Here is a 55,624-nt window from a genome sequence, read left to right as displayed (position 1 = left end):
GGAGACTTCGTCTACCCCGCTCCCGTGATTTTGTGCGCTACCTGTTCTAAAGTCAAAGCGCCTTTTCAAGCTCCGGCAGGATGGTGAAGAGGTCGCCGACGAGGCCGTAATCTGCGACCTGGAAGATCGGTGCTTCCTCGTCCTTGTTGATGGCGACGATGACCTTCGAGTCCTTCATGCCGGCCAGATGCTGGATCGCACCGGAGATGCCGACCGCGATGTAAAGATCGGGTGCGACCACCTTGCCGGTCTGGCCGACCTGCCAGTCGTTGGGCGCATAGCCGGCATCGACCGCAGCGCGGGAAGCGCCGACGGCGGCACCGAGCTTGTCGGCGACGGGCAGGATGACTTCCTGGAACTTCTCCGCCGAGCCGAGCGCACGACCGCCCGAGATGATGATCTTGGCCGAGGTCAGTTCCGGACGGTCATTGTCCGAAAGCCTGTTCTCGACAAAGGTCGACAGGCCAGGATTGGCGGCTGCCTTTGCCGTCTCGACCGCAGCCGAGCCGCCTTCGCCCGCTGCCTGGAACGAGGCGGTGCGCACGGTGATGACCTTCTTGGCGTCGGTCGACTGCACCGTCTGGATGGCGTTGCCGGCATAGATCGGACGCTTGAAGGTGTCGGCCGAGACGACCTCGATGATTTCCGAGATCTGGGCGACGTCGAGCAGGGCTGCGATGCGCGGCGAGACGTTCTTGCCGCTGGCGGTGGCCGGAGCGATGATCGTGTCGTAGGAACCCGCGAGCGAAACCACGGTCGCGGCCAGCGGCTCGGCGAGGCGCTGCTCGAGTTCGTCGGCCTCGACCAGCAGAACCTTGCGCACGCCCTTCAGCTTGGCTGCGGCATCTGCCGCTGCCTTGGCGCCCTTGCCGGCGACCAGAACGTCCACGTCCGAACCGATCTTGAGGGCTGCCGACAGCGCCTTGGCCGTCTGGTCCGACAGCGATGCATTGTCATGTTCGGCGATGAGGAGAATTGCCATTTTTGTTTCCCTTTCCTTCCGAACTCAGATCACGCCGGCGGACTTGAGGCTGGACACGAGTTCTGCCACGTCCTTGACCTTGACGCCTGCCTTGCGGCCACCCGGCTCCTCGGTCTTGACGACCTTGAGGCGCGGCGTGACATCGGCGCCGAAATCGGCAGCGGTCTTTTCATCCAGCGGCTTCTTCTTGGCCTTCATGATGTTGGGCAGCGAGGCATAGCGCGGCTGGTTCAGACGCAGGTCCGTCGTCACGATCGCCGGAAGCTTCAGCTCCACCGTCTGCAAGCCGCCGTCGACTTCGCGCGTCACCTTGGCTTTGTCGCCGGCGATCTCGACCTTCGAGGCGAAGGTGCCCTGTGCCCAGCCGAGCAGTGCCGAAAGCATCTGGCCGGTCTGGTTGGCGTCGTCGTCGATCGCCTGCTTGCCGAGGATCACAAGACCCGGCTGTTCGGCCTCGACAACGCCCTTCAGAACCTTGGCAACGCCAAGCGGCTCGACTTCGCCGTCGACCTTGACCAGGATGGCGCGGTCAGCGCCCATGGCCAAAGCGGTGCGAAGCGTTTCCTGCGCCTGCTGGGGTCCGATCGAGACCACGATGATCTCTTCGACCTTGCCGGCTTCCTTCAGGCGGATCGCCTCTTCAACCGCGATCTCGTCGAACGGGTTCATCGACATCTTCACATTCGCAAGCTCGACACCCGAGCCGTCCGACTTCACTCGGATCTTCACGTTGTAGTCGACAACCCGCTTGACGGGCACGAGAACTTTCATGTGCTTTTCACCTCTCTGATGACTTTGGAGCGCTCACTAGCAGAGCGAGGCCCCGTCCATTTGTCGAATGGCGACATAATGGACCAGAAAACGGAAATCCCTATGCGCACTTCCGGTGGCAACTAGGCTTCCGCAAGCGGGCGGACCCTAGTTAGCCACCGAATGCACGTCAATATCCGCAACGAACCCAAATCGGTTGAATTCGAACTACTGTCTTCCCCAACGCGTCGTCGGCTGTGCCTCGACGGGGGCGACCGCACTTGGCTGTTCGACCTTGACTGCACGCGGCGTCACGATCTCCCTGTCGAGGATCGGCACATCGCGCCGTCGCAGGATCAGAACCAGTATGGCGCCGGCGATGATGCCGCCGGCATGACAGGCCCAGGAAATCTGGTCTTCTCCGCCAAGCGCCAGCATGGAAAACTGGAAAATGATCCAGAGGCCGAGGGTGATATAGGCGGGAATGCGCAGCGGTATGCGGGCAAAGGCCAGGATCCAGACCTTCACGCGCGGATGCAGAATGAGGTAGGCGGCGACGATGCCGGCAATCGCGCCCGACGCGCCGATCAGCGGCATCTGCGAGTCCGGCGCTATCAAGCCATGCACAACGGCACCCGAGATTGCGCACAGCAGATAAAAGATCAGATATTTGATGTGGCCGAGCGCATCCTCGACATTGTCGCCGAACACCCAGAGAAACAGCATGTTGCCGCCGAGATGGAAGATGTCGCCATGCAGGAAGGCATAGGTGACATAGGTCAGCGGCTCCGGCACCAGCGCGTAGCCGGGCGGCAGTTCGGCCAGCCCGAAGGATACGGAGGGTATGTAGCCGAGGCCAAGCACCGTGGCCTGCGCTGCCTGCTCGCTTTCAAAGGCCGTAAACAGGTAGACGATGATGTTGGCTACAATCAGCCCGATCGTCACATATTGATGCTTGATGTATTTGAGGCTGTTGGCATCGTGCAGCGGAATGAACATCGCGGTTTCTTCCGCCCCTTCACTGAATTGTCACCTGTTCTTGCCCGGCACCCATAGCACATCGGCATTTCCGTTGTCATTGACGACACGGGCGGCAACGAACAGGAAATCCGAGACGCGGTTGATGTATTTGATGCCGTCGCGGTTGACGTGCTCGGCCGGGTCCTGCGCCAGCGCCACCATGATGCGTTCGGCGCGCCGGGCCACTGTGCGCGCCAGATGAAGGGCTGCGGCTGCCGGCGATCCGCCAGACAGCACGAAGGAGCGCAGCGGCTGAAGATCCTTATTGAGGAGGTCGATGTCGGCTTCCACCCGCTCCACCTGAGAGGGGATGATGCGCAACGGCTCATAGCCGAGCGGCTTGCCGTCGTCGGGTGTGGCGAGGTCGGCGCCGAGGTCGAACAGATCGTTCTGGATGCGGGCGAGCATGGCGTCGATATCGGGGTGCTCGGGGCCCGTATGCACGCGCGCCAGGCCGATGCAGGCATTGGCCTCGTCGACCGTGCCATAGGCGTCGACCCGGATATCCGATTTCAGCCGGCGCTCGCCGGTGCCGAGGCCGGTGGTGCCGTCGTCGCCGGTGCGGGTGTAGATCTTGTTGAGCTTGACCATCTGGCTCCCCCCGTCGGTCGAAGAATCAGCCGCGGTTGAAGTAGACCGCCAGCAGGATGAGAACCAGCGCGATGAACTGCAGTAGCACGCGCGCCTGCATCAGCTTGTTCGAGGTGGTGCTGGAGCCGCCACGCATCATGTTGGCGAGGCCGCGGATCAGCACGATCACCACGATGACCATGACCACGACGGCAAGGATGTTGAAGACGGTTGCCATTGGATTTCCAGCTTCGTTTTTCAGGCCTGCGACGCGAGCACGCGGTAAAACAGCGAAGCGGGCAGGATACGTTTCAGAATAACGCCGATTTTGGCTGGCGTCGTCACCACATAATGCGGTCTCGGTTTCGGCGATAGGAGGGCGTGGCGCAATACCGCATAAACCGCGTCCGGCTTGAGCTTGAGCCGCGACTTGGAACCGCCGGCGCGCAGGCGTGCAAGCTGGCCCTCATAATCCCTGCGGTGCACCGAATTCTCGTGATCGATGTTTTTCAGGAACCATGCCAGTCCATTCGAGGCGATCTTCGATTCGATTGGGCCGGGCTCGATCAGTGACACCTCGATACCCGAGCCTTGCAGCTCGGCCCGCATGCACAGCATCAGTCCTTCCAGAGCGTGCTTGGAAGCGGCATAGGCGCCGCGCCATTTGACCGGCGTCAGGCCTAGGATCGACGAGCAATGGACGATGCGGCCGTGACCTTGCGCACGCATGACCGGTACGATGCGCCGGGTCAGATCGTGCCAGCCGAAGAAATTGGCCTCGAACTGCTCGCGCAACGCCTCGACCGGCAAATCCTCGACGGCGCCTGCCTGGGCATGGGCGCCGTTGTTGAAAAGCGCGTCGAGCGTGCCGCCAGTGCGTTCCAGCACGGACCCGACGAGTGCTGCGATCGAATCAGCTTCGCGATAGTCGAGATAGAAAGCCTCAAGGCCCTCAGCCTCGAGTGCGGCGATGTCTTCGAGTTTTCGCGCCGTGGCAAAAACCCGCCATCCATCGGCCTTCAAGGCGCGTGCGCAATGAGCTCCGATGCCCGAGGAGGCGCCGGTTACGATAATCGTGCGCAACTTTTGCGTTGGCGCGGTCGTTGTTCCACCATCACTTGCCATTTGCGGCAAACCCTTCCCATATTCGCGGCCGGGACACAATCGAGGGAAAAGCGCGGATGCAGGCACGTTGAGGAAGATCGTTGCGATCAAGCGTGTGCTTTATGACGCGCTCGGCCATTTCAACTATGATGACGGCTGGTCTATGGCCAGTCATCTGGCGATCTCGGCTCTTATGGCTCTGTTTCCGTTCCTCATCTTCGCCACCACGCTGGCGAGTTTCCTCGGCGCGCAGGCGTTTTCGGAAACCGCGGTGCATCTCGTCTTCGACACATGGCCCGAGCAGATCGCCGCACCGATCGCACGCGAGGTGGTCAATGTGCTGACGGTACAGCGCACCGACCTTCTCACCTATGGTGTGGTGCTGGCCGCCTTCTTCGCCTCCAACGGCATCGAAGCGCTGCGCACCTCACTCAACCGCGCCTATCGCGTCACCGAAACAAGGACCTTCATCTATCGCCGTCTCCAGAGCCTGCTCTTCGTGCTGATAGCCACGATCGGCTTCGTCGCCATCAGCGTGCTGTTGGTCCTCGCGCCGCTGCTATCGAGGCTGCTGCGGGCGAATTTCGTCTGGATAGAGCCTTATATGGGCACCATCACGCTTTGGCGTTTCGTGATCGCTTCAACGGTGATCGTGCTTGGCCTTGTGGCGGTGCATTTCTGGCTGCCGGCGGGCAAGCGCCGCTTCGTCACCATCGTGCCTGGCATCGTCTTCACGCTGGTGGCCTGGCTGGTCGGCTCGACGGTTTTCGCGACCTATCTCGACAATTTCTCGTCCTATGTGACGACCTACGCCGGCCTCGCCTCGATCATGATCGCGGTGGTCTTCCTCTACATCGTCTCGGCGATCTTCATCCTCGGCGGCGAGTTGAACGCGTCGATCACACGTTATCTGGAAGCGCGGGCGCGCGTAGGGGCCTGAACTTTCGGGCTGCTTTGGGCGGTGGCCAAACCCACGCCAAAAGTCGCCAGCGCCATGCCGGCAAGCTGCACCAGCGTCAGTTGCTCGCCGAACAGCGCCCAGGCCATGATCGCGGTGACCGCCGGCACGAGATAGAATAGCGATGATACTTTCGACATCTCGCCGTCGCGGATCATTATCATCAGCAGGAACACCGCGCCGATCGACAGCACCAGCACCAGCCATGCCATGGCGAAGATCAGTTCGCCGTTTATCGTCAGAGTGTGCGTCTCGAAGGCGAGCGAGGCGAGCAGCATCACCACTGCCCCGCCGACATACTGATAGAACGTGCCCGTCACCAGATCGCCGCCGGTGACGAAGCGCTTCTGCCAGATCGTGCCGGCGGTGATCGCGGCCATGCCGATGGTGGCGGCTGTCAGCGTCTGCCATGTCACGCCACCGCCGAGCGTGCCGAGTTTCGGCGACAAAACGACTATGACGCCGACAAAGCCGACTGCCAGGCCGGTCCAGTGGCGCGGGCGGATTTCCTCGCCTAGAAGCTTTCCGGCAAAGAGCGCGGTGACCAGCGGCTGCAGGCTGGCGATGAGGGCCGCAAGCCCCGCCGGCAGGCCCTGGTGGATGGCCCAGAAGACGCCGCCGAGATAGACGCCGTGTATCAGCGCGCCGGCGGTTGCCGCATGCAGCGCCGCGCGCCGGTCCATGCCGCGTGCGCCGAGAATCGCCATCAATGCGCCGAGAATGACGAAGGCGATCACGAAGCGCGCGGCCAGGAACGTAAACGGCTCCGCCCAGGGCATGGCGTAGCGCGCGCCGATGAAGCCGGTGGACCACAAAAGGACGAAGGTGGCGGGTATGAACCGCTTGAGCAGGGGCATTTCGGCGGGCTGGGTCCGTTTGTCGGTGAGATCGCTCTAATGCGAATCATTCGGGCAAGCAAAGTGAAACGGTTGATCCATAGTTTCAGGAGCGTTGAACCGGGTGGGGTTCAAGGGACATGCACGGTCGCCTTCTGGAGGGGCGCTGCATGCTTTGGAATCTCGAGTCGGGCTGGCTGATGATGGCCGTTGCCGCGGTCGGCGTCATGGCGTTGTTTTTCGGATCCGCCCTTCACGCCATCATGCGCGACGACGGCTTCGGCCCTGTCGGCAATATGGTTGTGTTCACCGCTGGTTTCTTCGCGGCGATCGTGCTGGTCAATTCCTGGGGCGTCAGGCTGGGCGACCTGACCCAGGCCATGGCGACCGGCCTCGGCGGCGCCTTCATCGTGATTGCCGTGCTAGCGCTGCTGAAGGCCGGCATTTCCCGTATCTGACTTTTCGGTCAAAAGCCGACGAGACGCCGTACCTCGACGGGCGTCGTGCCGTTTTCCCTGAGCGCCGCCAGCCCGGTATCGCCAAGGCTTTTCGACAGTTTTCGCCCGTCCGGCCCGGGGATCAGGCGGTGATGGAAATAGACGGGCGCGGGCAGGCCGAGCAGGTGCTGCAACAGGCGCTGGATGCCGGTCGCGGCGTAAAGATCACGGCCGCGTACGACGTGGCTGACGCCCTGCAGCGCATCGTCTGCCACGACCGACAGATGATAGCTGGTCGGGATTTCCCTGCGCGCGACGATGACGTCACCCCAGTCCTGAGGACGGGCTTCGATCTCGTTCGAGGCGCTCAGCGTCTCGTCGGCATATTCGGTCCACGACAGGGGTTCGGCCAGACGCGCGATTGCCGCGTCGGTGTCCAGCCGCCAGGCGAAAGGAGCGCCATCGTCGATGCGTCGCCTCCGCTCCGATGGCGAAAGCGCCTTATCCAGCGCCGGATAGAGCGGCGCGCCGTCCGGGTCGCGCGGCCAGTCGCGTCCGCGCTTCTCGCTCTCGGCGATATGGGCGCGGATTTCGCCCCGGCTCATGAAAGCGGGATAGACGAGTTCCTCGCCGATCAGCCTTTGCAGCAACGCCTCGTAGTCACCGAAATGTTCCGACTGGCGGCGAACCGGCTCTTCGCAGGTCAGACCAAGCCATGCCAGATCGCGAAAAATGCCTGCCTCGAATTCCGGCGTGCAGCGAGTCGTGTCGATGTCTTCTATGCGCAGCAGCAGGCGCCCGCCTTGGGCCTCGGCGAGCTTCGCATTGAGCAGCGCCGAGTAGGCATGGCCGAGATGAAGCTCGCCATTCGGGCTCGGCGCGAAGCGAAAGACCGGTATGGCAGGAGTGTTGGTCACGGCAGCGGAATTCGGATTGAACGGGTCATCGCCCGATTGCTACTTTGCCGCGCCATAAGGAACAAGAAAAACCATGCGCCGCATCACCTCGCTTGACGACATTGCCGACGGGCTCGACGCGCTTTGCATCATAGACCCGCGCCTGACGGCGGTGCGCGCCATGGCCGGCGAGGTGCCGCTGCGGCTGTCAGAGCCGGGCTTTATCAGCCTCGCTTCCATCATCGTTTCGCAGCAGGTGTCGCGGGCAAGCGCCGATGCGATCTTCGGACGGCTGGTGAACCTTGTCGATCCGCTGACGCCGCAGGCGCTCATCGATGCCGGCGAAGACATGTTTCGCGAGGCCGGTCTGTCGCGGCCGAAGCAGCGCACGCTGCTCGCGGTCTCGCAAGCCGTGCGCGACGGGCTCGACCTGCACCACCTCTGCGGGCTCGATGCGGAGGAGGCGATCGGCCACATGACGGCGGTGTCCGGCATTGGCCCATGGACGGCGGAAGTCTATCTCCTGTTCTCGGCCGGGCACCCCGACATCTTTCCGGCGCGCGACGTCGCCCTGCAGACGGCGGTGGGGCAGGCGCTCGGCGTCGACCCCCGTCCGGGCGAGAAAGCGCTCATCGCCCTGGCCGAATCATGGGCGCCCTGGAGAGGGGTCGCGGCACGACTTTTTTGGTCCTACTACCGTGAAACACGAGGTCGTGACGCTGCACCTCCGGTCGATATGCCAAAAAAAGCCTGAAATATATGGTTTTTTGGCCCCTCGGATGATGGTGAAACCGCTTCACATCCCTGTCATCTCGGGCTTACAGTATCCGTGCCGAACGGTTCGATGAGCAAGGAGGTTTAGACGTGACGGTTGCCGTATCTCCGGATGGGCTTCCAGCGCTGGTGCTGAACGCGGATTACCGCCCGCTCAGCTATTACCCCCTGTCGCTCTGGTCGTGGCAGGACGCCATCAAGGCTGTCTTCCTCGACCGGGTGAACATCGTTGCCGAATACGAGCATTCGGTGTCCTCGCCGTCCTTTTCGATGAAGCTGCCGAGCGTCGTCAGCCTGAAAAGCTACGTCAAGCCGTCGCGCCATCCGGCGTTCACGCGCTTCAACGTTTTCCTGCGCGACCGCTTCCAGTGCCAGTATTGCGGCACGCCCGAGGACCTGACCTTCGACCATGTCATCCCCCGCCATCGCGGCGGCGCCACGACCTGGGAAAATGTCGTTGCGGCCTGTTCGCCCTGCAATCTGCGCAAGGGCGGCATGATGCCGGCTTATGCCAAGATGTGGCCGATGCAGAAGCCCTACCACCCGACCGTGCACGACCTGCACAACAACGGCCGGATGTTTCCACCCAACTATCTGCACGAAAGCTGGATGGATTATCTGTACTGGGATGTCGAGCTGGAGCCGTAAAGCACTTTCGGGTTGGAAATCGCTCTACGTTGCCCCCCTCTGGCCTGCCGGCCATCTCCCCCACAGGTGGGGAGATTAGCTTTCATCGCGACTTTCGCCGACCTTCAACGTCTCAGAATATGCGTGACGAGCTAAGCTGCTGATCTCCCCACCTGTGGGGGAGATGGCCGGCAGGCCAGAGGGGGGCAACGTCGAGCGGAATCAGTCAAATGGTATCTGTAGCGCTGGGCTATTTGTTGTCGCTCACGCCTTCCCAGTCGCACCACGAAACGCGATAATCGTCAGCACCAGGCTGGCGATGGCATTCCAGCCGGCAAGCGACAGGCCGAGGATGCGCAGCGCGGCCTTGTCGCAGGATGGCGGGATGACGGTGTTGAGCGAATCGAGCACGCCGCCGGTTCCTCCGGTCGCCGGAGCCGAAACCGCGCCGCAATCGGTCGGGCCGGCCCACCATGCCCATTCGACGCCGGAGTGATAGACGCTGAGATAGAGGCCGTAAGCCATCAGCAGCCCGCCGATGAGCAGCAGGCCGCGCGTGATCACCGCAGGCAAATGCAGGGCGGATGACAGCGCCGCAATCGCCATCAGCGGCACGCCGACATAATAGGGCGTGCGCTGCTCGAGGCAGAGCTTGCAGGGCATGTAGCCGCCGAGATGCTCGAAGCCGAGTGCCGAGCCGACCACCGCCGCCATGCCGACGAGAAGGATGAGCGCGGTCGCGGTCTGGACGCTGCTGGTGGGCTGGGTGAGGGTGCGCGACATGAGGTCTGTGTCCGTTTCGGCGTCAGAGAACGTATTTGATCACGATATAGAGCAGGATGACCGCGCCGGCACCAGCGCCGGCAATGAGCCCGAGCCGCTTTTCGATAAATTCGCGGATCGGCTCGCCATAGCGGCGCAGCAGCCATGCGAGGAAGAAGAAGCGTGCGCCGCGCGCGATGATCGCCGAGACGATGAACAGCCAGATGTCGACATGCATGACGCCGGCCAGAATCGTCACCACCTTGATCGGCGGCAGATGCGCCAGCCCGGAAGTCACCAGCATCAGCAGGATGAAGCCCATGCCCGAACCGGTGCGCAGGGCCTCGAACTCGTCGAACTTGCCGTAGAATTCCAGCACCGGCTTGGCGATGCTTTCATAGGCGTAATAGCCGATATACCAGCCGGCGATACCGCCGAGCACCGACGCTATCGTGGCTATCAAGGCATAGCGATAGGCGCGTTCGGGCCGCGAAAGCGCCATCGGCAGGTAGAGCACGTCTGCCGGAACCAGGAAGATCGAGCTTTCGACGAAGGCAATGAAGGCGAGCCACCATTCGGCGGATTTGCGCGCGGCCAGCGACAGGGTCCAGTCGTAGAGTCTGCGAAGCATGAAAAATTCCGTTGGTGGGTGGCTCTGTCTAGAAAGATTTCTATGGCCGCACAATGGCGGTTCCTTCACGAAATCGACAGGGGGCAGTTGACGACACGGGGTCGCACCGTATAGTCCGCAGCCGTCCACCCGAAAGGGCCGGGCCCCCTTGGCGGAATTGGTAGACGCGCCTGACTCAAAATCAGGTTCCGAGAGGAGTGCTGGTTCGATCCCGGCAGGGGGCACCATCGACTGAAAGTCGTATCGCGATCTCAATCGTTTGAACTATGCGGCGCCCGTTGGCGTCCACCCCATTTGGGGGTATCGGGCCTCGCCGCTTTACGGCAATCTCCGCGCATGCAACGCGGGGAGCGTCTGCCTGAAACACTGAGACGGAATGCATCGTCGTTCGCCGGCGGTGCCTTTCCTCGCGGCCTTACCGGCGGAATTGACTTCCCATGTTGGTAGCGCAACGCGGGAGATTTTTATGGCTACGTTGACGGTGAGTTTTCCAGGTGGGGTCTATCCACTGGGCCTCGACTACAATCCCAGCATAGGCGAGCTGGTCAATCTGAACAACGCCACGGTCGTGTCGTCATCGGCCACGCAGCGGGTGCTGCAAATGGAAAACGGCCTCAAGATCAAGCTCATCGGCACCGGTTTTACCTATGATGCCCAGGGCCATGTTACCGGCGGCACGCTGACCTCGTCACAGTTGCTGCAGAGCAACGGCACGACAGTCCTCCAGACACTGTCCGGGATCAATCGCCCGTTTGCGGATGTCTACGACGCAGCCGAGACCTTCAGCGGCTGGGATCTCAATGCCTGGCTGATGAGCGGCAACGACACGATCAATGGCTCTGCAGGCCACGACGATCTCTATGGCCACGCAGGAAACGACACGCTCAATGGCGGCGATGGCGACGACTTTCTCGTTGGCGGTGCGGGTAAGGATACTTACAACGGCGGCAACGGCTACGATCAGATCAGCTTCGCCGAATATGAAACGACAGCGCTCCGTGGCGTCAATATCAACGCGGTGACCCGTATCGCGGTGGATCAATGGGGCAATAGCGAAAGCTTTACCAGCATCGAATCCTTCCGCGGAAGCCAGTTCGCCGATGTCATGCTTGGCTCGGCGGCCAGTGAGCAGTTCATGGGCATGAACGGCCGCGACCGCATCGATGGCGGTGGCGGCATCGATGAGGTCCGTTACCATCGCGACGCCAATTGGGGCGGCAATGCCGGCGTGAACGTCAACCTGACGACCGGCGTTGCCATCGACGGCTTCGGCAAGCAGGACACGCTTCTCAACATCGAGAACGTTCGGGGCACCGCGGTCAGCGACGTACTCGTCGGCAGTGCGGTCAGCAATGTGCTTCGGGGCGAGGCCGGCAATGACTCGCTTAACGGCATGGCGGGCGCCGACACGATGAAGGGCGGAACGGGCAACGATACCTATTATGTCGACAATGCCGGCGACATCGTCGACGAGCTTTCGGACGGCGGAAGCGGCACCGACAGGGTGCTGTCGTCAATCTCCTTCAGCCTTGCCAATACGACCCAGGTGAAAGGCACGGTGGAGAACCTGACCCTGACCGGAACCGGGGCAATCTCGGGTACAGGCAATGCGTCGGCGAACACGATCGTCGGCAACGGGGGCAACAATATTCTCAATGGTGGGCTCGGCAATGACACCCTCACCGGCGGTGCCGGCAGTGACACATTCTTCTTCAGCACGGCGCTGAACGCGTCAACCAACAAGGACACGATCACCGACTTCAACGTGGCTGCCGACACGATCCGGCTGGAAAATGCGATTTTCACCGGCCTGGCTGCCGGAACGCTGACGGCTGCTGCTTTCCATACCGGTTCTGCGGCGGCCGATGCCAATGACCGCATCATCTACAACAAGACGACCGGTGCCTTGCTGTTCGACAAAGATGGTTTGGGGGGTGCTGCCGCGGTTCAGTTCGCGGCCATCACGCCCAACCTCACTCTGACGAACGCGGATTTCTTCGTAGTTTGATTGCGGGCGGGGGCCTGCCGGAGCCGTTGTTGCAGTTCCTGCGGCGGCGGCTCCGTGTCCCCATCCCATTCTCGTGCCTATGCGCCAAAGCCATCTGTCGGCCTGCGGCGGAACAATCCTGATCCCATCGCCGTTTCTACCGCGCCCGGCCGACATCGAGAGCCGGTGCGCGTTTCGTCGCCGGGAAATTTCAGGCCATGTCGTTCAACAAGATGTTCACCAGCGCTGCCAACAAGGTTGCGCATGCAGCCGGCATGCCGGCAACCTTCGTCGGCTGTTGCGCCATCATCGTCGTCTGGGCGGCCACCGGCCCGTTTCTCGGCTTCTCCGATACGTGGCAGTTGGTCATCAACACCGGAACGACCATCGTGACGTTCCTGATGGTGTTCCTCATCCAGAACACGCAGAACCGCGACGGCGCCGCGATCCAGGCCAAGCTCGACGAACTCATCCGCGTCAGCGAGGGCGAAAACAAGTTCATCGGCATCGAGCATCTCACCGAGGAAGAAGTCGAGGATTTTCGGCTGAAATGCGAGCAGGCGGCCAAGCGGGCGGATCGTGCTGCCGACCGGGCAAATCGCGCGGTGGCGAAGCAAACCGCCAAGGCTGCGAAGTAGGCTGCTGCCGGTATCCCGTTCAGGCCTTCTTGAGAAAGGCCGTCTTCAGCACCAGTCCCTTGACCTTCTCGGCGTTGCATTCGATCTCTTCGGCGTCGTCCGTCAGTCGGATATTGCGGACCATCGTCCCGCGCTTCAGCGTCACCGATGTGCCCTTGACCTTCAGGTCTTTGATCAGCGTGACGGAATCGCCATCCTTCAGCACGTTGCCGTTGCTGTCCTTCACCACGTCGCTCATGAATTTCCCTTCCGCGCCTCATATGTCAGCGTTCCAGTAATGGGCACGGGCACCGCGCGCAACATGGCATGATCGCCGGCGTCGATTGACGGCGCGGCTCCTGGCGCGGTATCTGCCACCGGTCGCTCCATCCGGCGATGATTTCAGGGTTCAATCCACGATCCATGCTCGAACGGCGCGACGACTATCTAAGTCTCTACCGCGATTTTCGCTGGCGGATTCCGCAACGATTCAACATCGGCACCGCCGTCTCCGATCATTGGGCGACGCGCGAGCCGGATCGCGTGGCACTTCTCGATTATCGCGCTGAAGGTGAAGCCGAGAGTCTCACCTATGGTGAACTCGCTGCGAGATCGAACAGCTTCGCCAACGGCCTGCGCGCGCTGGGCGTTCGGCGCGGCGACCGGGTGGCACTGCTTCTGCCGCAGTCTTTCGAGACGGTCATTGCTCATATCGCGATCTATAAGCTCGGCGCCATCGCCGTGCCGCTGGCGCTGCTGTTCGGCGTCGAGGCGCTGGAATACCGGCTGCAGACCGCCGGCGTGAAGGCGGTGGTGACCAATTCGAACGGCGCTGCGAAGCTTGCAAAAATCGGCAGCCGCCTGACCGATCTGGAAGCGGTCGTTTCCATTGATGGCGCGCAAGGCGGCGTTCGCGATTTTCACCGCATCGTTGCCGACCATCCGCCGTCCTTCATTGCCGAGGACACGACGCCGGACGATCCTGCGATGATGATCTTCACCTCCGGCACCACCGGACCGCCGAAAGGCGCGCTGCATGGGCACCGCGTGCTTCTCGGCCATCTGCCGGGCGTGCAGACGGCCTATGAATTCCTGCCGCAGCCCGGCGACCTGATGTGGACGCCGGCGGACTGGGCCTGGGCCGGCGGCTTGCTCAACGCGCTTCTGCCTTCGCTCTATTTCGGCGTGCCCGTGGTTTCCGCCCGCTTTGAAAAGTTCGATCCCGAAGCAGCCCTCGGTCTTGTCGAGAAGATGGGGGTGCGCACCGCTTTCATACCGCCGACGGCACTGCGCATGCTGAAGAGCGTGGAGGACATCCGCAAGCGCTTCCGGCTCAAGCTTCGCAGCGTCGGCTCGGCGGGAGAATCGCTCGGCCGCGAGACCTATGACTGGGCGCGGGCGGAGTTCGGCCTGACGGTCAACGAATTCTACGGCCAGACCGAGTGCAATCTCGTGCTGTCCTCCTGCGCGGCACTCGGCGTCAGCCGGGGCGGGGCGATCGGCAAGCCGGTGCCGGGGCACGAGGTCGCGATCATCGATGCCGAGGGGCGGCGGATGAAGCCCGGCGAGGTCGGCCAGATCGCGATCCGGCGACCGGACCCGGTGATGTTCCTCGAATATTGGCGCAGCCCCGAGGCGACCGCGAAGAAATTCATCGGCGACTGGATGACCACCGGCGACCAGGGCATCGAGGACGAAGACGGGTATTTCCAGTTCTTCGGCCGCGACGACGATGTCATCACCTCCGCTGGTTTCCGCATCGGCCCTGGCGAGATCGAGGATTGCCTGACCGGTCACCCAGCTGTCGCGCTGGCTGCTGCCGTCGGCAAGCCGGACGCGCTGCGCACCGAGATCGTCAAGGCCTATGTCGTGTTGAAGGACGGCTTCGTCGGCGATGCAGCACTTGGTGACGAGATCAAGCTGTGGGTGCGCGAAAGGCTCTCGGCACATGAATATCCGCGCGAGGTGGAATTCGTCGATTCCATGCCGCTGACCACCACCGGCAAGGTCATCCGCCGCATTTTTCGCGACAGGGCCAAGCGCGAAACGGGGCGTTGAATGGGCAGGCCGGAAACCCCGGCCTGCCAGCTTGCTCCTTCATTCCACCGTGCAGGCTACTTCGTAGAGGCCGGGATGGGCCTCCCCGAGCGCCTTGTTGCGCTCGAGAAAGCCGCTCGAAAGCAGGTGCTCGAACACGCGCCGCATCGCGAGCTGGTCACGGGCCTGGGCATAATTGACCACGCGCCGGCCATCGAGACTGCGGTGAAGGCTGGCCGAGATCCAGCCGGGAACCGTCCGGCAACTTTCTGCTGCTTCCTGCAAAAGGTCGATCAATGGCTGCTGGCCGCCGTCCGGCACGATGAACATGTTGATCTGGGTGATGATGCCGCTGTCGGCACGAATGATGGGCATTGGTTTCTCCTTCGGTAAACGCCCGGCGCGAAGGAGTGCTGATCGAGCGAAACCCTGACACGCCAAGCCGGGGCGCAAAAGCGCGCGCCTGCTTGCCGTGGGTTTCCACATGGGGCGGAAACGGAGCTTCCGGGTTGCGGAAGGGAGCGGGCTTACCTTTTGCCGCTTCAGGTCCTTTTCGACACCGGCTTTTTATCACCGGCGATCGTTTGCGGCAATCACCGGCGCTTGAGTAGGCTGCGCACCCGGTTGCGCAGGATGCGGGCTATGTTGCGCGTCTCGCGGTAGAGGTGAAGCTGGGACGCTGCCTGTCGCGCGGCGCGGTCGGCGTCGGGTGTCAGGCCGATCACCATCGTGCCCGTCTTCTTGCGCTCCGACCACAGCCGGCTCATTACCGGGTGGTCGGGCACGGCGCAGGAATCGGTCATCATGATGTTGGGATCGTCGAGATGCTGCCGCGTCACCTCGATCATCAGCAGCGTGCCGGGCGAATAGGTGGCGTATTTCTCGTCATAGGCCGTTTTCCACGTATAGGCGACGCCGGCCTCGACGAAGACGATCAGCGAGGCGATCACCTCGCCGTTGAGCAGCAGCGAGTGCACCCTGCACATATCCTGCTCGGACAGCCGGTGCACGGCCTCGCGGGCGAAGGCGGCGCGGTAGCGGTCGATCGCCATGGCGGTACGCTGGCGACCCTTCCAGCCGGCAGCTTCGAGCGTCAGGAAGGCTTCAAGGCCGTGGCGGATGTCATCCTGGCCGCGTGCCACGACATGCTCCAGCCTGCCGTGCTCGGCCAGCCGGCGCTTGAGCCGGCGGAATTCGCGATAGTGATGCGAACGCAGCGACGCCTTCAGATAGTCATCGCCTTCAAGCTCGCTCTCGAGCACGGGCCGCTCGGCTTCGCTGGTGATGACCAGCGGCAGGCCGCGCGCCTCCGAGACGGTGCGCAGGACGCCGGCCACAGCCCCTTCCAGCCGCACGTCAGGCAGCACGAAGACCTTCGGCAGCTTCAGATGCGGACGCGCCAGAATGGCGAAGAAATCCTCCAGCACACCCTGCGGGTCGTCGCGATCGACGAGCGGCATGCCGAGCGGGCCGAACGGGCTCGACCATGTCCGCATGATGGGAACGCCGAGCGGCACGCCGGGCCTTTCCACCGAGAAAGGCACCAGCAGGCGCAGGCGGTTGCGGTATTCGTCGCCATCGCGGATGACGGCGAGCCGCACCTCCCGGTCCTCAAGACGCGGCATGGCCGGCGCGAGAAAGCGCGGATTGAAGAAGACATTCGGCTCGATCGTGCGGCTGCACAGATGGTCGAGTTCCTCGATCAGGTCGAAGCCGGCGGAAGCGGGGTAGATCGCCAGCCGGCGCGGTGGTCGCGTGCTTGCCAGCAGTTCGACATGCGCCGGGTCGACGGCCTTGGCCGGCAGCCCGGCGAAGCCGGAAATCATCGTGCCGGCGGGTCCGCCGCTGGTTTCCTCAAGAAGGGGAATTGCTACCATCAGCGGCCTCCCTGCATGGCCGTTGCCGGAATGAAGATCGCCATGACGATGCCGAGCTTTCGCCAGACGGTGAAGGAAAGGGCGCTGGCCTCGAATATCATCGCCACCGCCGTTGAGATCGCCGCGCCCCACAGTCCGAACTGCGGGATGAACACCACGTTGAGGCCGATGTTGATCGCCAGAGTCAGCGCGTAGACGAGGGCGCAGATGTTCTGGTTGCCGCTCATGGTGAGCAGGCTTTCGCAGGGGCCGACCGCGGCACGCGCCACCACGCCGAACACCAGCACGAACAGCAGGGGGTAGCCGGCATCGAAGCCGGGTCCGAACAGTTTCAGCATGGGCTCGCCGAGTGCGAGCACGGCCAGCGCCATGGCGACCGAGGGCCAGAAGGTCCATGTCACCGTCTCACGGGCGAAGGCTGCCAGCCGGCTGGGGTCGCCATGGGTGAACTGCGCGTAGCGCTGTGCCACGCCGGCCTTGACCGCGAAATAGACGAAGTGCACCAGCGCCAGCGTCTTCACCGTGGCAAAATAGACGGCGACATCTTCCGGGTTCATGTAGGCGCCGACCATCAGCACGTCGGCATTGGTCAGGATGAAGAAGAAGCTCTCGACCAGGAAGATCGGCACCGAAACCATGAACCAGCTCCGGAAGTGCACTTTCTTCGGGCCGGCTGGAACCTTGGCGTCAACGCGGCGCGTGACGCTGACCAGCTGCAGGATGGTCGTTGCATAGGTCGCCATGATCGCGGCGACCACGGCTGTCGTCGCCGTCGGTGGATAGCCGATGAAAAGCGCACCGACCATGAAGACGAGGATCAGCACCGGCCGGGTCAGGTAGGTCGGCGAAAGCGCCGAAATCGCCCAGGAGTGCGCCCGCGAAATGCCCTGCAGCACATCCGACAGCGCGATCATCGGCATGCAGATGACGCCGAGCAGGAAGGGCACGACGTAATAGTTCTCGATATGCGCCTCGAACAGCCAGATGGCGAGCGCGCCGAGGCCTGCCATCACAGTTGAGGCGACCAGCGAAAAGACGCGGCTGGTGACGAGCACGCCGCGCAGTTCGGCCATGCGGCCCTTTTCGCGGTATTCGGGGATGAAGCGGATGACGGAGGTGTGGAAGCCGAAGCAGGACAGGTTGCCGACGATGATCATCGTCACCCAGACCAGCACGAAGATGCCGTATTCGAAGCTGCCCATCCAGCGCGCCAGAAGCACCTGGCTGACGAAGGCGATAAGGGCGCTGACGATGCGGATGGAGAACGCGATCAGTGACATGCGGCCGGCTTCGCCGCGCTCGTCGGCGGAGAAAAGCGCTGCATCGATCTGGTCAAGCAGCGGCTTCGCGCGCAGCGCAAGGCGCGCGGGCAGCAGTCGCTCGGCAGTCGTTGCCGCGGAAAAACGCACCCCAAACACTCCGATTTCCAAAAAGGACGCTTACGCAAAAGTCTTTAAGAAACGGTTCGGTCTCAGGGTTTTCGCCGAAACGTCTAGCGTTGGGCGGCCACCAGCATCATCATCGGCCGTTCCATTTCATCAGTCAGACCGGGATTTGCAGCGAACTGTTGCGCGGTCGGGCTCCACTCCTCGACATGCCGGATCGTGAAACCCGCGCCGATCAGTGTGTTGAGCGTCGTGCCGATGGTGCGGTGCTGCTTGATGACGCCCTTGGCGAACCAGTCGGTTTCGCGGGGACCTTCAATGGCATAGCGGTTGACCGGCCATGTCCTGTTGCCGTCGGCGTCCAGCGACCAGCCGGGATGCGTCGGCGTCATGAAGATCGGATGCTCGATGGTGAAGACGAAATGCGCTCCGGCAACCAGCGCGCGGTGCACCGTCTGCACCAGCCTGCCGAAATCCTCGATGTAGTGAAAAGCCAGCGAACTGTAGGCGAAATCGAAGGACGCCCCGGGCAGTTCGAGCTTTTCCAGATCGGCGATGGCGTATTCGATGTTCGGCTCGGCGGTGTCGGCCCGCGCGCGGGCAATCATGTTCTCCGACAGATCGAGCCCGAGCACATGCGCGGCCCCACGTTCGCGTGCCCAGCGGGCGAACCAGCCGAAACCGCAGCCAAGATCGACGACGCGCTTGCCCGAAAGATCCGGAAGCATGGCACGGATCGACGGCCATTCCGGCGCTCCGTCAAGCCCGTGGACGGAACGGTTGAGCTGGCTGTAGCCGGCAAAGAACTCGGACTTGTCGTAGATATTCTGCGCCATTTTTGGGCCTGACTAGTCAGCCACATGGCGCCGCCGGACAGCCAGCCAACAGTTAAGCCGCCTGACTGTTCAGGCGGCTTCGTTTGCTGGCTTCACGTCAGGCGAAAGCACCGTGGCAGTGCTTGTATTTCTTGCCCGAGCCGCAAGGGCAGGCCTCGTTGCGGCCGACCTTGCCCCAGGTGCGCTGGTCGGTCGGGTCGCGGTCTTCGGCGGCGACGACGCGGCTGTCTTCCATGACTGCGGTCATGGTGTCACCGAAATCGTCCTCGCCGGTTGAGGCGTCGATGTGCTGGCCGAAGGTCTGCGGCGCCTGCGGCGGCGGGGCGTCGGCTGCCTCGCGCACCAGCTCGACGCGCATCAGCTGCGCGGTCACCGCCTGGCGCAGATTGCCGAGCATGGCCTGGAACAGCTCAAAACCTTCCGACTTGTACTCGTTCAGCGGGTCGCGCTGGGCATAGCCGCGGAAGCCGACGACCGAGCGCAGATGGTCGAGATTGACCAGATGCTCGCGCCACAGGTGATCCAGCGTCTGCAACACGACCGAGCGCTCGACATAGGCCATGACCTCGGGGCCGAAGCGGTCGGCGCGATCCTTGGCAACGGCGTTGGCCTGCTCGGTGATGCGCTGGCGGATATCTTCCTCGGCGATGCCTTCTTCCTGCACCCAGTCCTCGATCGGCAGATCGAGATTGAGATACTGGATGACGCCCTCCTTGAGGCCGGCGGCATCCCATTGTTCGGAATAGGCATTTTCTGGAATGTGCTTGGCGACGAGATCGTCGATCACGTCTTGGCGCATCTCGGCGACCGTCTCGGTCAGGCTTTCGCCGTCCATCAGATCGATGCGCTGGCCGAAGACGACCTTGCGCTGGTCGTTCATGACGTCGTCGTATTTCAGCAGATTCTTGCGGATGTCGAAGTTGCGCGCCTCGACCTTCTTCTGCGCCTTTTCCAGAGCCTTGTTGATCCAGGGATGGATGATGGCTTCGTCTTCCTTGAGGCCGAGCTTCTGGAGCATGCCGTCCATGCGCTCGGAACCGAAAATGCGCATCAGGTCGTCCTGCAGCGACAGGAAGAATTTCGAGCGGCCCGGGTCGCCCTGACGGCCGGAGCGGCCGCGGAGCTGGTTGTCGATGCGGCGGCTTTCGTGGCGTTCGGTGGCCAGAACGTAGAGGCCGCCGGCAGCGAGTGCCTTTTCCTTCAAGACGGCGATGTCGTCGCGGATCGCCTTTTCCTTGGCCTCGCGCTCCGGACCTTCCGGCATGTCGCCGAGCTCTTCTTCGATGCGCATCTCGGCGTTGCCGCCGAGCTGGATGTCGGTGCCGCGGCCGGCCATGTTGGTGGCGATGGTGATGGCGCCGGGCTTGCCGGCCTGGGCGACGATCGAGGCTTCGCGCTCATGATGGCGGGCGTTCAGAACCTGGAAGTCCTTGAAACCGTCCTGGCGCAGGCGCTCGGCAAGCTGCTCCGACTTCTCGATGGAGGTCGTGCCGACCAGCGTCGGCTGGCCCTTGGAGCTTGCTTCCCGGATCTCCTTGACGATCGCCTTGTATTTTTCCTCGACGGTCCGGTAGACCTCGTCGTCCTCGTCGATGCGGAGCACGGACTGGTTGGTCGGCACTTCGGTGACTTCGAGACCGTAGATGTTGCCGAATTCTTCCGCTTCCGTGGAAGCGGTACCGGTCATGCCGGCGAGCTTCGAATACATGCGGAAATAGTTCTGGAAGGTGACCGAGGCCAGCGTCTGGTTTTCCGGCTGGATGGCCACGTGTTCCTTGGCTTCCAGCGCCTGGTGCAGGCCTTCGGAGAAGCGGCGGCCCGGCATCATGCGGCCGGTGAACTCGTCGATGATGACGATCTCGCCATCCTTGACGATGTAGTCCTTGTCGCGCTGGAACAGGCGGTGAGCCTTCAGCGCGTTGTTGACGTGGTGGACGATGGCGACGTTCTCGACGTCATAGAGCGACTCGCCCTTCAGGTGGCCGGCATCGCGCAGCAGGTTTTCCAGCTTCTCGGTGCCGTCCTCGGTGAAGATCGCGGTCTTCTGCTTCTCGTCGACCTCATAATCTTCGGGCGTCAGCTGCAGCATGAAGGCGTCGACGGTGTTGTACATCTCCGAGCGGTCCTCGAGCGGGCCGGAAATGATCAGCGGCGTGCGCGCCTCGTCGACCAGGATCGAGTCGACTTCGTCGACGATCGCGTAATTGTGATTGCGCTGCACCATCTGGGCGCGCTCATATTTCATGTTGTCGCGCAGATAGTCGAAGCCGAGTTCGTTGTTGGTGGCGTAGGTCACGTCGCAGGCATAGGCCTCGCGGCGCTCCTCGTCGCTCATGCCGTGGACGATGACGCCGACGGTGAGGCCGAGGAACTTGTAGATGCGGCCCATCCATTCGGAGTCGCGCTTGGCGAGGTAGTCGTTGACGGTGACGACATGGACGCCCTTGCCGGTCAGCGCGTTGAGATAGACGGGCAGCGTGGCGACCAGCGTCTTGCCCTCGCCGGTGCGCATCTCGGCGATGCCGCCGCCATGCAGCACCATGCCGCCGATGAGCTGAACGTCGAAGGGACGCAGGCCAAGCACACGCCGTGCTCCTTCGCGCGCCGTTGCGAATGCCGGGATCAACAGGTCGTCGATGTCGGCGCCATTGGCCAGGTCCTGCCGGAACTGGTCGGTGCGGGCGCGCAGCTCATCGTCGGTGAGCGCGCGCAATTCATTTTCTATCGCATTGATCGCCTCCACCCTGGGGCGCGTCGACTTGACGCGGCGATCATTGGAGGAGCCGAAAATCTTACGGGCGATGCCGCCGAGACTGACCATCAAAGGGCCTTTCAATTCGAATCTTGCCGGCGGTGTGCCGACTTAACCCGCTATCCTACTAACCGGATCAGGTTGAAACAACGAAAAGCGCCCGGGAAAACGGTTCTGGACGCAAAGTCGAAGGACAGATAAGAGGGGGCACAAGCGATGTCAACGTGGCAGCGTTGCTGTCTGTCGCGCCAAATTCGGCCACAATTGTGCTGATTTGAAAGTTCTTCCAATCCCCACCGGAGTGTTTCTGATGCCCTTTTCGTTCCGACGCGCCTCTTATGCCGGCCTGGGCGCTCTTATCGCGCTTGCAGTTCCGGCGGCCACGCAGGCCGTCGCGCAGGAAACCAAGCCGGCAGCCGCTGCGCCTGCGCCCGAGGCTGCAAAGCCGGTCGATCCCAAGACGGTCATCGCTACCGTCAACGGCCAGACGATCACCGAGGCCGACCTCGAGCTGGCGCTGGGCGACCTCGACCAGCAGTTCGCCCGGCTTCCGGCCGAGCAGCGCCGCGCCGCAGCGCTTTCGGCGACCATCGAAATCCAGTTGCTGGCAGCCGAGGCGAAGAACAAGGGTCTCGACAAGGATCCCGAATTCCAGCGCCGCATGAAGTTCCTGCAGGAACGCGCGCTGCACAGCGCCGTGGTCGAATCGGAAGTGTCTAAGAAGATCACCGACGAGGAAATCCGCGCCCGCTACGACAAGGAAATGGCTGATACCCCGCCTGTCAACGAGGTTCATGCCCGTCACATCCTCGTGAAGACCAAGGAAGAAGCGGACGCCATCATCAAGCAGCTCGATGGCGGCGCCAAGTTCGAGGACATCGCCAAGGAAAAGTCCACTGATGCCGGCTCCGGCACCAATGGCGGCGATCTCGGCTTCTTCGGCCCCGGCCAGATGGTGCCGGAATTCGAGAAGGCGGCTTTCGCGCTGGAAGTCGGAAAATATACCGAGCAGCCGGTGCAGAGCCAGTTCGGCTGGCACGTCATCAAGGTCGAGGACAAGCGTACCCAGCAGCCGCCGGCTTTCGAGCAGGTCAAGGAGCAGGTCCGTTCGCTTCTCCTGCGCGACAAGTATTTCGAGCTGGTCAAGTCGCTGCGCGGCGCGGCCAAGGTCGATGTCGCCGATCCCGAACTGAAGAAGGCCGTCGACGCGATGGAAGCGGCGAAGTAATTTTATTCTCGCGCCTGACCTCGTCAGGCTACAGAGTTTTGAGCAGGGGCTGCGGTTATTCGCGGCCCTTGTTTTTTTAGGTAGTCGGCTGGTTAAGCCTTCACCGCCGACCCGCTCAGCCGCCAAGCCGCCAGAAAACCTGCCAGCGCCATCGGCAGCGCGGTTATGAATACCCAGAAAGCGGTCGCCTGCGCCGTCTCGACCGTCAGGCCAGTGCCGAAGCCGACGAGGTTTGCCGTTGCGCCGGCGATTGCCGCACCGACAGCGCCGCCCGTCTGGCGCACGGCGATGAAGGCCGAAGCGCCGATGGCGCGATCCTCGTCTGAGAGCGCGCCCAGAATCCGCCGACTCATCAGGCTCGACGAAAAGCCGAAGCCGGCCCCCAAGGTGGCGGCGGCGAGGATTACGAACACCAACTGTGCCTGATGCAGCACCACCGCCAGCAGTGCCACGCCGGCCAGGATGCAGCCTGCGCCGATGCGTACCCAGCGGCGCTCGCCGGCGATGCTCGCCACGCCTGCAACTGCAACGGCGGCAAAAGTCCACGAAAGCGCCTGCACGCCCACCACATAACCGGCAAAGAGCGGCGAAAGGCCGTGCAGGGTCTGGAGGATGGCGGGACCATAGACGGTCAGCCCCATCGACGACGCCATCAGCGCAAACATGGCGGCATAGCCGGCGCCGCTGATGGTTCGCAGATCGCCGGCGCGATGCGGCAGCAGGCGAACCTTGGCCTTGGCGTCGATCCGCAGCACGAGGGCGAGGATCGCCAGCCCGACTGCGACGAGGCCGAGTGCTGCCAATGGCTGGCCCATCGTGTCGGCCAGCGAAATGGCGGCGACGCCCAGCCCCAGCGTACCGAGTTGCAGCCAGGGAATTCCGCTTTCGCCTTGCGAGCGGGTGGTGCCCTTAAGCAGAAAGGGCGTCGCGGCGCTGAAGATCACCGCCTGGATGGCGAACAGCCAGAACACCGATCGCCAGTTGCCTGTTTCGGCAAACAGCCCGCCGACCAGCGGCCCGAGTATGGTGGCGACGCCCCAGACGCCGGAAACGGCTGCGAATACCCGCGCCAGATGCCGCTCGGGAAAGAGGACCGCGATGGCGACCATGGCAAAGCCGGCGGTCCAGCCGCAGCCTACGCCTTGCAATACCCGGCCGGTGAGGAAGATGCCGATGGTCGGGGCGGCGGCGCTGAGCACGCAGCCCGCCGCCAGCACCAGTCCGGCAATGGCGGTCGCCAGGCGCAGGCCGAATATCTCCGAAAGCCGCCCAGCGCTCGCACCCGCCAGGATAGCGCCGACGAGAAAGCCGGCGACCGCCCAGCTGAAATAGGCGTAGCCGCCAAGTTCGGCGCCGACGCTCGGCATGATCGTGGCGGTGACGAGCGCGTCGGCGGCGTTCAGCCAAATGCCGAGACAGATCAGCGCGAAGCGCGGCAGCCTGCCTTCGGCGAGCAGGTCAGCCCAGCCGGTATTTGCCGGTGCCGGTGCTTCCATCGTTTTGTAGCCTCCACTTATGGAGACCGGCCTATCCCGGCATCGCCGGCGTCACAATGACTCAAGCTGGCCAAAACGGGTCGTCCAGCCGCGCGAACCGGGCAAGAAGCCCTGCCTTTCAACGCCTTGCGCGGCCTCAGGAGGGGGCTTTCCCGCCTTGGGCCGGTTTCCTCACTCCACGCAAAATGACCCCGACCGCCGTGCGGATCGTCGCCTCGTCCTCGTCGGTTCGCCCGGTCAACAGGTGCACCCAGGCATAGGATGCGACGAGATCGGCAACCAGCGTCGGCTCGACATCGGCGGCGACTTCGCCGCGTTCCCTGGCGCGCTCGATCATCAGCCCGGTGTGCTCGCGACGGCTGCGGCTGTAGTCGGCAAGGGCTGCCGCTGCGGCCTCGTCCGATTGCGCCTCGGCGATGATGGAGCGGAAAATGCTGCCCGACGGCGTTTCGCGCCAATGCCGAAAGAGCGACTTCAGAAACAGGACGAGGTCTTCCTCGATGCTGCCCGTGTCCGGATTGTCGACGCGCTTCTGGCGCTGGTAGACATCGATCAGCAGGGCAGCCTTGCTCGGCCACCAGCGATAGATCGTCGGCTTGCCGGCACGCGCCCGGCGCGCCACTGCCTCGATGGAAAAGCCGGCATAGCCCGCTTCCAGCAACACGGCCTGCGCCGCCTCGCGGATCGCGTCCGCGCTTGCCGGGTTGCGCTTGGCGCCGATCGAGCGGCGCGCTTCTTCCGGGCTGTCTGGCATCGTTTCCACCTCGCTCCTCATATTTCCTTAGCATGAGGTCTTGACGAAACGAAACGGCCCGTTTTATATAACGGAACGTTCCGTTTCGATTATATAGGAGAGGCGCATGTCCGCCACCACCAGTCCCAACCGCTTTTCCCGCCCGCGCTTTGCGCTACTCGTGCTGCTCGGCGCCTATCCGCTGCTCACCACTCTGCTCTATGTCGTCTTCCCGCTGACCGATGGCTGGACCATCTGGCAACGCACGCTCATTGTCGTGCCGGTGATGGTCTCGACCATGATCTGGGTGCTCATTCCCGGCGTGCAGAAACTGTTTCGCGGCTTCATAAATCCGGCCCGATCCTGATTCGCCGGCGGGGCTTGTCCTAAGAAAACGCCTTGCGTCGGCACGCACTATCGGGCAAACGGGCACACGTTTTCCTGCGCTTTTGCCGGCAGAGGTGCCCATGTCGACCGCCATTTCCCCTCTCGCACCCAAAAAATACCCGAAGATGCCGGCCATCGAGGGCGTGCGCATCGCCACTGCCGAAGCGGGCATCAAATACAAGGGCCGCACCGACCTTCTGGCCATGGTGTTCGATGCCGGCACGGCTGTCGCCGGCGTGTTCACCCGCTCAAAGTGCCCTTCGGCGCCGGTCGATTTCTGCCGCGACAATCTTGCCGGCGGCAAGGCGCGCATTCTCGTGGTCAATTCGGGCAACGCCAATGCCTTCACCGGCAAGAAGGGCCGCGAATCGACGGCGCTGACCGGCAAGGCCGCGGCAACGGCTGCCGGCTGCACGCCGGGCGAAGTGTTCCAGGCGTCCACCGGCGTCATCGGCGAGCCGCTCGATTCCGGCCGCTTCAGCCATCTGCTCGCCGGTCTGGTCAAGGATGGCAAGCCCGATCTCTGGACCGAAGCCGCCAAGGCGATCATGACCACGGACACCTATCCCAAGGTCGCGACCGCCACCGTCAAGCTCGGCGACGCCGATGTCACCATCAACGGCATCGCCAAGGGTGCCGGCATGATCGCGCCTGATATGGCGACGATGCTGTCCTTTGTTGCCACCGACGCGCCGATCGCAGCTCCCGTGCTGCAGGCGCTGCTGTCCAAGGGCGTTGCGCCGACCTTCAACGCCGTCACCGTCGACAGTGATACCTCGACCAGCGACACGCTGCTGCTGTTTGCCACCGGAGCCGCCGCCAAGCGCGGCGCACCGGCAATCACCGACATCAAGGATGCGCGCCTGGGCCAGTTCAAGCGGGCGCTGAACAAGATCCTGAAAAACCTTGCGCTGCAGGTCGTGCGCGACGGCGAGGGTGCGCGCAAGCAGGTGGAAGTCACCGTCACCGGCGCCAAGTCTGCGCGCTCGGCCAAGCGCATCGCGCTTTCCATCGCCAATTCGCCGCTGGTCAAGACGGCGGTGGCCGGCGAGGACGCCAATTGGGGCCGCGTCGTCATGGCCGTCGGCAAGTCCGGTGAGCCGGCAGACCGTGACCTGCTGTCGATCTGGTTCGGCGACAACCGCCTCGCTCACAATGGCGAGCGCGACCCGGATTACTCGGAAGAAGCGACCTCGGCCTATATGAAGCGCGACGAGGTTCGCATCCGCGCCGATATCGGCATCGGCCGGGGCAAGGCGACGGTGTGGACCTGCGACCTGACCAAGGAATATGTCGCCATCAATGGCGATTACCGGAGCTGATGACCGGCGTGGACGACAAGCGCCCGACACCGGAACTGGCGAAAGTTCGCCGCTACGAGGCGGCGGGATTTCGTGCCTGGCCGGCTGCGACCGTTCACTATGACGGCACCTGGGTGGTGCGGCTCACCGCCGGCCATCCGGCCAAGCGGCTGAATTCGGTCAACCCGCTCGATCCGGGCGATGTCGGCAATCTCAAGGAGCGCATCGCGCGCGCCGCGCGCCGTTTCGATTCCTACGGCCGCCCGCTCACCTTCCGCATGTCGCCGCTGTCCGGGCCGGTGTTGTCCAGCCATCTCGACGATCTAGGCTGGGACGTTTTTTCCGAATCGCTGGTCATGCGGCTGCCGCTGGAAGGTGCGGGCGTGGAAAGCGCGCTGGACCAGATCCCGCTGAAGGATATCGGTCGCTTCATCGGCGCTGCCCTCAAGGTCCACGGCCTGCCATCCTCGCTGCGGCCCGGGCTTTCCGAAATCATCGGCTCGATCCAGCCGGAGGCCGGCCTGTTCGTGCTGGAAAACGACAAGCCGCTGGCCACCGCCATCTGCGTGCAGGAAGGCGATATTGCCGGCCTGTTCGAGATCGCGACGGATGCCGCCGAGCGCGGAAAGGGCCATGGCCGCCGCATCGTCCTGTCGGCGCTGAAATGGGCGAAGTCGCGCGGTGCGCGCGAAGCCTGGCTCCAGGTCGAGGCCGACAACGAAGCCGCCCGCCATGTCTATGGCGCGCTCGGCTTCAAGGAAGTCTACCGCTACCACTACCGCCGTCCGCCGGAAGCCTGAGCATGAGCGGCGAGGCGGGAAAGCGCATTCTTCTGGTCGCGGCCTGCGCGCTGGTCGACGTGGATGGCCGCGTGCTTCTGGCGCAGCGCCCGGAAGGCAAGACGCTGGCCGGCCTGTGGGAGTTTCCCGGCGGCAAGGTCGAGCCCGGCGAGACGCCGGAGGAAACGCTGATCCGCGAGCTGCGCGAGGAGATAGGCATCGAGACCAAGGTGGCCTGCCTTGCGCCGCTCACCTTCGCCAGCCATTCCTACGAGACCTTTCATCTCCTGATGCCGCTCTATGTCTGCCGTCGGTTCGAAGGCACGCCTCACCCACGCGAGGGGCAGGTGCTGAAATGGGTGCGGCCCAAGCAGATGCGCGACTATCCCATGCCGCCGGCCGACGAGCCGCTGATCCCGTTCCTGATCGATCTTTTGTGAGCGGTCGAACTGGCTCACGCCGGTTCGGGCAATCTTGCACCCATCGCGCCGGCGATCAGGTCGAAATCATGTTCGGTCACCGAAAACAGTCCGAATCGGAACTGGTAGCCCCAGTTGCGTTGACCGGCGGTGAAATCCAGCGCGTCCAGCAGCGGCCTGATCGGCACTTCGCAAGCTGAAAGCCAATCCACGTCGCGGCGATAGGGGCGGAAGCCGCAGCCTGTGTCGAAAAGATAGGGATCGCCGCGGCGAGCCCTGCCGATGGCGGTGAAGGCCTGCAATTTGTCATTGCCGCCGAACGTCACCGAGGGCGAGTAATAGGCAATGCCGTCGCCCGCCGCGATGCGCCTCAGCGGCGCTGCCTTGCCATGGCAGACCTGCATGAAACCCTCTGAGCGACCGCGGCGGACATGTTCGGCGGAGGCGATGGCGATCCAGTTGTTGGGCATGGGAGTGCTCCTGTGGGTTGGGCTTGTCGGAATTTCCCCTCTCCGTCACGCTTCGCGTGCCACCTCTCCCCATTTCATGGGGCGAGGAACCCAAGTCCTGAAGCGTCGCGGCCTCGATAGGTGCCGGTTCCTCGCCCCCGCAAAGCGGGGGAGAGGGGGCGCGCGAAGCGCGACGGAGAGGGGGTATCCCACGTGCCAATGCTAGTTCGGCGCAACCACCCGTATCCGATGTCCATCCGGATCGAGCGCAACGAAATTGCGGCCGAAGTGCAGGTCGGTCGGTTCCATGACGATCTTCAGCCCGCGTCCGGCCCAGTCGGCATGGGTGACGTCCAGCCTGGAAGCGCCGTCGACAGTGAACACCAGCTCAGTGCTGCTGCCGGTGAAATCAGCGGCGGGAACCGCGCCGTTCTTGGCCCAGAGCGCGATGGTAAAGCCGTTTTCCAGCGTCAGCGTGATGAAACCGGGCGAGGAACGCTGCGGCTCGCGGCCAAGCAGATCCTGATAGAAACGCGCGCTCTTTTCGGCGTCAGTGACATAGAGCAGCATGAAGGTGTTGGACATCGGTGTGGTCTCCTGTTGGCGATGAGGAGAGCATAGGAGCTGACACTGTCAGATTCTGGCAGTAGCGATCACTGCGGTTGCGGAATGCCCTGGCTGTCGCGCCATTCCTTCAGCAATGCCGGACGTCGGCGCGGATAGCGCGTGTCGGTGGCGGAAAGATCGGACATGCGGTCGGTGCGGAAGTGGCGAAAGTCCTGCCGCAGCTCGCACCATGCCACCAGCACGCGCACCCGGTCGAAATAGCCGAGCGCGAAGGGCCAGACCATGCGCCGCGTGCCCGCGCCGCTGCTGTCCCGGTAGGTCAGTTCCAGCTTGCGCTCGGCGCGGATCGCCTTGCGCAGCACGCCGAGATCGACGTTGTCGGCTGCGGTCATCGGCGGGCCGACGAGCAGGGTCGAGGCATCGAGGCTTTCGCGCAGGTCGACCGGGAGCACCGCCGCGACCTTGGCCAGGGCATCGCGGGCGGCAGCCGACAGGCGGTTGTCCGCCTGCTTGGCCACCCAGCGCGATCCGAGCACCAGCGCCTCGATCTCGTCTTCCGAAAACATCAGCGGCGGCAGCATGAAGCCGGGGCGCAGGATATAGCCAAGTCCGGGCTCACCCTCGATAAGCGCGCCCTGCGCCTGCAGCGTGGCGATGTCGCGGTAGAGCGTGCGGATGCTGATGCCCATTTCGGCGGCCAGCGTCTGGCCGCTCACCGGCTGGCGGTAGCGGCGCAAGGTCTGGATGAGGTCGAGCAGGCGTTCGGATCGCGACATGGCGGTTCCCATCATAGCTAACGATGGTGCCATATTCTGGCAGCAATGATGCCTGGCACAACGGCTTTTCCACGGGCTGCCGGAAATCATCCTTGCCAAAACCAGAGGCCCTCATTATGGGATGCCAAATTGGGATACCAAGATGGCATCCCTCGAAATCTTGATAGCCGAGTTCAAAGCCGGCGTGGCAGGTTCCCATGTCCCAGATGCTCCAGATCCACGACCAGTTGCGCGAAATGATCCTTTCGCTCGACCTCGCGCCGGGCGAACGGCTGACCGAGCGCTGGCTGGAGAGCCGCTTTGGCGGCTCGCGCACGCCGGCGCGGGCGGCGCTCGTGCGGCTGGAGGCCGAGGAACTGGTGCAGCGCGACGGCCGCAACTGGATCGTCGCGCCGATCGATCTCGGCGAGATCGCAGCGCTGACCGAGTTCCGCGAGGCGCTGGAGACGGCAGCCGTGCGCCATGCCTGCGCGCGGGCGACGGATGCCGACATCGATGCCGTCGAGGACCTGTTGAACGCCTGCGAGCCGGATGCGCCGCGCGAGGAGTGGCACCGCATCGGCACCGATTTCCACGTCGAACTGGCGCGGCTTTCCGGCAACGACTTTCTGGTCAAGGCGATCTCTGCCGCGATGACAAAGCTGTCGCGCGCGCGCTGGCTGGAGGTCCGCACCGAGGAAGCGCGCGGTCACGCCTTTGCCGAGCATCGCCATGTTCTCGACCTCATACGCCGGCGCGATGCTGACGCTGCGGCTGAAGCCATTTGCGGGCATATCCGCGATACGCGCGACAGGCTGCTGCGCTCGCTGGAAGACGACCGGCGCGGCCTGCGCGCGCGCGGCTTTGCCATCATCGGGGCCGCCTGAGCATGGATGCCCGCACCGACAAATCTCCCCAACCCGCCATCGACGAGGGCCATTCCGCGCATTGGCGCAAGAACCTGTTCGTCTGCGTGGTCGGCTCCTTCACCACCATCGTTGCCATGACGCTGCTGCTGCCGTTCCTGCCGCTCTATGTCGAGCAGCTCGGCGTCACCGATCATGCGGCGATCGTGCAATGGTCCGGCATCGCCTATGGCGCAACCTTCTTTTCGGCTGCTCTCACCGCCCCGCTTTGGGGCAGGCTCGGCGACCGCTACGGCCGCAAAACCATGCTGATCCGCGCCAGCCTCGGCATGGCCGTGTCGATGTCGCTGATCGGCCTGGCGGGCAATGTCTGGCAGCTGGTGGGCTTGCGCCTTTTCGCCGGCGTCGCCGGCGGCTACACCTCGGGCTCGATGATCCTCGTCGCCACGCAGACGCCGAAGGATCGTTCGGGCTGGGCGCTCGGCATGCTGTCGTCAGGCATCATGGCCGGCAATCTCGTCGGCCCGCTGGTCGGCGGTGCCTTGCCGCCGCTCATCGGCGTGCGCAACACGTTTTTTCTGGCCGGCGGGGTCATTTTCCTGGCCTTCCTGGCGACGACCTTCCTGATCCGCGAGGAAAAGCGCCCGCGCCGCGAAAAGACGGCGAAGGAAAGCGCCGGCTGGTCGGCCGTTCCCGACAAACGGCCGGTGCTGGCCATGATCGTGACCGGCCTGTTGCTGATGATCGCGATCATGTCGATCGAGCCGATCATCACCGTCTATGTCGCGCAGCTTGTGGTCGATGCCGTCAAGGTGACGATGATCTCCGGCCTCACAATGTCGGCAGCCGCCCTCGGCAGCATCGTGTCGGCCTCGCAGCTCGGCAAGCTTGCAGACCGCATAGGCCATTGGACGGTCATCACCGGCTGCCTCGCCGTTTCGGCTGTCCTGCTGATCCCGCAGGCCTTCGTCACGGCAAGCTGGCAGCTCGTCTTCCTGCGCTTTCTCATGGGGCTGGCGCTGGGCGGGCTTTTGCCCTGCATCGCCAGCGTCATCCGCCACAATGTGCCGGACCGCATCGCCGGCAACATCCTCGGCATATCGACCTCGTCGCAATATGCCGGGCAGGTCATCGGGCCGCTCGCCGGCGGCTTCGTCGGCGGTCACATCGGCATGCGCGCGGTCTTCCTGGGCACGGCGGTGTTGATGGCGGCAGGTGCGGCCTACAACTGGCTGGCGCGGCCGAACTCGCGGGCCGATCAACGTTAATCAATCCTTTATGCAATCGTGAAAAATTGATCGAGGGGTTGCCGAGCATTGGATCGGCTTGGGTTTTGCGCGAGGGGAAGTGCGGATGTCACCTGAAGAGCAGTGGGAAACCGTTCGTGGCGAACGCGCCTGGCGCCTCGGCAGTGCGGGCATGGGCGTCCTGCGCATCAGCCTGCTGTTCGGCTCGGCGGCTGTCGCCTTCGCCCTGCTGGCAACGCCTCTCCTCGACCAGCGCACGCGCCTCGACAGCGCGCGGGCCAACCTCGACATGATGAGCACGGGGTCCATCGGCCAGGGCCACAGCTATACGGTTCGCCGCAGCGTGCTCCAGTCTTCGCCCACTGCCGTCTGCGTCATCCGCGCCAATGGCGCCCGCAGCGGCGATTGCTGATTTCCACACGGCATTTCATCAGCCATTAAGGCTGTTGCGTTAACCTTTCTTAATGGGTCGGCCTTATGCTGTCGGCAAAGGGGTGAAGAGACCAATGCGGCGACTGTTTCAGCGTTTTCTCAAAGACGAAAGCGGCGCGACCATGGTCGAGTATGCGGTCATCGTCACCGTGTTGTCGCTGGTTATCGTCGCTGGCGTCGGCCAGGCCAGCAACGCGCTCCAGTATCTCTTCAGCAGCACCGACAGCGAACTTGTGAAAGTGCTTGGAAAGTAGCCGGCATCGCCAGCGCCTAATCGTCCTTCTGCTCGCCCAATATTTTTGCCAGCGAAACCTGCGCCGAACCCGGCTTGAGCGGCTTCTGCTGCGAAGCGTCCGGCGCCCATCCCGACAGCCAGATAAACGAAAACGTCGCCCGGATGCGCCCGTCCGGGTCGGAAAAGCGCTCGGCATAGATTTCGGCGGCGCGGCGGAACAGTTCGCGTGTCGCCGGCCTGCGCGAACGTGCGATCAGCGCATTGGCAGCACCCATGGCGCGCAGGTCGGCGATGAGCGCAAACATATGGTCGTAGCGCACCGTCACCGTCTCGACATCGGTGACCGGCAGGGCAAAACCCGAACGCTGGAGCAGCGCGCCGGCATCGCGCACATCAGTGAAGGGAATGACGCGCGGGCTGACCCCGCCGAGGATTTCGGTCTCTGCTGCAAGCAGGCTTTCCCGCAATTCCGTCAGCGTATCCGAGCCTGCCATCGCGCCAAGGAACAAGCCGTCCGGCCTCAAGGCGCGGCGAATCTGGATCAGCATGCCCGGAATGTCGTTCACTTCCTGCAAGGCCAGCAGGGAAACGGCCAGATCGACGCTTTCCGGCTCGAGCGGCAGGGTTTCCGGCTCGGCGATCACGCCCGCATCGCCACCGAGAAAGGCATTGTCGGCCTCGACCCGCAGCACAGTTTCCGCCTTGCCGCTGGCAAGCACCGCATTCTTCGCAGCAGGCGTGACGCAGAAAACGGTTATCGCTTTTTCGAAGCGCCGTTCGACCGCCGCGAGCCGCTCGGCGAGGTCGTCGGCCACCCGCGCCATTAAGAAATCCGCGCCGGTGACGCCCTTCGCCAGCGCGCGGCGCTTGCGTTCGATCATGAGGCTGGTGTCGAAAATCGGCTGCAAGTTTGGATGTCCTTGATGTTTCCGCGCTGTCCAACATATTGTCGGAACAACGCTTGCAACGTCGTGGCCGATCCGATGCCGCAATTCAAGACCCTTGCCCGCGCGGCGCTGGATTGGCCGGCCCGTGTGCTGTTTCCGCCGGTCTGCGCCGGCTGCCGCCGTCAGGTGTCGCAGCCAGGCTCGCTGTGCCCGCATTGCTGGCCGCAACTGCGCTTTCTCGAAAAGCCGTGGTGCGAGATCATGGGCACGCCGTTTCTGCACGACATGGGGCAGGGGTTCCTCTCCGCCGAGGCCATCGCCAACCCGCCGCCCTTCGAGCGTTCGCGTGCGGCCGTTTCCTATTCCGGCGTTGCCCGGCGCATGGTGCAGGGCCTGAAATATTCCGACAAGACCGACCTTGCGCCGTGGATGGCGCGCTGGATGCTGCGGGCGGGCGCCGAACTCGTCATCGACGCCGATGTCGTCGTGCCGGTGCCGCTGCACTGGCGGCGCTTCCTACAGCGCCGTTTCAACCAGTCGGCCGAGCTGGCCCGTGTCGTAGCCACGCTTTCCGGCCTGCCCTATGCGCCGACGGCGGTGGTTCGCGTAAAGGTCACCCGCCAGCAGGTCGGGCTTCCCCGGGCTGAGCGCGAGGACAATGTGCGCGCAGCCTTCCGCGTGCCGCCGGAGCAGGACATTCAGGTCCGTGGCCGCCGCGTGCTGGTCGTGGACGATGTCTACACCACTGGCGCAACCGTTTGTGCGGTTGCCAAGGCCTTGAAAAAGAACGGCGCCAGCGCCGTCGATGTGCTGACCTTCGCCCGCGTGCTGCCGGGGGACTTCCGGCCCGACGAGGCAGCCACTATATAGGATTCACAACGTCAGGATTACGATATGGTCGATGTGACGATCTACACCCGCGCCATGTGCGGTTATTGCAGTGCTGCCAAGCGGCTGCTCGACAAGAAGGGCGTGGCCTACAAGGAGCAGGACGCCTCGTTTTCGCCGGAACTGCGGCAGGAAATGATCGCGCGCGCCAATGGCGGCTCGACCTTCCCGCAGATTTTCGTCGGCGACGTCCATGTCGGCGGTTGCGACGATCTGCATGAACTTGATGCGCGCGGCCAGCTTGACGGCCTGCTCGCCACCGGCCGTTTGGGCTGAGGAGGAAACGATGAGCAAATTCAAGGCCGCCGCCATCCAGATGCGCTCGGGCATCGATCCGAAGCGCAATGTCGAAACTTTCGAAGCGCTGGTGCGCGAAGCGGCGGGGCAGGGCGCCACCTACATCCAGACGCCGGAAATGACCGGCGCTATCGTCAGCGACAGCGAAGCGCGGCAATCGGCCTTCACCACGCAGGATCGCGACATCATCGCGGCAGCGTCCGCAAGGCTGTCGCGTGAGCTCGGCATCTTCCTGCATATCGGCTCGACGGCCATCGTGCGCGCCGATGGGAAGCTTGCCAACCGGGCGCTGCTTTACTCACCCGAGGGCGCGTCGATTGCGCTCTACGACAAGATCCACATGTTCGATGTCGATCTCGACAATGGCGAAAGCTGGCGCGAATCGAACGCCTATGAGGCCGGAACCGAGGCGGTCGTCGCCGAGCTTCCCTTCGCCAAGCTCGGCTTCGCCATCTGCTACGACGTGCGCTTCCCGCAGCTTTTCCGCGCCGAGGCGCTGGCAGGGGCCGATGTGCTGACCGCGCCTGCCGCCTTCACGCGCCAGACCGGCGAGGCGCATTGGCATGTACTCCAGCGCGCCCGCGCCATCGAAAACGGCGCCTTCATGATCTCGGCCGCGCAAGGTGGCAAGCATGAGGATGGCCGCGAGACCTATGGCCATTCGCTGATCGTCGACCCTTGGGGCAAGATCATAGCCGAGGCCGACCATGACGAACCTGGCGTCATCGTCGCCGAGATCGACACGGCGCTTTCGGCGGCCGCCCGCAAGAAAATCCCGAACCTCAAGAACGCGCGCGAATTCGCCGTGAACACCGTCGCCGCGGAGGGCGTTTCACTCCGGGGAGCGGCATCTTGATCAAGTTCTCGCTCACCTGCGAGCGTTCGCATGATTTCGAAGGCTGGTTCCGCAACAACGAGGACTTCGAGAAGCAGCAGAAGCGCGGCCTCGTCGATTGCCCGGCCTGCGGCTCGCACAAGGTCGAAAAGGCGCTGATGGCGCCTGCCGTCTCGACGGGCCGCAAGAAGGAAAAGATCGCGCTCGCCATGAACGAGCAGCAGCGCGCCGCCATGGCGCAGCTGAAAGCGCTGTCGGAAAAGATCCGCGAGAATTCGGACTATGTCGGCGACAAATTCGCCGAGGAAGCGCGCAAGATTCACTTCGGCGAATCCGACGCGCGCGGCATCTACGGCGAAGCGACCCTCGATGAGGCCAAGAGCCTTGCCGAAGACGGCGTCGAGTTCATGCCGATACCGGTGTTTCCGGAGGACCAGAACTGAAAGGCATCGCCTTTCTAGCCTGGGCATAATTTCCCAATTCGGATTGTCGTAGCGGACTACGATCTGATGGCCGTTCGGAGAGCGAAGGGAAGGCATCTGTTCGATGGTTGCCACCCCGCTGCCGTTGAAGGCCTGACGGGTAGTTTCATCCAGCGCCCGGAATGCAGGAAGATGTTCGATGCGCTCTCGTGGACTTAGTCTGCGGAGCATATCGTTTCACCTTGTAAAGGTATTTTGCCAATGGCAAATTGGGCGCGGGCACCAGTGGGGGATGTCTTGGGTATCTACATTCCAGTCTTGAGTCTGATTCCGCTCTACAACGCCGCCAAAAGGGCCCGTAATCGAAAGGCATACCTCGCTGAATATGCTCAGAGGCCGGAGGCCGAACGGGCATTAGAAGACCAGTATTACGAGGGAAAGACCGTCGAGGACGTTGTCACCGAGCTTGACTTGAAACTGGGTGAGCGCGTCGAAGAATACGAGCGACGCGCAGAGCAATTCTTGACGTTTTCCTCAAGTGGCGCCCTTGCCATCGTCGCTACCCTTTTCGCCAACTCGATCTTGAAGATCAGCCTACCAGTTATCGTTTCCACTGTGCTTCTTAGCCTGAGCCTTTTGCTGGTCGCCGTTCTCAAGATCATGCAGACGGACACCGCCTATTTTCGGCAAGGTGAGTGGCAGAAGAACCATCGTGACTTCATGCACAAAAAGATCACATTGGGTGAACTGGTCTGGCGTACGCATCGAAGCCACAAGGCTCCAAAGGTCTTTGCACATACTGCTTTGACTTCATTGGCATTGGTGGTCGCCGGTGTGATCGTTCTTGTTATCGCAATTTGGCCTACTACCGCCTCACCTATGCCGCTTTATGGGATGTCATCTCAGGCAGCACACCGCGCCTTGTACGCCACGACCGTTCCCGAGCTGTTCGAACCGCTTGCGAGGTGATAGGCGTTTTAGCATCCGCGACCTCGGGAGTTTGGAGCACTCGTCGTGAAAAAGCGCCTATTGGAGCCGCTTGTGGTTGCCATCGAGACTGCCGCCGGGGCGAAAATGGATGCGCTCCGCGACCTCTTCTCGGAAGTTGCCAAGCGTAGGCCTGACCTCTTGGAAAAATCGCTATTTGCAGAACGCAGCAAGCGTCCTTCCCAGATTGACAATATTCTTCGCGCTACCATCGCCGAGCTCGACAAGATGGAAGCCGCGTGCGAGTTGCCAGATGGATGGGATCGTGCACCATACCTCAGTCATTACCGGATCAACGCTTCAACGGGGCGAATGCATATCGGTCATGGCAGCTCTTCAGTCCTGCTATTTACATGACTAAACCGCCACTACCGTCCTCCATGCCACCACAGTACCCGCCGATGGCGTTGGCTTCAGGCTGGTGATGGCGCGCTCCCTGCCGTCGATGACTAGCGCATCTGTGAGCAGAGGCTCGACCTCCGGTATGACGAACGTCACCATCTCGCGGGTCTTGACGATAAGTATACTGCCCTCCTAGCACTGGTAATCCCATGAAAAACCTATGGAACTCGGCCATCGGCCTGCTGCTGGTCACTGGCGCACTGCTGGGGCTGACGCTGCCTTTCGGCAAGATCGCAGGGCAGGCCGGCATTGCGCCGATGCTGTGGGCTTTCGTCATTTCGTTCGGCGCGGGCAGCGTTCTTCTCTGCGCGCTTCTGGCGCGGGGGCAGCGCGTTACGCTCAATGCCCACAAGCTGCGCTATTTCGTCATCACGGCGACGATCTCCTACGCCATTCCGAACCTGCTGCTGCTTTCGGCGATCCCGCATCTCGGTGCGGGCTACACCGGCATCATGTTCACCCTGTCGCCGGTCATCACGCTGGTGCTTTCCATCCTGCTCGGCGTGCGCCGTCCGAACGGGCTCGGCATCGCCGGCATTGCCGTCGGCTTCGTCGGAGCCGCGATGGTGGCGCTGACGCGCGGCGAGGCGGGCCAGCCGGCGGATTTGTTCTGGGTGATCGTCGGGCTGCTGATTCCGGTCAGCCTCGCCGCCGGTAACATCTACCGCAGCTATGACTGGCCAGCTGATGCCGGGCCGATCGAGCTAGCCGCCGGCAGCCATCTCGCCTCGGCGGCGATGCTTCTGATCGCTATATTGACCGTTGGTGGCGGCGTTGCGTCTTTCGGCGCGTTGGCTGGCGCGCCCGTACTGGTGCTGGCGCAGGTGGCTGCCGCCTCGACGATGTTTGCGGTCTTCTTCCGGCTGCAGGCGGTCGGCGGCCCGGTGTATCTCAGCCAGATCGGCTATGTCGCCGCCGCCGTCGGCCTGATTTCAGGCACGTTCTTCTTGGGCGAGCGCTATGAGGCGCTGACCTGGATCGGTGCGGCTATCGTAACCGCCGGCGTCTTCATGACGACGCGCGCGCAGAACGGGAAGGCTTAAAAGCTTAAACCTCAGTTCGTCGGCGCGTGTTCCGTCAGGACCATGTAGTTGACGTCCATGTCCTTGGATTTCTGCCAGCGATCGGCCAGCGGATGATAGATGACGCCGGTGCGGTCGATGATGCGCATGCCGGCCTTGCCGAGCGAGCCTTCCAGCTCTTCCGGCCGCACCAGCTTGCCATATTGATGCGTGCCGCGCGGCAGCCAGCGCAGCAGATATTCTGCGCCGACGATCGCCAGGCCCAATGCCTTGAGTGTGCGGTTGATGGTGGCGACGAACATGATGCCGTCTGGCTTCACCATCTCGGAGCATTTGGCGATGAACAGGTCGATGTCGGCGACATGCTCGACCACTTCCATGTTCAGCACCACGTCGAATTTCTCGCCGGCCTCGGCCAGCGCTTCGGCGGTCGTGGCGCGGTAATCCACAGTCACGCCGGCTTCCGCCGCATGGAGCTTGGCCACCTCGATGTTGGTCTCGGAGGCGTCTGCTCCCACCACTTCGGCGCCCAGCCGTGACATCGGCTCGCACAAAAGGCCGCCACCGCAACCGATATCGAGGATGCGCAGGCCCTCGAAGGGCTTTGCTGCATGCGAATCGCGGCCGAAGCGGGCCGCCACCTGGTCGCGTATATAAGCGAGGCGCACGGGATTGAATTTGTGCAGCGGGCGGAATTTCCCGTTGGGGTTCCACCATTCGGCTGCAAGCGCGGAGAAGCGTTCCACTTCTCCGGCGTCGATCGTCGATCGTCGGGCCTCGGGCATAGATTTGTCTCCTTCGACGCAAGGAAGTCGGGTTTGGGGCGAAAAATGTCAAGGCAACAATTTTTATCGACATTGGGGAGAGAGTGGATCGGCTGTGGAAAGATTTTTGGGTGTTTTCAACCTAAGCATTTGTTTTCGTTCAGGCAGCGCATTTTTTCATGCCTGATTTTTCCACGCCCTTTCCGCCTCCCGCATAATTCCAGCCAGTTCCTCCCATGGGAACATCGATCGCGACGGTGATCTGTGGGGAACCGGCGCTTCCGGTTCGTCGCAAACGTAGCGGCGAGCCCGGGGAGGTTCCGTCCAAGGGTTCCCCTGCGGGTATTATGGCCCGCGCGTGCTGGACGAGCACATAGGCTCTGTCTTCATTCGTAAATGAATGAAAGCAGGGAGCAGCGGAACGGACGGGAACAGAAATCGCCGGCGGGGTGCAGAAGCTGCGCCACGTATTTTACACTAGGAAGGCACGGCCATGCGCCCCGCTTCCCGATCTTTGACAATGGCCAGATGCGAAAGCAGGCGTGGCGATGATGAAGTGTGCGCCTCTCCTTCTCCCCTTGTGGGAGAAGGTGGCCGACCCGAAGGGGAGGTCGGATGAGGGGTGTTGGACGGAGCGCAGACGCTGGAGTTTCTTCCAACACCCCTCATCCGTCTTGGCGCTGCGCGCCAATCCACCTTCTCCCACAAGGGGAGAAGGATGAGACGCCGCCGCTCCCACCTTGCCTAACCCCATTGTTTTGGATAAGGAGGCCGCGACTTGGCAGATGCGGTTTCGCTCAGGCCTTCGTTTCGACTTTCCGGCGGCAGTGACAGGCCCTGGGCATAGCAAAGGGCATCCGGCTTCCATGGCGCGCATCGTGATGAAATTCGGCGGAACTTCCGTCGCCGACATCAGCCGCATTCGCAATGTGGCGCGTCATGTCAAACGCGAGGTCGATGCCGGCCACGATGTCGCCGTCGTCGTTTCCGCCATGTCGGGCAAGACCAACGAACTGGTTGCCTGGACCCGCGACGCCTCGCCGATGCACGATGCCCGCGAATATGACGCGGTCGTCGCCTCGGGCGAACAGGTCACCGCCGGCCTTTTGGCGATCGCGCTGCAGAATATCGGCGTCCACGCCCGCTCATGGCAGGGCTGGCAGATCCCGATCAAGACCGACAACGCCCATGGTGCTGCGCGCATCATGGATATCGACGGTTCGTTCCTGATCCAGCGCTTCGGCGAGGGACAGGTAGCCGTCATCGCCGGTTTCCAGGGCATCGGCCCGGACAACCGCATCGCCACACTCGGCCGCGGCGGCTCGGACACGAGTGCCGTCGCCATCGCCGCCGCCGTGAAGGCGGATCGCTGCGACATCTACACGGATGTCGACGGTGTCTACACAACCGACCCGCGCATCGAGCCGAAGGCGCGGCGGCTTTCCAAGATTTCCTTCGAGGAAATGCTTGAAATGGCGTCGCTGGGCGCCAAGGTCTTGCAGGTGCGTTCGGTCGAGCTCGCCATGGTGCACCGGGTGCGCACCTTCGTCCGCTCGTCCTTCGACGATCCGGACGCGCCGGGAATGGGCGATCTTCTCAATCCGCCCGGAACGCTTATTTGCGACGAGGAAGAAATCGTGGAACAGCAGGTCGTCACCGGAATTGCCTACGCCAAGGATGAGGCCCAGATATCGCTGCGCCGCGTCTCCGACCGGCCGGGTGTCGCCGCCGGCATCTTCGGCCCGCTGGCCGAGGCAAACATCAATGTCGATATGATCGTCCAGAACATTTCCGAGGACGGCAAATCGACCGACATGACCTTCACCGTGCCGTCTGGCGACGTCGACAAGGCGCTGGCCGTGCTCGAAACGATTCGCCCGACGATCGGCTACGACGCCGTCCAGCACGACGACGGCATGTCCAAGGTGTCGGTCATCGGCATCGGCATGCGCAGCCACGCTGGCGTCGCTGCGACCGCATTCAAGGCACTTGCCGAAAAAAGCATCAATATCCGTGCGATAACCACCTCCGAGATCAAGATTTCGATCCTGATCGACGGTCCCTACACGGAACTTGCGGTTCGCACTTTGCATTCCGTCTACGGTCTGGATAAGCAGTAGACAGATAGACTTTTTCGGTCCCCCATTAGCCGGCGTGTGGCATGATGCACGCCGGCCAATGATAGTTGGAGACGGCACCTGATGCGTGACACGGCCGGCGGTCCACGCGTTCTCTTGAAACGGCTTCGTGAGCTGATGGCGGAGCCGCTTGAAGCGCAGGAGCGGCTTGACCGGATCGTGCACGACATCGCCCAGAACATGGTGGCTGAGGTCTGCTCGCTCTATGTGCTGCGAGCTGATTCGGTTCTCGAACTCTACGCCACCGAAGGTCTGAACCCGGGCTCGGTCCACTTGGCCCAGTTGCGGCTCGGACAGGGTCTGGTCGGCACCATCGCGGCCAGCGCGCGCGCGCTGAACCTGTCGAACGCGCAGGAACATCCAGCCTTTGCCTATCTCCCGGAAACGGGCGAAGAAATCTACAACTCCTTCCTCGGCGTGCCGGTGCTCAGGGCAGGGCGCACGCTGGGCGTTCTTGTCGTCCAGAACAGGACGCAGCGGCATTATCGCGAGGACGAGGTCGAGGCGCTGGAAACCACCGCCATGGTGATTGCCGAGATGATCGCCACCGGCGATCTCGCCCGGCTGACGCGCCATGACGGGCTGGAGCTCGATCTGCGCCGCCCGGCGAGCTTCAAGGGCCTCTCCTTCAACGAAGGCGTCGGGCTCGGCCATGTCGTGCTGCATGAGCCGCGCATCGTCGTCACCAACCTATTCAACGAGGACAGCGAGCAGGAAATGCGCCGCCTCGAATTGGCGCTCGGGTCGCTGCGGCTTTCCATCGACGACATGCTGTCGCGCCGCGAGGTCGCCTTCGAAGGCGAGCATCGCGAGGTGCTGGAAGCCTACCGCATGTTCGCCAATGACCGTGGCTGGGTGCGCCGGCTGGAAGAGGCGGTTAGCAACGGCCTGACCGCCGAAGCCGCCGTCGAAAAGGTGCAGAGCGACATGCGCGCGCGCATGCTGCACATGACCGACCCCTATCTGCGCGAGCGGATGAGCGATTTCGACGATCTCGCCAACCGCCTGCTGCGCCAGTTGATGGGCCGTGCGCCGGAAGATGTTGCGGCCTCGCTGCCGAAGGACGCGATCGTCGTTGCTCGCTCCATGGGTGCTGCCGAGCTGCTCGACTATCCGCGCGAGAAGCTGCGCGGTCTCGTGCTGGAAGACGGAGCCGCCACCAGCCACGTCGTCATCGTGGCGCGCGCCATGGGCATTCCCGTCGCCGGCCAGATGAAGGGCGCCGTCTCGATGGCGGAAAACGGCGATGCGATCATCGTCGACGGCGAGGACGGCACCATTCACCTGCGGCCCCAGCCGGACCTCGAAGCAGCTTACGCCGAAAAAGTCCGGTTCCGGGCGCGCCGGCAGGAACTCTACCGCGAACTGCGCAGCAAGCCGTCGATTTCCAGGGACGGCATCCATATCGATCTCCTGATGAATGCAGGGCTTGCCGTCGATCTGCCGCAGCTGGCCGAGGCGGGCGCGAGCGGCATCGGTCTGTTCCGCACCGAATTGCAGTTCATGGTCGCCTCGACCTTCCCGCGCGCCGAGGCGCAGGAGCGGCTCTATCGCGATGTGCTCGATGCCGCGCAGGGCAAGCCCGTCACCTTCCGCACCATCGATATCGGCGGCGACAAGGTGCTGCCCTATTTCAAGGGCTCGGTCCATGAAGAGAACCCGGCGCTCGGCTGGCGCGCCATCCGCCTGACGCTCGATCGGCCCGGTCTCCTGCGCGCGCAGGTCAGGGCCTTGCTCAAGGCTGCCGGCGGACGCGAGCTGAAGCTGATGCTGCCGATGGTAACCGAGCTTGGCGAGATCGCGCAGGCGCGTGAACTCATCGAGCGCGAAGTGCGGCACCTGTCGCGCTTTGCCCATCATCTGCCGACCAGCCTCAAGCTCGGCGCGATGCTCGAAGTGCCGTCGCTGCTGTGGCAGATCGACGAATTGATGCAGACGGTGGATTTCGTTTCCGTCGGCTCCAACGACCTGTTCCAGTTTGTCATGGCGACGGATCGCGGCAACACCCAGCTTTCGGATCGCTTCGACCCGCTGTCGGTGCCGTTCCTGCGGGTACTCAAGCACATAGCCGATGCAGGCCATCGCAATCACACGCCGGTGACGCTTTGCGGAGAACTCGCGGGCAAGCCGATTTCGGCAATGGCGCTGGTTGGTCTCGGCTATCGCTCGATCTCGATGTCACCCGCCTCGATCGGCCCGGTCAAGGCGATGCTGACCGAATTGCCGGTTGCGGAGTTGACGTCGTTCCTGCACGACAATATGTCCGGTCCAACCGTCGGCCTGCCTATGCGCGCGCTGCTGCAGACCTTTGCCGACGACCGCTCCATTCCGCTTTGAAATTCAGGTGAGGGCGGCCTGACGTGTATCTCGTCGAGTACAAATAACGATGATCAGCTTGCCCCGCGACCGCATGGACCAGGTAGTGAAGCGCTTCGACATGCTCGAAGCGCAGATGGCGGCTGGGCCCGACCCCGAAGCCTATGTCAAGATGGCCTCGGAATACTCCGACATACAGGACATGGTCGCCAGGATCAGGGAGCTTCGTTCCGCCGAACAGGAACTTGCCGATCTCGAAACCATGCTGGCCGACAAGGGCACCGATGCCGAGATGCGGGCGCTGGCGGAAGGCGAGCTGCCGGGGGTCGAAGACAAGATCGAGGCGCTGCAGAAGGATATCCAGATCCTGCTGCTGCCCAAGGATGCTGCCGACGAAAAGAACGCGATCCTCGAAATCCGCGCCGGCACCGGCGGCGATGAAGCTGCACTTTTCGCAGGCGACCTGTTTCGCATGTATGAACGCTACGCCGCCGAGCAAGGCTGGCGTTTCGAGGCTGCGTCGGCAAGCGAGGGCGAGGTCGGTGGATACAAGGAAATCATCGCCACGGTGTCGGGCAAGGGCGTCTTTGCCAAGCTGAAGTTCGAATCCGGCGTGCACAGGGTCCAGCGCGTGCCGGCGACTGAAGGCAGCGGGCGCATCCACACTTCGGCGGCGACAGTTGCGGTGCTGCCGGAGGCTGAAGAAGTCGATATCGAGATACGCTCGGAAGACATCCGCATCGACACGATGCGCGCCTCGGGTTCGGGCGGCCAGCACGTCAACACCACCGACTCGGCGGTCCGCATTACCCATCTGCCCACCGGCATCATGGTGGTGCAGGCCGAAAAATCGCAGCACCAGAACAGAGCGCGCGCCATGCAGATCCTGCGGGCGCGGCTGTTCGACATGGAGCGGTCGAAGGCGGACGAAGAGCGCTCGGAATCGCGCAAATCGCAGGTCGGCTCGGGCGACCGTTCGGAACGCATCCGCACCTATAATTTCCCGCAAGGCCGCGTGACCGACCATCGCATCAACCTCACGCTCTACAAGCTCGACCGGGTGATGATGGGCGAGCTCGACGAGATCATCTCGGCGCTGATCTCCGACCACCAGTCAAAGCTTCTTGCCGATATCGGGCTGGATGGCTGAGACCTCGAAAACCGCCACGCTGTCAGGCGCTTTCCGCGCCGCACGCGACAGGCTTGCGGGAGCTGGCGTCGAAAATCCGGCGCTGGATGCGCGGCTGATCGTCGAGCATTTTTCCGGCACGACGCGCAAGGACGCCATATTGATGCCGGACCACGTTCTCGGCGCGGAGATACTCGCCGCGATCGAGGCTGCGATAGCCAGGCGGACTGTGGGGGAGCCGGTTCATCGGATTCTCGGGTTTCGCGAGTTCTATGGCCTGAAGTTTTATCTCTCGCCTGAGACGCTGGAGCCCCGCCCGGATACAGAGACGCTTGTCGACATGGTGCTGCCTTTCGTGCGTGAGACAGCCGACCAACAAGGGGAGTGCCGCATCCTCGATCTTGGCACCGGCACCGGCGCGATCCCGCTTGCTTTGTTGAGCCAGGTGGAAAAGGCGGTCGCGGTTGGCGCCGATATTTCGCAAGGTGCGCTGACCACCGCCCGCCGGAATGCCGAAGAACTTGGGCTTGCCGATCGGTTCAGGACAAAAAAATCCGACTGGTTTGCAAAAATTTCCGGGCGCTTCCATTTAATCGTCTCAAATCCGCCCTATATACCTAGCAAAGACATTGATAGCCTTGAGCGGGACGTGCGAGACTTTGATCCGCATCTTGCGCTTGATGGCGGAGACGATGGTCTCGATCCCTATCGCATCATCGCTGCAGGAGCGGCAGTTCATCTGGAACGAGGCGGCAAGATCGCCCTGGAAATCGGATTCGATCAGAGGATAGACGTTACGGGCATTTTCCGCGATGCGGGATATGAACTCGCAGTCGCAAGACATGATCTTGCCGGAAACGACCGTGCGCTGTTTTTCCGACGTTGAATCAAAGTGTTGTATTGAATCGAAAAAATACTTGGCAACTCTCGGGAATGCCGCTAGGTTCGAATTACCGGATGAGACGAAGCAGGCAGTGCTGTTATCGATTCGGTTCCCTTGGAAACAAACTGCCTTCTTGCGTAAACGACGCTTTTGCTTCGTGTGGGGATCACCCGGCAAGTGACAAGAGACCAAACGGAATGGCACGTGACGCCAACGCAATTGATGCGGGCGAACACCATCGTAAGTACACGAAACGGCTGGCCGCCGAGGCGCCCCGTTTGCGCAATTTTTTATAAATCATGAAGAGAGTCGGATGAGGCCACAACAGCAGAACAGGCGCATGCGCGGCCGCAACAACAATGGCGGTAGCGGCAGCAATAATAATAACAATAACAACAACAATAATAACAACCGCAAAGGGCCAAACCCGCTGACGCGCAATTATGAGAGCAACGGTCCGGATGTGAAAATCCGCGGCTCGGCGCAACAGATCGCCGAAAAATACGCCACGCTTGCCCGCGATGCACAAAGCGCCGGCGACCGCGTGATGGCGGAGAACTACCTGCAGCATGCCGAGCATTACAATCGCATCATTGCCGCCGCCCAGGCGCAGATGCCGATCCAGCATGTGCAGCAGCAGAACCGCGACGACATGGATGACGATTCGGATCAGGATTTCGACAATGTCGGCAATGCGGTCAACGCGCCGCAGCACGGCAACGGACAGCAGGCCGGTGGTCAGGAGCCCGAGGCGTCTCAGGATGCCAGTGATGGTTCCGGGCCGCAGCCGGTCATCGAGGGCACGCCCGCCGAAGTCGCGCTGAACACCGAAACGGCGACCGAACCTTCGGCTGGTCGCGGCCGTGGCCGCCGTCCGAGGCCTCCACAGGCAGCACCTGCGCCGGAACCGGTCGCGGAAGCTGCTCCGGTAGCCGAGATAGCTCCGGTCGCAGAGGCTGCCCCGGCTGTTGAGGCTGCTGGTGAAGAAGCTGCTCCGGCACCGCGTCGCGGCCGTCGTCCGCGCCGTGGCGAGCGTCTTCCCGATGAAGCGAAGGCTGAAGCTTCAGGCGAAGCATCTGCCGAGACCGCGCCGGATGCGGATGGCAATACGGTTCTGGCAGCCGTCAACGGCTGATCGAGCTTTCTATCGACAGGAATATGCGGCGGGGACTTTGTCTCCGCCGTTTTTGTTTGTACGGTTGGTTGATGCCGTCTTGAGGAATTTTCGCGCATTCCCATATCTGGTTTGAAATGGACCCGGCTCGATAGAGAGGGTCCGTCACCGTAAGCTGATCCGGTGCCGCAAAGCGGGCCGGTGATGAAAGGAGACAGGTATGAATCTAGAGAAATACTCCGAGCGCGTTCGGGGCTTCATCCAGTCCGCGCAAACGCTCGCACTATCCAGAAATCATCAGCAGTTCACGCCCGAACATATCCTGAAGGTCCTCGTCGATGACGATGAAGGCCTCGCTGCGTCGCTGATCGAGCGCGCCGGCGGTCGTCCGCGCGACGTCAAGCTCGGCGTCGAGGCGGCACTCGAGGCGATGCCGAAGGTCGAGGGCGGCAATGGCCAGCTCTATCTGGCGCAGCCGCTGGCCAAGGTGTTTTCCACCGCCGAGGAGCTGGCCAAGAAAGCCGGCGACAGTTTTGTCACCGTCGAGCGTCTGCTGCAGGCGCTTGCCATGGAAAAGTCGGCCAAGACCGCCGACATCCTGGCCAAGGCCGGCGTGACCCCACAGGCGCTGAACCAGGTTATCAACGATGTCCGCAAGGGCCGCACCGCCGATTCGGCTTCCGCCGAGCAGGGCTATGATGCGCTGAAGAAATATGCACGCGACCTGACCGCGGATGCCCGCGCCGGCAAGCTCGATCCGGTCATCGGCCGCGACGACGAGATCCGCCGCACCATCCAGGTCCTGTCGCGGCGCACCAAGAACAACCCCGTGCTGATCGGTGAGCCCGGCGTCGGCAAGACGGCGATCGCCGAAGGCCTGGCGCTGCGCATCGTCAATGGCGACGTGCCGGAATCGCTCAAGGACAAGCAGTTGATGGCGCTCGACATGGGCTCGCTGATTGCCGGTGCGAAATATCGCGGCGAGTTCGAGGAGCGGCTGAAAGCGGTCCTGTCCGAAGTGACGGCTGCGAATGGCAACATCATCCTGTTCATCGATGAGATGCACACGCTGGTCGGCGCCGGCAAGGCCGATGGCGCGATGGATGCCTCGAACCTCTTGAAGCCGGCGCTGGCACGCGGCGAGCTTCACTGCGTTGGTGCGACCACGCTGGAAGAGTATCGCAAGCATGTCGAAAAGGATGCCGCACTCGCGCGGCGCTTCCAGCCGGTCTTCGTCGAGGAACCGACCGTCGAAGATACGGTCTCGATCCTGCGTGGCCTGAAGGAGAAATACGAGCAGCACCACAAGGTGCGCATCTCGGACTCCGCACTCGTTTCGGCTGCAACGCTGTCGAACCGCTACATCGCCGACCGTTTCCTGCCTGACAAGGCGATCGATCTGGTTGACGAGGCCGCGTCGCGGCTGCGGATGCAGGTCGATTCCAAGCCGGAAGCGCTGGACGAGGTCGACCGCCGCATCATGCAGCTCAAGATCGAGCGCGAGGCACTGAAGGTCGAGACGGACGAAGCCTCGAAGGATCGGCTTGTCCGGCTCGAGAACGAGCTTGCCAATCTGGAGGAGGAATCAACCGAGATCACCTCGAAATGGCAGGCGGAAAAGCAGAAGCTCGGCCTCGCCGCCGACCTCAAGAAAGAGCTTGAAGAAGCCCGCAACGACCTCGCCATTGCCCAACGCAAGGGCGAGTTCCAGAAGGCGGGCGAGCTTGCCTATGGACGCATCCCCGAACTGGAAAAGCGCCTGCAGGAGGCGGAAGCCCAGGACGGCAAGGTCGGCATGGTCGAGGAGGTGGTCACGCCCGACCACGTCGCCCATATCGTCTCGCGCTGGACCGGAATTCCGGTCGACAAGATGCTGCAGGGCGAGCGCGACAAGCTGTTGCGCATGGAAGACGAGATCGCCAAGCGCGTGATCGGCCAGGGCGAAGCGGTGCAGGCCGTTTCCAAGGCGGTGCGTCGTGCCCGTGCCGGGCTTCAGGACCCGAACCGGCCTATCGGTTCGTTCATGTTCCTCGGCCCGACGGGTGTCGGCAAGACCGAACTGACCAAGGCGCTGGCGAGCTTCCTGTTCGACGACGAGAGCGCCATGGTGCGCATCGACATGTCGGAGTTCATGGAGAAGCACTCGGTATCGCGGCTCATCGGCGCGCCTCCCGGCTATGTCGGCTATGAGGAGGGTGGTGCGCTGACCGAAGCGGTGCGACGCCGGCCCTATCAGGTCATATTGTTCGACGAGATCGAGAAGGCGCATCCCGATGTCTTCAACGTGCTGCTTCAGGTGCTCGACGATGGCCGCCTGACCGACGGTCAGGGTCGCACGGTCGATTTCCGCAACACGCTGATCATCATGACGTCGAACCTTGGCGCGGAATATCTCGTCAATCTCGGTGAGGATCAGGATGTCGACATCGTCCGCGACGAGGTCATGGCGGTGGTCAAGGCGTCGTTCCGGCCGGAATTCCTGAACCGGATCGACGAAGTCATCCTGTTCCACAGGCTGCGTCGCCAGGACATGGGCAAGATCGTCGAGATCCAGTTGAAGCGGCTGGAAAGCCTGCTTGCCGATCGCAAGATCAGGCTCGAGCTGGACACTGACGCCATCGACTGGCTGGCCAACAAGGGCTACGACCCGGCCTACGGTGCACGTCCGTTGAAGCGCGTCATGCAGAAAGAACTGCAGGACCCGCTGGCTGAGAAGATACTGCTCGGCGAAATCCTCGACGGCTCGAAGGTGAAGGTCACCGCCGGTTCGGATCGGTTGAACTTCCGTTCGAAGCCGGTAAAGGTCGAGGCCGAACAGGCCGCATGATCAGACGAAGCGAGGCGCAGATGACGTTGGACGAATACAACGGCTTCTGTGCCTCGCTGCCTTCCACCACCCACGTGGTGCAATGGGGCGGGGCGCATGTGTGGAAAGTTGGCGGCAAGGTTTTTGCCATCGGCGGGTGGAACGACGGCGACGGCCTGTTCGTCACCTTCAAGTGCTCCGAAATGGCCTATGATATTCTCAAGGAGCAGCCGGGTTTGCGGCCTGCTCCCTATCTCGCCTCACGCGGCATGAAATGGATACAGCGCCAGACCGGCGAAAGCATGGATCTTGGCGCGCTGAAGGACTATCTCCGCGAAAGCTACCGGCTCATCGTGCAGAAGCTTCCGAAAGCCACCCGCAAGCAACTCGGATTATAGACATAGCGCGGCCATCTTCATGCCGGGTTCATATTGGAACTTCTACGCGTATCAACGCATTTGCGGGTTATCGTATGATCGAGCGCGGGATGCTGCCGCTTCGCGGCGGCAATGACGAATCGGGGATTTTGGCTAGAATGGTCGGCAAACTCTTTGTAGTTTCGGCTTTTGCAGCAGGGTTTTGCACCTTTGGCGCGCAGGCCTCCGTGTCGTCGGATACGCGTTCGGAGGAGAATTCCCGGCGAATCACCATGAATGGCGGCGATGTGCTGCTCGCCCAGGCCGGCGACGTCGAAGTCTATTTCGACGGCAACGGCAACAGGGTGATCGTCGATTCCTACACTGGTCAGGTGATCGCCATTCAGCCGCCTCGCGGTGTCGTTGGCCAGCGTGACCGAAGAGCTTTGCGCCAGCGCGAGTTGCGTCGCAGCGATCCCTATTATCAAGGCGATCCGGCCTATGGCGAACGCTCGCGGCGCGATGAGCTGCTTGGGCCGGCTGACGAAGGCTATGACGAATATCCGAACAATGGCGGTTATTCGCGCAATGCGCCGCGCGAAGAATTTCCTCCCGCTCCGGGCCGGGCATTTCCCGACGAACAGGCCGATCCCAATGGCGGCTACGGGGCTGAGCCGCAGATCGTGCGGCGCGAACCGGTCGAGCGGTCTCCCCTCGGAACCCCGGGACTTGAACCACCGCAGACATCGCCGTCGATCTCCGAGCCGCCTGCCATTGGTGGCGCCACGGTCGAACCGCCCACCACCTTCACCGCGCGCGAAGATGTTGCCGGCATGCAGATACTGATGGACCGCGCCGGCGCTTCGCCCGGCGTCATCGACGGTAAGTTCGGCTCCAACGTCGACAAGGCGTTCGAGGCCTATCGGCAGTTGACGGGAACCAACCTGAAATCCACGGATACAGCGGCGATCAAGGAGGCGCTCGCGGCGTCCGGCGGCGATCCGTTCGTCAACTATATGATCACGCCGGAAGATGCGGCCGGTCCGTTCGTGGCCTCGGTGCCTGCTGACTACAGCCAGAAGGCGCAACTCGATCACATGAGTTACACCTCGGTTCCCGAGATGCTGGCCGAGCGGTTCCACATGGACGAGACATATCTCAGGTCGCTCAACCCGCAGGCCAATTTCTCGCGCCCCGGCACGATCATCCGCGTCGCCAATATCGGCAAGCCGGTGACGACAAAGGTTCAGCGCATCGTCGCCGACAAGAGGCTGAAGCAGGTTCGCGCCTATGATGCTGAGGGCAAGCTCGTGGTTGCTTACCCGGCAACGATCGGCTCGTCGGATACGCCTTCGCCGACTGGCACGCATGCCGTGTCGCGCGTCGCGCTCAATCCCAACTACACCTACAATCCCAAGCTCAACTTCAAGCAGGGCGACAACGACAAGATCCTGACCATTCCGCCCGGTCCCAACGGTCCGGTCGGTACGGTGTGGATCGCGCTCGACAAGCCGACCTACGGCATCCACGGCACGCCCGATCCGTCCAAGATAGGCAAGACGGAAAGCCATGGCTGCGTGCGCTTGACGAACTGGGATGCGCAGGAATTGGCGAAGCTGGTGAGCCCGGGCGTTACGGTCGAGTTCACCGACTAAGCTGTGTCGATATTCAGGTGAGGGCGGCCCCCTGGGCTGCGGCCATGAAGGTCGTTGGACTGCCGTTTGCTGTCGGCAGGGTACTAACCCACGCTTGAGCACGCGCATAATGTGGCCGCATGAGCACGCCCGAATCAGCAGTTTTGAACAACGAACTACCGCCGAAGACGGCTCGAACGTTCTGTCCGCCGGCGAGCCGGCGCTTCGTCATGTTGTCGGCAATACTCGCCTCCAGCATGGGCTTCATCGACGGTTCGGTCGTGTCACTGGCAATGCCGGCGATCCGCGTTGATCTTGGTGCCTCGCTGATCGATGCCCAGTGGATCAGCAATGGCTACATGCTGTTTCTTTCCGCACTCGTGCTGCTCGGCGGGGCGGCCGGCGATGTCTTCGGCGTTCGCAACATATTTGCCGGCGGCATTGCTGTGTTCATGGTGACCTCCCTGCTTTGCGCCATCTCGACGGATGCCGACATGCTGATCATCATGCGCGCGTTGCAAGGCGTGGGTGCGGCCTTCATGGTTCCGGGCAGCCTTGCCATCATCGCCAAATCCTTTCCGGCTGAAACGCGCGGCAAGGCGATCGGCCAATGGGCCGCCTTCTCTTCGCTGACGATGGCGCTGGGACCGTTTCTGGGTGGCATGGTTTTGTCGTTCGGCGACCCCTGGATGTGGCGGCTGATATTTGCGATCAACGTGCCCATCGGCGTGCTGGCGCTACTCATGATCTTCGTCAAAGTGCCGGCGGATAGGCCGTCGGAAAAGCGCCGTCTCGATATTCCGGGTGCTGTTCTGGCGACTGTGGGGTTGGGCGTCATCGCCTGGGGCCTGACCAGTTTCGGTCTGCCCACTGAGGGCCAGATCGTCGCGCCGATCATATGGGTCGTGATCGGCATTGCGCTTTTTGCCGCCTTCATTCTCTGGGAGAGCCATACCCGTTCGCCGATGGTGAAGCTGGAGCTGTTTCGCTCGCGCGCCTTTTCAGGTGCCAATCTTTATACGCTGATCCTGTTCTTTGCCTTCAGTGCCGTGCTGTTCTTCCTGCCGATGACGCTCGTTTCGGCCTGGGGCACCAAGGAATGGCAGGTCAGCCTGCTGTTCATTCCGTTGTCGCTATTCATCGCGCTGCTCTCCGGTTCCGCCGGCAGGCTCGCCGATCGTAGAGGGCCGCGGCTGCCGCTTACCTTGGGCGCCGCCATCGTGACCGTGTCCTATACCGGCCTGGCGCTCACCATGCCCTTGATGCAGATATGGACCGTAACGCTTCCCCTGCTGTTGCTGAACGGTCTCGGCATGGCGATCCTGGTATCGCCGCTCTCGGCGGCAGTGATGCTGGCGACGCCTGACGAGGATACCGGGCTTGCTTCAGGCGTGAACAATGCGGTTGCGCGGGCGGCGGGATTGATGGCGGTTGCCGCGCTCGGCGCCGTCGCCGGTCTTGTCTTTGCGAAGGTCCTAGGGGATGGCGCGCCAGGCGTCGAATTCGGCGCATTTTCGCCAACGCCTTTGACGCCTGCGATAGAGGCCCTGCGCGTGGAGGCAACGAATCGGGCGTTTCAGGCGATCGCCGGGATATCAGCGGCGATGTGCGCGCTCGCGGGTATCGTAGCCTGGGTCACCCAGCCGGCATGGCGCGAGAAAAAGATCTGATTGCCACGCAAGGCAAGTCAATCAGCGGGCGGCGCTTTCCTTGGCGCTCGCCACCTTCAGCGTTCCCGCATTCTCTTCCTTGAGCAGGTCGTCGATCCGCTCGCGCTCGCGCTTGAAAGAAACGAGTTCGTCGCCGTTCAGAATGCGGCCAACCGGAAGGCGCACGCGCATCGGGTCGACCTTGGTGCCGTTGACGATGAGCTCGTAGTGAAGATGGGGGCCGGTCGCCAGGCCCGTCGATCCGAGATAGCCGATGACCTGGCCTTGGCGAACCCGTGCGCCCGGCACGATGCCCGAGGCGAATCCGCTCTGGTGATTGTAGGACGTCTCATAGCCGTTGGCGTGGCGGATGATCGTCTGCTTGCCGTAGCCGCCCGCCCATCCGGCCTTTTCGACGGTGCCGTTGCCGGCGGCGATGATCGGCGAACCGGTGGGTGCTGCCCAGTCGACGCCAGTGTGCATCCTGACATAGCCGAGGATCGGATGGCGGCGTCCACCGAAACCGGAGCGGAACACGCCGCTCGGCAGCGGATTGCGCAGCAGGAATTGCTTGGAGCTGCGGCCGTCCCCGTCGAAATAATCGAAGGTCCCGTCCTGCAGCTGGAAGCGATAGAAATTGCGCGTCGCCCCGCCAAAGGTCGCCGAAACATAAAGGAGCTGTGATTCGTCCGACATCTGGTCGTCGCTGTCGGGCTGCGAGAACAGAACCTCGAGGTGGTCGGACGAATTGAGGCGCGACTGAAAATCGACATCGGAAGCAAGCAGCTTGATGAGCTGCTTGGTCATGTCCTTGGACATGCCGTAGGAATAAGCCGCGCGATAGATGCCGTCATAGATGCTGGGCAGGCTGCCGCGCGCGACCGGCGACGGTGAATCGTCGAAAGCCGTCAAAAGCTCGGGATTGGGCTCGGGCTCGTTCGTCGTCACATATTGCTTGCGGTCGTTGAGCGCGATGGTCAGCAGGTGCTGGGTGCGGTCATAGACGCTGGTGCGCACGACCTGCGCCTTGTCGCCGCGTATCTCGAGCCCGACCCGCAGGACCGTACCGGCCTTGAGCGTCGAGCCGTTCAGTATCTTGGTAATGGCCTCCGCCATGCTGGCGGCGTCATCGCCCGTGTAGCCCGAATCGTTGAAGGCTTCGGTGATGTCGTTATCAGCCGTGAAAGGGATGATGTCTTCGGCATAGGTCAGCGCCGAATCATCGCTGCCGATTCGCGGTGAGACGGAAACATTCTCCGGCACGATGCGAACGCCATAAGAGCCGGCGAGTGTCTGCGTCGCGAACGAACTTCCGAAACGCTCGGGATCGACATAATGGAGTGCAGCCACCTGCACGTCGCCATCGGTCAGGATCGCTCCCGTCGTCCGCACCACCTGTTCGACCTCATCGGCGGACAGGTCGCTCTTCTCGTCGAAGGCGGCGGTGTCCATCGGGAAATCGACCGTCTTGAGGCTCATTTCGCTTTCGACCTTGACGCCGTAGATCTGGCCGGCGGGAGCGGCGGCGATCTGGGCCGCGCCATCCTCGGCAAAGACGTCTAGCGGATCGAATGCGGGATAGCTGCGCGTGGTCTTGTAGCCGGCGGCCAACGACATCTTGATCTGGACAAAGGGAACAGTGCGGACAACGTCGCGGTCGCCGACGCGGCTCGACATGGAGACTTCCATGCGCCGCTTGTCCTTTGCCCGCGAAATCTGGCGCAATTGCACCAGTCTTGCAGCCTTGGCGTCCTGGCCGCCGCCGTCCTTGTTCTGCGCTGCGCCGGTGTTCTGCGCGATTTCCGGCGGTGTCGCCAATTGCTCTCGCCCATCGAGCGCGGCGAAAAGGGCAACGCCCATGAGAACGCTGGAAGTGACCCCGGTAAGGAATGTGCCGGAAAGCCAGCGTGCCGATACCTCACGCCTGTCCGGCGGCCCGCTGCGCCCGTCGGCGATCAGTGGCGGCTCGTTGCCGAGTTCAGCTATGGTCTGATCTGTATCGTGCATTCAGAGCGGTGGCGTTTCCCGATCGGCAGCCGGCGTTTTATCCTGATTGCTCCGACAATTGCCTGTCGTGGCAGCCGAAGTCAAACAAAGGCTCCTGGTCTCGCGCCCGCTCTGGTGGATCTCCATATATAGAACGCGCGCGCGAAGGTCGTAATTTCGTTGCGAAGGCAGAGACATTGACGGGCATTGAGGCCGCAATAGGGCTCCAATGTGGCTGCGCCGGCAAAACGCTTTGCCGCGGAAAGGGGCTGACGCAGCGTCCGCAAGGCGCGCGAATTTTCTGTCTCAAAAACTTCATCTTTGTTGGAAATGGTTGTTGACAGGTTGGGAAGGTGGCGACTATATACGCCTCAACA

At 62.7% G+C, this 55,624-nt stretch carries 57 protein-coding genes and 1 tRNA gene; 33 read left to right on the top strand and 25 right to left on the bottom strand.

Annotation, left to right across the window (positions count from 1 at the left end; translation table 11 throughout):
* Positions 1-52: 52 nt before the first annotated feature.
* From WBQ96_RS27320 to WBQ96_RS27295, 6 genes are all read right to left on the bottom strand, one after another.
* Positions 53-982 (bottom strand): electron transfer flavoprotein subunit alpha/FixB family protein, encoded by a 930-nt coding sequence (locus tag WBQ96_RS27320; protein ID WP_336555891.1) that lies wholly within the window; start codon positions 980-982, stop codon positions 53-55.
* A 24-nt stretch (positions 983-1,006) separates the two neighbouring features.
* The gene (locus WBQ96_RS27315) at positions 1,007-1,753 is read right to left on the bottom strand and encodes an electron transfer flavoprotein subunit beta/FixA family protein (RefSeq protein WP_336555893.1); all 747 of its coding nucleotides are present in this window, start codon (positions 1,751-1,753) and stop codon (positions 1,007-1,009) included.
* A gap of 207 nt (positions 1,754-1,960) precedes the next feature.
* Positions 1,961-2,731 carry a rhomboid family intramembrane serine protease gene (locus WBQ96_RS27310; protein WP_336555894.1) on the bottom strand — a complete coding sequence of 257 codons (771 nt, stop codon included), beginning with the start codon at positions 2,729-2,731 and terminating at the stop codon, positions 1,961-1,963.
* 30 nt (positions 2,732-2,761) lie between these two features.
* Positions 2,762-3,343: a cob(I)yrinic acid a,c-diamide adenosyltransferase gene (locus WBQ96_RS27305; RefSeq protein WP_336555896.1), complete on the bottom strand. Its 582-nt coding sequence runs from the start codon at positions 3,341-3,343 to the stop codon at positions 2,762-2,764.
* A gap of 25 nt (positions 3,344-3,368) precedes the next feature.
* A complete protein-coding gene (locus WBQ96_RS27300; protein ID WP_336555898.1) occupies positions 3,369-3,560 on the bottom strand; it encodes a twin transmembrane helix small protein in 192 nt (63 codons plus the stop codon).
* Between the two features lie 20 nt (positions 3,561-3,580).
* The gene (locus WBQ96_RS27295; protein WP_336555900.1) at positions 3,581-4,447 is read right to left on the bottom strand and encodes an SDR family oxidoreductase; all 867 of its coding nucleotides are present in this window, start codon (positions 4,445-4,447) and stop codon (positions 3,581-3,583) included.
* Positions 4,448-4,514: 67 nt separating this feature from the next.
* Between WBQ96_RS27295 and WBQ96_RS27290 the strand changes: the two genes are divergently transcribed.
* Entirely contained in the window at positions 4,515-5,366 is an 852-nt protein-coding gene (locus WBQ96_RS27290; protein WP_336555902.1) for a YihY/virulence factor BrkB family protein, read from the top strand.
* Here WBQ96_RS27290 and WBQ96_RS27285 read toward each other — a convergent pair.
* A complete protein-coding gene (locus WBQ96_RS27285; protein WP_336555904.1) occupies positions 5,333-6,241 on the bottom strand; it encodes a DMT family transporter in 909 nt (302 codons plus the stop codon). The genes WBQ96_RS27290 and WBQ96_RS27285 overlap by 34 nt on opposite strands.
* 149 nt (positions 6,242-6,390) lie before the next feature.
* Here WBQ96_RS27285 and WBQ96_RS27280 point away from each other — a divergent pair, with 149 nt between their 5' ends.
* Positions 6,391-6,678 (top strand): hypothetical protein, encoded by a 288-nt coding sequence (locus WBQ96_RS27280; RefSeq protein ID WP_336555906.1) that lies wholly within the window; start codon positions 6,391-6,393, stop codon positions 6,676-6,678.
* An 8-nt stretch (positions 6,679-6,686) separates the two neighbouring features.
* Here the strand turns inward: WBQ96_RS27280 and gluQRS are convergent, their stop codons facing one another.
* Entirely contained in the window at positions 6,687-7,574 is an 888-nt protein-coding gene (gluQRS, locus tag WBQ96_RS27275) for a tRNA glutamyl-Q(34) synthetase GluQRS (RefSeq protein WP_336555908.1), read from the bottom strand.
* A 73-nt stretch (positions 7,575-7,647) separates the two neighbouring features.
* On the opposite strand from gluQRS, the gene WBQ96_RS27270 reads away from it, so the two are divergent.
* Both WBQ96_RS27270 and WBQ96_RS27265 read left to right on the top strand, forming a co-directional pair.
* Positions 7,648-8,307: a DNA-3-methyladenine glycosylase family protein gene (locus WBQ96_RS27270; protein WP_336555910.1), complete on the top strand. Its 660-nt coding sequence runs from the start codon at positions 7,648-7,650 to the stop codon at positions 8,305-8,307.
* Positions 8,308-8,417: 110 nt separating this feature from the next.
* Complete coding sequence (locus WBQ96_RS27265) at positions 8,418-8,975, top strand: HNH endonuclease (RefSeq protein ID WP_336555911.1); 558 nt, start codon at positions 8,418-8,420, stop codon at positions 8,973-8,975.
* Between the two features lie 243 nt (positions 8,976-9,218).
* Here WBQ96_RS27265 and WBQ96_RS27260 read toward each other — a convergent pair whose 3' ends face one another.
* The gene (locus tag WBQ96_RS27260; protein WP_336555912.1) at positions 9,219-9,737 is read right to left on the bottom strand and encodes a disulfide bond formation protein B; all 519 of its coding nucleotides are present in this window, start codon (positions 9,735-9,737) and stop codon (positions 9,219-9,221) included.
* Between the two features lie 22 nt (positions 9,738-9,759).
* Positions 9,760-10,347, bottom strand: coding sequence for a YqaA family protein (locus tag WBQ96_RS27255; protein WP_336555914.1), 588 nt, complete (start codon positions 10,345-10,347; stop codon positions 9,760-9,762).
* A 142-nt stretch (positions 10,348-10,489) separates the two neighbouring features.
* Here WBQ96_RS27255 and WBQ96_RS27250 point away from each other — a divergent pair.
* The 3 genes from WBQ96_RS27250 (at position 10,490) to WBQ96_RS27240 (ending at position 12,972) form a co-directional block, all read left to right on the top strand.
* A tRNA-Leu gene (locus WBQ96_RS27250) sits at positions 10,490-10,574 on the top strand.
* A gap of 239 nt (positions 10,575-10,813) precedes the next feature.
* On the top strand, positions 10,814-12,355 hold the full coding sequence (locus tag WBQ96_RS27245) for a calcium-binding protein (protein ID WP_336555916.1): 1,542 nt from the start codon (positions 10,814-10,816) through the stop codon (positions 12,353-12,355).
* Between the two features lie 197 nt (positions 12,356-12,552).
* Positions 12,553-12,972, top strand: a complete 420-nt coding sequence (locus WBQ96_RS27240; protein WP_165121260.1) for a low affinity iron permease family protein — start codon at positions 12,553-12,555, stop codon at positions 12,970-12,972.
* A gap of 19 nt (positions 12,973-12,991) precedes the next feature.
* Here the strand turns inward: WBQ96_RS27240 and WBQ96_RS27235 are convergent, their stop codons facing one another.
* The gene (locus WBQ96_RS27235; RefSeq protein ID WP_336555918.1) at positions 12,992-13,210 is read right to left on the bottom strand and encodes an alkylphosphonate utilization protein; all 219 of its coding nucleotides are present in this window, start codon (positions 13,208-13,210) and stop codon (positions 12,992-12,994) included.
* Positions 13,211-13,374: 164 nt separating this feature from the next.
* Here WBQ96_RS27235 and WBQ96_RS27230 point away from each other — a divergent pair, with 164 nt between their 5' ends.
* Positions 13,375-15,009 (top strand): acyl-CoA synthetase, encoded by a 1,635-nt coding sequence (locus WBQ96_RS27230; protein WP_336555920.1) that lies wholly within the window; start codon positions 13,375-13,377, stop codon positions 15,007-15,009.
* 39 nt (positions 15,010-15,048) lie between these two features.
* Here WBQ96_RS27230 and WBQ96_RS27225 read toward each other — a convergent pair whose 3' ends face one another.
* From WBQ96_RS27225 to secA, 5 genes are all read right to left on the bottom strand, one after another.
* On the bottom strand, positions 15,049-15,363 hold the full coding sequence (locus WBQ96_RS27225; protein ID WP_165121262.1) for an antibiotic biosynthesis monooxygenase family protein: 315 nt from the start codon (positions 15,361-15,363) through the stop codon (positions 15,049-15,051).
* A 218-nt stretch (positions 15,364-15,581) separates the two neighbouring features.
* Positions 15,582-16,865, bottom strand: a complete 1,284-nt coding sequence (locus tag WBQ96_RS27220; RefSeq protein ID WP_336555923.1) for a GNAT family N-acetyltransferase — start codon at positions 16,863-16,865, stop codon at positions 15,582-15,584.
* Positions 16,865-18,274 carry a lipopolysaccharide biosynthesis protein gene (locus WBQ96_RS27215; protein WP_336555924.1) on the bottom strand — a complete coding sequence of 470 codons (1,410 nt, stop codon included), beginning with the start codon at positions 18,272-18,274 and terminating at the stop codon, positions 16,865-16,867. Before WBQ96_RS27215 ends, WBQ96_RS27220 begins: the two co-directional genes overlap by 1 nt.
* A gap of 83 nt (positions 18,275-18,357) precedes the next feature.
* A complete protein-coding gene (locus WBQ96_RS27210) occupies positions 18,358-19,086 on the bottom strand; it encodes a class I SAM-dependent methyltransferase (protein ID WP_336555925.1) in 729 nt (242 codons plus the stop codon).
* 97 nt (positions 19,087-19,183) lie between these two features.
* On the bottom strand, positions 19,184-21,907 hold the full coding sequence (gene secA, locus WBQ96_RS27205) for a preprotein translocase subunit SecA (RefSeq protein ID WP_336555975.1): 2,724 nt from the start codon (positions 21,905-21,907) through the stop codon (positions 19,184-19,186).
* Between the two features lie 241 nt (positions 21,908-22,148).
* On the opposite strand from secA, the gene WBQ96_RS27200 reads away from it, so the two are divergent.
* On the top strand, positions 22,149-23,066 hold the full coding sequence (locus tag WBQ96_RS27200; RefSeq protein ID WP_165121267.1) for a peptidylprolyl isomerase: 918 nt from the start codon (positions 22,149-22,151) through the stop codon (positions 23,064-23,066).
* A gap of 92 nt (positions 23,067-23,158) precedes the next feature.
* Here WBQ96_RS27200 and WBQ96_RS27195 read toward each other — a convergent pair whose 3' ends face one another.
* The gene (locus tag WBQ96_RS27195) at positions 23,159-24,562 is read right to left on the bottom strand and encodes an MFS transporter (RefSeq protein ID WP_336555928.1); all 1,404 of its coding nucleotides are present in this window, start codon (positions 24,560-24,562) and stop codon (positions 23,159-23,161) included.
* A gap of 136 nt (positions 24,563-24,698) precedes the next feature.
* Positions 24,699-25,316, bottom strand: a complete 618-nt coding sequence (locus tag WBQ96_RS27190; RefSeq protein WP_336555977.1) for a TetR/AcrR family transcriptional regulator — start codon at positions 25,314-25,316, stop codon at positions 24,699-24,701.
* A 106-nt stretch (positions 25,317-25,422) separates the two neighbouring features.
* On the opposite strand from WBQ96_RS27190, the gene WBQ96_RS27185 reads away from it, so the two are divergent.
* The 4 genes from WBQ96_RS27185 to mutT all read left to right on the top strand — a co-directional run bounded on the left by WBQ96_RS27185 (position 25,423) and on the right by mutT (position 28,202).
* Positions 25,423-25,662, top strand: coding sequence for a hypothetical protein (locus WBQ96_RS27185; RefSeq protein WP_119815194.1), 240 nt, complete (start codon positions 25,423-25,425; stop codon positions 25,660-25,662).
* 100 nt (positions 25,663-25,762) lie between these two features.
* Positions 25,763-27,004: a bifunctional glutamate N-acetyltransferase/amino-acid acetyltransferase ArgJ gene (argJ, locus tag WBQ96_RS27180; protein WP_336555931.1), complete on the top strand. Its 1,242-nt coding sequence runs from the start codon at positions 25,763-25,765 to the stop codon at positions 27,002-27,004.
* The gene (locus tag WBQ96_RS27175; RefSeq protein ID WP_336555933.1) at positions 27,004-27,783 is read left to right on the top strand and encodes a GNAT family N-acetyltransferase; all 780 of its coding nucleotides are present in this window, start codon (positions 27,004-27,006) and stop codon (positions 27,781-27,783) included. Before argJ ends, WBQ96_RS27175 begins: the two co-directional genes overlap by 1 nt.
* 2 nt (positions 27,784-27,785) lie before the next feature.
* A complete protein-coding gene (gene mutT / locus WBQ96_RS27170; RefSeq protein WP_336555934.1) occupies positions 27,786-28,202 on the top strand; it encodes an 8-oxo-dGTP diphosphatase MutT in 417 nt (138 codons plus the stop codon).
* Positions 28,203-28,216: 14 nt separating this feature from the next.
* Here the strand turns inward: mutT and WBQ96_RS27165 are convergent, their stop codons facing one another.
* The 3 genes from WBQ96_RS27165 to WBQ96_RS27155 form a co-directional block, all read right to left on the bottom strand.
* Complete coding sequence (locus WBQ96_RS27165) at positions 28,217-28,651, bottom strand: EVE domain-containing protein (RefSeq protein WP_336555935.1); 435 nt, start codon at positions 28,649-28,651, stop codon at positions 28,217-28,219.
* Between the two features lie 201 nt (positions 28,652-28,852).
* A complete protein-coding gene (locus WBQ96_RS27160; RefSeq protein ID WP_336555936.1) occupies positions 28,853-29,215 on the bottom strand; it encodes a VOC family protein in 363 nt (120 codons plus the stop codon).
* A gap of 68 nt (positions 29,216-29,283) precedes the next feature.
* Complete coding sequence (locus WBQ96_RS27155; protein ID WP_336555938.1) at positions 29,284-29,973, bottom strand: helix-turn-helix transcriptional regulator; 690 nt, start codon at positions 29,971-29,973, stop codon at positions 29,284-29,286.
* A gap of 197 nt (positions 29,974-30,170) precedes the next feature.
* Here WBQ96_RS27155 and WBQ96_RS27150 point away from each other — a divergent pair, with 197 nt between their 5' ends.
* From WBQ96_RS27150 to WBQ96_RS27135, 4 genes are all read left to right on the top strand, one after another.
* Positions 30,171-30,839, top strand: coding sequence for a GntR family transcriptional regulator (locus WBQ96_RS27150; protein WP_336555940.1), 669 nt, complete (start codon positions 30,171-30,173; stop codon positions 30,837-30,839).
* 2 nt (positions 30,840-30,841) lie between these two features.
* Positions 30,842-32,086: a multidrug efflux MFS transporter gene (locus WBQ96_RS27145; protein WP_336555941.1), complete on the top strand. Its 1,245-nt coding sequence runs from the start codon at positions 30,842-30,844 to the stop codon at positions 32,084-32,086.
* Positions 32,087-32,171: 85 nt separating this feature from the next.
* A complete protein-coding gene (locus WBQ96_RS27140) occupies positions 32,172-32,477 on the top strand; it encodes a hypothetical protein (RefSeq protein ID WP_336555943.1) in 306 nt (101 codons plus the stop codon).
* Positions 32,478-32,571: 94 nt separating this feature from the next.
* Positions 32,572-32,751 carry a Flp family type IVb pilin gene (locus tag WBQ96_RS27135; RefSeq protein ID WP_165121280.1) on the top strand — a complete coding sequence of 60 codons (180 nt, stop codon included), beginning with the start codon at positions 32,572-32,574 and terminating at the stop codon, positions 32,749-32,751.
* A gap of 16 nt (positions 32,752-32,767) precedes the next feature.
* Here the strand turns inward: WBQ96_RS27135 and WBQ96_RS27130 are convergent, their stop codons facing one another.
* Positions 32,768-33,640 (bottom strand): methyltransferase domain-containing protein, encoded by an 873-nt coding sequence (locus WBQ96_RS27130; RefSeq protein WP_336555945.1) that lies wholly within the window; start codon positions 33,638-33,640, stop codon positions 32,768-32,770.
* A 63-nt stretch (positions 33,641-33,703) separates the two neighbouring features.
* Between WBQ96_RS27130 and WBQ96_RS27125 the strand changes: the two genes are divergently transcribed.
* From WBQ96_RS27125 to WBQ96_RS27095, 7 genes are all read left to right on the top strand, one after another.
* Positions 33,704-34,489, top strand: a complete 786-nt coding sequence (locus WBQ96_RS27125; RefSeq protein ID WP_336555947.1) for a ComF family protein — start codon at positions 33,704-33,706, stop codon at positions 34,487-34,489.
* 24 nt (positions 34,490-34,513) lie between these two features.
* The gene (gene grxC / locus WBQ96_RS27120; protein WP_165121282.1) at positions 34,514-34,783 is read left to right on the top strand and encodes a glutaredoxin 3; all 270 of its coding nucleotides are present in this window, start codon (positions 34,514-34,516) and stop codon (positions 34,781-34,783) included.
* 10 nt (positions 34,784-34,793) lie between these two features.
* Positions 34,794-35,660, top strand: a complete 867-nt coding sequence (locus tag WBQ96_RS27115) for a carbon-nitrogen hydrolase family protein (RefSeq protein WP_336555950.1) — start codon at positions 34,794-34,796, stop codon at positions 35,658-35,660.
* Positions 35,657-36,082 (top strand): DUF1178 family protein, encoded by a 426-nt coding sequence (locus WBQ96_RS27110; protein WP_336555951.1) that lies wholly within the window; start codon positions 35,657-35,659, stop codon positions 36,080-36,082. Before WBQ96_RS27115 ends, WBQ96_RS27110 begins: the two co-directional genes overlap by 4 nt.
* Before the next feature lie 276 nt (positions 36,083-36,358).
* Positions 36,359-37,030: a hypothetical protein gene (locus WBQ96_RS27105; protein WP_336555953.1), complete on the top strand. Its 672-nt coding sequence runs from the start codon at positions 36,359-36,361 to the stop codon at positions 37,028-37,030.
* A gap of 45 nt (positions 37,031-37,075) precedes the next feature.
* The gene (locus tag WBQ96_RS27100) at positions 37,076-37,405 is read left to right on the top strand and encodes a hypothetical protein (protein WP_336555955.1); all 330 of its coding nucleotides are present in this window, start codon (positions 37,076-37,078) and stop codon (positions 37,403-37,405) included.
* A gap of 194 nt (positions 37,406-37,599) precedes the next feature.
* On the top strand, positions 37,600-38,493 hold the full coding sequence (locus WBQ96_RS27095; protein WP_336555956.1) for a DMT family transporter: 894 nt from the start codon (positions 37,600-37,602) through the stop codon (positions 38,491-38,493).
* Between the two features lie 11 nt (positions 38,494-38,504).
* Here WBQ96_RS27095 and ubiG read toward each other — a convergent pair whose 3' ends face one another.
* Positions 38,505-39,257, bottom strand: coding sequence for a bifunctional 2-polyprenyl-6-hydroxyphenol methylase/3-demethylubiquinol 3-O-methyltransferase UbiG (gene ubiG, locus WBQ96_RS27090; protein WP_336555959.1), 753 nt, complete (start codon positions 39,255-39,257; stop codon positions 38,505-38,507).
* Positions 39,258-40,102: 845 nt separating this feature from the next.
* On the opposite strand from ubiG, the gene WBQ96_RS27085 reads away from it, so the two are divergent.
* The 3 genes from WBQ96_RS27085 to prfA all read left to right on the top strand — a co-directional run bounded on the left by WBQ96_RS27085 (position 40,103) and on the right by prfA (position 44,840).
* Positions 40,103-41,356, top strand: coding sequence for an aspartate kinase (locus tag WBQ96_RS27085; protein ID WP_165121289.1), 1,254 nt, complete (start codon positions 40,103-40,105; stop codon positions 41,354-41,356).
* An 81-nt stretch (positions 41,357-41,437) separates the two neighbouring features.
* On the top strand, positions 41,438-43,711 hold the full coding sequence (gene ptsP, locus WBQ96_RS27080) for a phosphoenolpyruvate--protein phosphotransferase (protein ID WP_336555961.1): 2,274 nt from the start codon (positions 41,438-41,440) through the stop codon (positions 43,709-43,711).
* Positions 43,712-43,760: 49 nt separating this feature from the next.
* The gene (prfA, locus tag WBQ96_RS27075) at positions 43,761-44,840 is read left to right on the top strand and encodes a peptide chain release factor 1 (protein WP_336555963.1); all 1,080 of its coding nucleotides are present in this window, start codon (positions 43,761-43,763) and stop codon (positions 44,838-44,840) included.
* On the opposite strand, the gene WBQ96_RS27070 is transcribed toward prfA, so the two are convergent.
* A complete protein-coding gene (locus tag WBQ96_RS27070) occupies positions 44,805-44,978 on the bottom strand; it encodes a hypothetical protein (RefSeq protein ID WP_337035953.1) in 174 nt (57 codons plus the stop codon). The two genes, prfA and WBQ96_RS27070, sit on opposite strands and share 36 nt — an antisense overlap.
* On the opposite strand from WBQ96_RS27070, the gene prmC reads away from it, so the two are divergent.
* From prmC to WBQ96_RS27040, 6 genes are all read left to right on the top strand, one after another.
* Complete coding sequence (gene prmC, locus WBQ96_RS27065; protein WP_337035952.1) at positions 44,923-45,705, top strand: peptide chain release factor N(5)-glutamine methyltransferase; 783 nt, start codon at positions 44,923-44,925, stop codon at positions 45,703-45,705. The genes WBQ96_RS27070 and prmC overlap by 56 nt on opposite strands.
* A 310-nt stretch (positions 45,706-46,015) precedes the next feature.
* Positions 46,016-46,837 (top strand): DUF4167 domain-containing protein, encoded by an 822-nt coding sequence (locus WBQ96_RS27060; RefSeq protein WP_442920908.1) that lies wholly within the window; start codon positions 46,016-46,018, stop codon positions 46,835-46,837.
* 199 nt (positions 46,838-47,036) lie between these two features.
* On the top strand, positions 47,037-49,643 hold the full coding sequence (gene clpB, locus WBQ96_RS27055) for an ATP-dependent chaperone ClpB (protein WP_336555967.1): 2,607 nt from the start codon (positions 47,037-47,039) through the stop codon (positions 49,641-49,643).
* Positions 49,644-49,663: 20 nt separating this feature from the next.
* Positions 49,664-50,020, top strand: coding sequence for an MmcQ/YjbR family DNA-binding protein (locus WBQ96_RS27050; RefSeq protein ID WP_336555981.1), 357 nt, complete (start codon positions 49,664-49,666; stop codon positions 50,018-50,020).
* A gap of 137 nt (positions 50,021-50,157) precedes the next feature.
* Positions 50,158-51,633: a L,D-transpeptidase gene (locus WBQ96_RS27045; RefSeq protein WP_336555969.1), complete on the top strand. Its 1,476-nt coding sequence runs from the start codon at positions 50,158-50,160 to the stop codon at positions 51,631-51,633.
* Between the two features lie 209 nt (positions 51,634-51,842).
* Positions 51,843-53,282 carry an MFS transporter gene (locus tag WBQ96_RS27040; protein ID WP_336555971.1) on the top strand — a complete coding sequence of 480 codons (1,440 nt, stop codon included), beginning with the start codon at positions 51,843-51,845 and terminating at the stop codon, positions 53,280-53,282.
* 21 nt (positions 53,283-53,303) lie between these two features.
* Here the strand turns inward: WBQ96_RS27040 and WBQ96_RS27035 are convergent, their stop codons facing one another.
* The gene (locus tag WBQ96_RS27035; protein ID WP_336555973.1) at positions 53,304-55,268 is read right to left on the bottom strand and encodes a M23 family metallopeptidase; all 1,965 of its coding nucleotides are present in this window, start codon (positions 55,266-55,268) and stop codon (positions 53,304-53,306) included.
* Positions 55,269-55,624 lie beyond the last annotated feature (356 nt).

It is taken from the genome of Mesorhizobium sp. CCNWLY176, assembly GCF_037153935.1.
In the GTDB taxonomy this organism is placed as follows: Bacteria; Pseudomonadota; Alphaproteobacteria; order Rhizobiales; family Rhizobiaceae; genus Mesorhizobium_M; species Mesorhizobium_M zhangyense.
Note: the sequence above shows the minus strand (reverse complement) of the source record. Positions and strands in the feature narration are given on the sequence as shown.

Bases quoted from the DNA above. Each gene is read 5' to 3' on its own strand.
- WBQ96_RS27320 (WP_336555891.1), bottom strand. From the start codon at position 982: ATGGCAATTCTCCTCATCGCCGAACATGACAATGCATCGCTGTCGGAC.
- WBQ96_RS27315 (WP_336555893.1), bottom strand. From the start codon at position 1,753: ATGAAAGTTCTCGTGCCCGTCAAGCGGGTTGTCGACTACAACGTGAAG.
- WBQ96_RS27310 (WP_336555894.1), bottom strand. From the start codon at position 2,731: ATGTTCATTCCGCTGCACGATGCCAACAGCCTCAAATACATCAAGCAT.
- WBQ96_RS27305 (WP_336555896.1), bottom strand. From the start codon at position 3,343: ATGGTCAAGCTCAACAAGATCTACACCCGCACCGGCGACGACGGCACC.
- WBQ96_RS27300 (WP_336555898.1), bottom strand. From the start codon at position 3,560: ATGGCAACCGTCTTCAACATCCTTGCCGTCGTGGTCATGGTCATCGTG.
- WBQ96_RS27295 (WP_336555900.1), bottom strand. From the start codon at position 4,447: ATGGCAAGTGATGGTGGAACAACGACCGCGCCAACGCAAAAGTTGCGC.
- WBQ96_RS27285 (WP_336555904.1), bottom strand. From the start codon at position 6,241: ATGCCCCTGCTCAAGCGGTTCATACCCGCCACCTTCGTCCTTTTGTGG.
- WBQ96_RS27280 (WP_336555906.1), top strand. From the start codon at position 6,391: ATGCTTTGGAATCTCGAGTCGGGCTGGCTGATGATGGCCGTTGCCGCG.
- WBQ96_RS27270 (WP_336555910.1), top strand. From the start codon at position 7,648: ATGCGCCGCATCACCTCGCTTGACGACATTGCCGACGGGCTCGACGCG.
- WBQ96_RS27260 (WP_336555912.1), bottom strand. From the start codon at position 9,737: ATGTCGCGCACCCTCACCCAGCCCACCAGCAGCGTCCAGACCGCGACC.
- WBQ96_RS27255 (WP_336555914.1), bottom strand. From the start codon at position 10,347: ATGCTTCGCAGACTCTACGACTGGACCCTGTCGCTGGCCGCGCGCAAA.
- WBQ96_RS27245 (WP_336555916.1), top strand. From the start codon at position 10,814: ATGGCTACGTTGACGGTGAGTTTTCCAGGTGGGGTCTATCCACTGGGC.
- WBQ96_RS27240 (WP_165121260.1), top strand. From the start codon at position 12,553: ATGTCGTTCAACAAGATGTTCACCAGCGCTGCCAACAAGGTTGCGCAT.
- WBQ96_RS27235 (WP_336555918.1), bottom strand. From the start codon at position 13,210: ATGAGCGACGTGGTGAAGGACAGCAACGGCAACGTGCTGAAGGATGGC.
- WBQ96_RS27230 (WP_336555920.1), top strand. From the start codon at position 13,375: ATGCTCGAACGGCGCGACGACTATCTAAGTCTCTACCGCGATTTTCGC.
- WBQ96_RS27225 (WP_165121262.1), bottom strand. From the start codon at position 15,363: ATGCCCATCATTCGTGCCGACAGCGGCATCATCACCCAGATCAACATG.
- WBQ96_RS27220 (WP_336555923.1), bottom strand. From the start codon at position 16,865: ATGGTAGCAATTCCCCTTCTTGAGGAAACCAGCGGCGGACCCGCCGGC.
- WBQ96_RS27210 (WP_336555925.1), bottom strand. From the start codon at position 19,086: ATGGCGCAGAATATCTACGACAAGTCCGAGTTCTTTGCCGGCTACAGC.
- secA (WP_336555975.1), bottom strand. From the start codon at position 21,907: ATGGTCAGTCTCGGCGGCATCGCCCGTAAGATTTTCGGCTCCTCCAAT.
- WBQ96_RS27200 (WP_165121267.1), top strand. From the start codon at position 22,149: ATGCCCTTTTCGTTCCGACGCGCCTCTTATGCCGGCCTGGGCGCTCTT.
- WBQ96_RS27195 (WP_336555928.1), bottom strand. From the start codon at position 24,562: ATGGAAGCACCGGCACCGGCAAATACCGGCTGGGCTGACCTGCTCGCC.
- WBQ96_RS27190 (WP_336555977.1), bottom strand. From the start codon at position 25,316: ATGCCAGACAGCCCGGAAGAAGCGCGCCGCTCGATCGGCGCCAAGCGC.
- WBQ96_RS27185 (WP_119815194.1), top strand. From the start codon at position 25,423: ATGTCCGCCACCACCAGTCCCAACCGCTTTTCCCGCCCGCGCTTTGCG.
- argJ (WP_336555931.1), top strand. From the start codon at position 25,763: ATGTCGACCGCCATTTCCCCTCTCGCACCCAAAAAATACCCGAAGATG.
- WBQ96_RS27175 (WP_336555933.1), top strand. From the start codon at position 27,004: ATGACCGGCGTGGACGACAAGCGCCCGACACCGGAACTGGCGAAAGTT.
- mutT (WP_336555934.1), top strand. From the start codon at position 27,786: ATGAGCGGCGAGGCGGGAAAGCGCATTCTTCTGGTCGCGGCCTGCGCG.
- WBQ96_RS27165 (WP_336555935.1), bottom strand. From the start codon at position 28,651: ATGCCCAACAACTGGATCGCCATCGCCTCCGCCGAACATGTCCGCCGC.
- WBQ96_RS27160 (WP_336555936.1), bottom strand. From the start codon at position 29,215: ATGTCCAACACCTTCATGCTGCTCTATGTCACTGACGCCGAAAAGAGC.
- WBQ96_RS27155 (WP_336555938.1), bottom strand. From the start codon at position 29,973: ATGTCGCGATCCGAACGCCTGCTCGACCTCATCCAGACCTTGCGCCGC.
- WBQ96_RS27150 (WP_336555940.1), top strand. From the start codon at position 30,171: ATGTCCCAGATGCTCCAGATCCACGACCAGTTGCGCGAAATGATCCTT.
- WBQ96_RS27145 (WP_336555941.1), top strand. From the start codon at position 30,842: ATGGATGCCCGCACCGACAAATCTCCCCAACCCGCCATCGACGAGGGC.
- WBQ96_RS27140 (WP_336555943.1), top strand. From the start codon at position 32,172: ATGTCACCTGAAGAGCAGTGGGAAACCGTTCGTGGCGAACGCGCCTGG.
- WBQ96_RS27135 (WP_165121280.1), top strand. From the start codon at position 32,572: ATGCGGCGACTGTTTCAGCGTTTTCTCAAAGACGAAAGCGGCGCGACC.
- grxC (WP_165121282.1), top strand. From the start codon at position 34,514: ATGGTCGATGTGACGATCTACACCCGCGCCATGTGCGGTTATTGCAGT.
- WBQ96_RS27115 (WP_336555950.1), top strand. From the start codon at position 34,794: ATGAGCAAATTCAAGGCCGCCGCCATCCAGATGCGCTCGGGCATCGAT.
- WBQ96_RS27095 (WP_336555956.1), top strand. From the start codon at position 37,600: ATGAAAAACCTATGGAACTCGGCCATCGGCCTGCTGCTGGTCACTGGC.
- ubiG (WP_336555959.1), bottom strand. From the start codon at position 39,257: ATGCCCGAGGCCCGACGATCGACGATCGACGCCGGAGAAGTGGAACGC.
- WBQ96_RS27085 (WP_165121289.1), top strand. From the start codon at position 40,103: ATGGCGCGCATCGTGATGAAATTCGGCGGAACTTCCGTCGCCGACATC.
- ptsP (WP_336555961.1), top strand. From the start codon at position 41,438: ATGCGTGACACGGCCGGCGGTCCACGCGTTCTCTTGAAACGGCTTCGT.
- prfA (WP_336555963.1), top strand. From the start codon at position 43,761: ATGATCAGCTTGCCCCGCGACCGCATGGACCAGGTAGTGAAGCGCTTC.
- WBQ96_RS27070 (WP_337035953.1), bottom strand. From the start codon at position 44,978: ATGGCGTCCTTGCGCGTCGTGCCGGAAAAATGCTCGACGATCAGCCGC.
- WBQ96_RS27060 (WP_442920908.1), top strand. From the start codon at position 46,016: ATGAGGCCACAACAGCAGAACAGGCGCATGCGCGGCCGCAACAACAAT.
- clpB (WP_336555967.1), top strand. From the start codon at position 47,037: ATGAATCTAGAGAAATACTCCGAGCGCGTTCGGGGCTTCATCCAGTCC.
- WBQ96_RS27050 (WP_336555981.1), top strand. From the start codon at position 49,664: ATGACGTTGGACGAATACAACGGCTTCTGTGCCTCGCTGCCTTCCACC.
- WBQ96_RS27045 (WP_336555969.1), top strand. From the start codon at position 50,158: ATGGTCGGCAAACTCTTTGTAGTTTCGGCTTTTGCAGCAGGGTTTTGC.
- WBQ96_RS27040 (WP_336555971.1), top strand. From the start codon at position 51,843: ATGTTGTCGGCAATACTCGCCTCCAGCATGGGCTTCATCGACGGTTCG.
- WBQ96_RS27035 (WP_336555973.1), bottom strand. From the start codon at position 55,268: ATGCACGATACAGATCAGACCATAGCTGAACTCGGCAACGAGCCGCCA.